We start from the raw sequence: 57,671 nt of genomic DNA on the forward strand, positions 1-57,671 counted from the left end.
TGTCAATTATGCCGGGGAAGAAGAGTTTTGCCATCTGCTTGAAGGGGAGATCATTCTCGCTGATCAACAGGGTAACGAAAGCCGCTTCAAAGCAGGTGACCGCTTTGCCATCAGCGAAGGGTTCACTGGAACCTGGGAAACGGTGGTGGCGTGTCGCAAGCTCTATGTGATTGCCCTGAAAGGGTAAACGGGTCGCATTTACGGCACATTCAGATGCTAGGCAAGGCGCATCAACTATGAAATAGTGCCGACTGATTATCCAGCGTAGCCAACGGAGAGACCAATGAAAAAAATGCTTCTATCACTCACGCTCGCGACAATGATGCCGCTTGGCGGTGCATTGGCCAGTGACGCGACCCCCTCTGCTCCGGATGCTGAGGTCTACTTCATCAGCCCCACGGACGGCGCTACGGTCACAAACCCGATAACGGTCCGCTTTGGCCTGAAGGGAATGGGGATCGCCCCCGCGGGTACAGAGCGCGAGAATACAGGACACCATCACCTTCTTATCAATACCGATATTCCGCCGCTCGATGAAAATATCCCGATGGACGATCAGCATGTTCATTTTGGCGGTGGACAGACCGAGACCACGATCAAACTCGCACCCGGCCAGCATACCCTCCAGCTTCTGCTGGGTGATATGTACCATCTGCCTCATGACCCGGCAGTGTTCTCCCAAAAAATCACCATCACCGTCACCGAATAACCCGGCCCAACGACATTCCCGTTAAAATTCCGGCGATATCGCTGCAGTCCAACGCAGGGGGCCGCCGGTTTTGCCCACTTCAGGCTTATTGACGTGGGCTGCATAAGTTTTGGAGCGCATCACACATAAGACGCGGGCCTGTGAAGATCCGCCGCACAAGCACGGCGCGCCATCGGCCGGAAATTGTTAATATACATGCCAACTATGGTCTAAATTTTCCTTTCTTTTTAATGATATGCAGCTTTAAGCTATAGTAAATGCTGAAACATCCTGCAGGGCGGAGTAGCCAGTGCCACATCTGATTATTGAATATAGCAGCAATGACTATAGCAACAACGACGTGCCAGCCATGATGCATGCGGCACACGCCGCCGCGATGGATTCGGGCCTGTTTCAGGAACACGACATCAAAGTTCGCGCGTTTCCATGTGATCACACCCTGGTTGCTGGTCAGCCAGCCAGCCTCATTCATGTAACGGTGTATTTGCTTTCAGGACGCGATCAGGACACACAGAAAATGCTGGCAGAAAAGGTGCTGGAGCATATGGCCACGCTAAAGCCTGAGCCCAGTTCACTTAGTGTTGATTGTCGTGACATGGACCGGACAGTTTATACAAAGATAACAGCACAACCCTGAAACAGGGAAATGGGGGGACCAATGAAACTCACACAATCAATGATTACTGCCGTGGGCCTGATCGGGCTTACCGGTGCGGCGAGTGCCTCAGATACCACCGGCCACCTTGACCCTCCAACGGAGGTGCAGCGCTTGCATACAATGGTCTCGGACGTCTCCGCCGACAGGATTGAGACTGACATCCGTAAACTGGTTTCCTTCGGCACGCGCCATTCACTGTCCGACACCAAATCGGCAACCCGCGGTATTGGGGCCGCCCGCCGCTGGATCCAGGCCGAGTTCAACCGCATTTCTCAGGGCTGTACGGCAAAGCTTGAGGTTTATACCGTGTCCGATACCGTCACCGGGCGGCGGGTGCCTGAGCCCACGGAAATTGTTGACGTTATCGCTGTACAACGCGGCATTCTGGACCCTGACAGGGTTGTGATCATGTCGGGTGATATTGACAGCCGGGTCTCCGATCCCTTGAACGGGACGGACGACAGCCCCGGCGCCAACGACAACGCATCCGGCATGGCGGGCACCATCGAAGCCGCCCGCGTTCTTTGCCAGACCAAATTTCCAGGCACCATTGTCTATGCCGGCCTCTCGGGCGAGGAGCAGGGCCTTTATGGCGGCCGTATACTGGCCGACCATGCCCGCGAGCAGGGCTGGCGCATCATGGGCGTGCTCAACAACGACATGATCGGTAATATTGAAGGCATTAATGGTGTCATCAACAATACAACGGCTCGCGTTTTCTCTGAGGGCACGCGGGATAACGAAACGCCGGAAGAGGCGCGCATTCGTCGCTTCTCGGGCGGTGAGGTCGACAGCCCCAGCCGTAACATCGCCCGGTTGGTTGACCGGCTCGCCGACGCCTATATTCCCAACCTTGATGTCATGATGATCTACCGCCTTGACCGCTTCAGTCGCGGTGGCCATCACCGGCCCTTCAATGAAGCTGGCTGGCCTGGCGTGCGCATCATGGAAACCAACGAGAATTATAACCGGCAGCATCAGGACATCCGCACCGAGGGTGGTATCGCCTACGGTGACGTTATCGAAGGCGTAAACTTTGACTATGCCGCCAAACTTACCGCGCTCAATGTGGTAACCTTGGCATCAATGGCCGGCGCCCCGCCATTCCCGGCTGATGTTACCCTTAAGGGAGCGGTACAGCCTTCGACTACCCTCAGCTGGGACATTCGGGGCGACGAGCGCGAACGCGCCAACCTGAAGGGGTTCCGAATCTATTGGCGCCTGACAACAGACGCCCAGTGGCGCTGGAGCCATTTTGTCCCCGCTGATAAACGCAGCCACACTCTTGAGAATCTTGTGGTGGATAACTATTTCTTCGGGGTGGCATCGGTCGCCAATGACGGGCTGGAAAGTCCGGTCGTTTTCCCAGGGCCGATGGGTGCATTTGATACCATGCCAGACGCACCGTAAAACATCGGAAAACTGCACAGTTGATGCACAAGCCCTGCACAGACTCTGCTCGGAATCGACACAGATTTTGCCCAAAAAGGCAGTTTTGCTGCACAGTTCTGACACAGATGTGACATGACGTGAGTAGCCCGCGTGTTATATGAATATCTCGCCTATCAATGTGTGAGGTTGCCGTGGCCCAATATAAGTATTTCGTGCTTGCTATCCTGTTCACTTTCTTCTCCAGTGTACCAGGTGCTTCAACTGAATCCGGCACCACGGCGCAGCCTATTGCCGAGGCTGTTGCCAGCCATAGTACCATGCGGGTATACAGCGAACTCAATGGCCTGAAACCCGATAGTATTCAATGGCTTGCGGTTGAGATCGAACCACGGCAAGGATGGCATTCTTACTGGAAAAACCCCGGTGACAGTGGCGCTGCGCCCATACTGGACTGGCAATTACCTGCCGGCATTTCGGCGTCTGAACCGCTCTATCCCACACCGGAATATATCCCTGTGGGACCGCTCGCCAACTACGGGTATCACGGAACATCAGTCATGCTTGTTCGCCTCGCCACGGGCAGTAATCCTGCATCAGGCCCATTGCGGCTGGAGGCTGAGTGGCTTACCTGCGAAGTGGAATGCGTGCCACAATTCGCCGCGCTTGATCTCGATACGTCGTCGACGCAGGACGGTGCAAAAGCTGTTGTAAACGCTGAACTTTTTTCTCAAGCTCGGGCGAGTTTACCCAATCCTCCGTTCTGGAGTTCAGGCGTAGAAATAGCACCAGACAGCAGTAAGCTGACAGTCTATATGGCGAAATCTGATGTCCCGAACATTGAAAATGTAAGATTTTTTGCGGGCACCGACGGACTTGTCTCTTACGCTGCACCGCAGGCCTGGCGCTGGTCAGACGAGGGGCTTGTACTTAACCTCATCCGCGAAAATGGGGCTCAAGCCCCTGAAAAAGCAGACGGATTACTGGTTATTGAAACATCGGGCGGCGCAAGAAGCGCTTATGAACTCTCTCCAAAAATAGATATGTCCGCTCCCGCACCAGCCCCTGCAGAAACCCTCCAAACACAGGCGGCACCGATGCCTCTCTGGCAAGCCGGTCTTTTTGCCTTGCTTGGTGGCTTGATTCTTAATCTCATGCCGTGCGTGTTCCCGGTGTTATCGTTGAAAGCCTTTGCCTTCCTGTCCGCCAATTACAAAACGGAGTCCAGTCGAAGAAACGAAGGGCTAGCCTACACCTTGGGCATCTGGGTAAGCTTCATGGTCATTGTCGGCGCCTTGGTGGCGCTTCGCACAGGCGGCGCAGCCATCGGCTGGGGTTTTCAGCTTCAGGAACCGTTGTTTGTTGCGCTAATGATGGTCCTGATGACCTTCGTGGCGCTCTCACTGTCAGGCTTTTTTGAGCTGAGCCTTGGTGTTGAAGGAGCGGGACAGAATCTGGCCGCCCGTGAAGGCATGCAGGGGGCGTTTTTCAAGGGCGTTTTGGCCGCGCTGGTGGCTACCCCGTGTACCGCACCGCTCATGGCCCCGGCCATAGGGTTTGCGCTAACGCAGCCGCTGTTTACAGTCTTTGTTGTGTTCTCACTTCTTGCGTTGGGTCTCGCGCTACCATTTCTTGCCCTTTCATTCATCCCGGCCGTAGCGCGCATCATGCCGCGCCCCGGTGCCTGGATGGAAAAAATGAAGGAAGCATTGGCGTTCCCGATGTATCTGACCGCTGCTTGGTTGCTCTATATCTTTGACAGGCAGCTTGGGGCAGTTGCGACATTGTTGTTGCTGACCGGACTGATCATAAGTGTCTTCGGCATCTGGCTTTTCAAGCAAGGGCAGGGCAAGGTTCTGAGGGGGGTTGCCTGCATCTTCGTCATCGGCGGCCTTGTGTTTATCGCTACAAAGCCTTGGGGAAACCTGTCCGGTGACACCACTCAATTCTCCGCGCTAGAAGACGATTACAGCGACGAGCGCTTGGAAGAATTGCGCGCTGCGGGCAAGCCGGTTTTTGCATATTTTACCGCAGACTGGTGCATCACATGTAAGGTGAATGAGCGCATGGTTCTAACCACCGATGACATTCAGGCAAGCTTTGACAAGGCTGGTGTTCACGTTCTCAAAGGTGACTGGACAAACCGGAACACAGAGATCGCGGCCGTGCTCGCACGTTACGGGCGTGCCGGTGTCCCTTTGTATCTGTACTTCGAACCAGGGGAAAATGACGCAATCATCCTGCCTGAGATTCTTACCAAAGGAGCTGTTACCGCAGCAGTAGAAAAAAGGAGCTAACGATGAAAAACGCACTTTTTAATATACTTGTTATATTTTCCTTGAGTTTTACATTAAGTTTGAGCGCTGCTGCTTCACCGGAAATCGGGGCAGAGGCACCTGCATTTACCGCGACAACCAGTAATGGCCAGGAGATCTCGCTTGAGAGCTTTCGCGGCAAGCCCGTGATGCTTGAGTGGACCAATCATGATTGCCCTTTCGTGCGGAAACACTATGAAAGTGGCAACATGCAGCGCACACAGCGTTCACTCACCGAAGAGGGTGTCGTCTGGTTATCAGTTATATCGAGTGCGCCCGGCGAACAAGGACATGTCTCCCCCAACGAAGCGAATGCATTGACCACTAGCCGCGGAGCCTATGCAAACCACGTGATACTTGATCCAAGTGGTACAATCGGGCGACTTTATGCTGCGAAAACCACCCCGCACATGTTTCTGATCGATGAAGAGGGAATATTAAAATATATGGGTGCAATTGATGACCGCCCCTCCGCTCGCGCTTCCTCGCTTGAGGGCGCCACCAACTACGTGCTTGCCGCTTGGGAAGCGCTAAAATCAGGCGAGGCGATAGAAAATACCAACACAAAACCCTACGGCTGTTCGGTGAAATATTCGGCCGGACACTAGCGGTAGCATCTCGCTTTTCGGCTTTTTTCTTGTGTTACAAGAAGATAGACGGAATTAAGGGTGTGTTAAGCCTATTGATTGACACTGAATGAACTGTAAGATGCATTTAAGCATGTGTCTGAAGTATCAGGCTTCATTTTTTTAAAACGCGGGGCAGGCCCACCATATGTTCCTAATAATCGGTCTTGTAGTCGTCCTTGTGATGGTCTTCGGCGGCTTTGCTTTGGCAGGTGGCAAGTTCACCATCATTGTAAAAGCTCTGCCGTTCGAGTTGATGATCATCTTTGGGGGATCAATTGGAGCGTTTATAAGCGCCAATTCTACAGGTGTAATGAAAAAAGCGCTGGGCGGAATTGGCAAGGTAATGAAAGGCCCTCACTGGAAGGCTGATGATTACCGTGATCTCTTGTGCCTGATGTTCCTACTTACAAAAACCATCCGTACCAAAGGTGTGGTGGCGATTGAAGCTCATATTGAGAACCCCGAAGAATCCAAGATATTTCAGCAGTTTCCCCGAATCGTGGAAGACCATCATGTGGTGGAATTTATCTGCGATTATATCCGCATGATGACCATGAACTTTGACGATCCAAATCAAATGGAAGATGCAATGAACGCGGATCTGGATAAGCATCATGCAGAAGAACACGAGCCACAACATGCATTGCAAATAATGGCAGATGGCCTGCCTGCGGTAGGTATTGTTGCAGCTGTTCTGGGCATTATCAAAACAATGGCTGCAATCGCCGAGCCTGTTGAAGTGCTGGGTGGCATGGTGGGGAGCGCGCTTGTCGGGACCTTTCTGGGTATCTTCCTCTCATATCTGATGATTGCGCCCATCGCGGGTCGGCTGAACCAGATATTGACAGAGGATGGCCAGTTCATGCAGTTGGTGAAGATTGTACTTGTCTCACATCTGCAAGGTAACCCACCACAGATCTCCGTTGAGCTTGGCCGCCGCAATGTGCCATCGCACCTCATGCCAACGTTTATTGAGCTCGAGGAAGCAATCGCGGAACTGCCGCCGGACATTTGATAAACTTTGAAAAAATGAATGACGTCAGCGCGACCATGCCGCAATATGGTCGCGTTTTTGTATGTACAGTCACTTTTTAAATTAAAGGGTCACCATCATGGTTGAAGGCACAAAAGTCCGCGTCGGTATATTGGGAGCAAGTGGATACACGGGGGCTGACCTTGTGCGCCTTCTTGTGCGACACCCGAACGTAGAAATCGCCTTGATGACTGCCGAACGTAAAGCGGGCATGCCGATAGGGGACGTTTTTCCGCATCTGAAAAACCTGAACTTGCCAGATTTGATTGGTATTGACGAGGTAGAATGGCCCGCCGTTGAACTGGATGTAGTTTTCTGCGCTTTGCCCCACGCCACGAGCCAGGAGGTGATCAAAGGCCTCCTACATGAAACAAAACACAGTCTATTGGACGAGATGATTGTCGAGACTACGGAAGACCTTGCTTCATCCTTTCAAGGGGAAGTGAAGGTGATTGACTTGTCTGCTGATTTCCGGCTGCGCGACGTGGACACATATGCGGAATGGTATGGGCGCGAACACGGAGCACCCGAACTTCAGCACAAAGCAGTCTATGGCTTACCGGAATTGTACCGCGACGCCGTCAAAACTGCCGCGCTGGTGGCATGTCCCGGCTGTTACCCAACTGCCGCGTTATTGTCACTCGTGCCGCTGCTGCGGGGTGGCCTGATCCAGCCGGCAGATATAATTATTGATGCCAAATCAGGGGTATCTGGTGCAGGCCGCTCCCTCAAGGAGCCAAATCTTTATGTTGAAGTTTCTGAGGCAATGCACCCTTACGGTGTTGGCCATCACCGCCATATGCCGGAAATTGAACAAGAACTCACAGTCGCTGCGGGTACCAACGTCGCCATCAGCTTTACACCTCATCTGGTGCCTATGAACCGCGGTGAGTTAGAAACGATCTATGTGAAATTGACGGAAGGCCAAACCGCAGGTGACCTTAAGGAGCATCTGGCTTCGTTCTATGCCGACGAGACCTTTGTCTCAGTTTTGCCTGATGGTGTCATGCCGGCTACACGCATGGTTCGAGGGTCTAACAACTGTGTACTTAATGTGTTTGAGGACCGACTGAAGGGCAGGGCGATTATTATTGCCGCTATTGACAATCTCGTAAAAGGCTCATCCGGGCAGGCAGTCCAGAATATGAACATTATGTTGGGCCTGGAAGAGGTAACCGGCCTTGAACAGGTTGCCATGTTCCCATGAGTGGTAAAAGAGCTCTATACAAGGAGACATCTCTCGGGGGCAGGCTCACGCCTTTTAAGGGCATATGGCCAACTGTCGCTGAAGATGCGTATATTTTCCATGGTGCCCAAGTCGTGGGCGATGTCGAGATCGGGGCAGGCACCAGCGTCTGGCACAATTGTGTGCTAAGGGGGGATGTAAACTCCATCCGGATCGGCGAGCGCAGCAATATTCAAGATGGTACTGTCATTCATGTCAGTACCAAAACTTTTCCGACATTCATCGGCAGCGATGTTCTGGTGGCTCATATGGCAATGCTGCACGGTTGCACCCTCGAGGATAATGCTTTTGTCGGAATGGGCGCCATCGTGATGGATAATAGCATTGTCAGAACAGATGGCATGCTTGCTGCTGGTGCAATGCTGACACCTAACAAGGTTGTCGGCGCAGGAGAGTTGTGGGCTGGTCGCCCGGCAAAATTCATGCGCAATGTCACCGATGTTGAACTCAGCAAAAATCGGTCAATGGCGGAACATTACAGGCGTTTGGCTGACCAGCACAAACTTGATAGTCTGGGGCTGCCTGCGGCAGTACCTTACCCCTAACTGAACCTGCGCTTGCCAACACCGGATAATTGGTCCGACATCAAATAGACAAACAATAATGCAATTTTAATATTCGTGGCATTGATTTTGCCCCCTTGTTTCGATAGCAAGGCACCCCAAGTTACTGTCATTACGTGTTTTTTTACTAAAAGAGAGGTATCCAATCATGAGTTTTGAACTGCCTAAGCTCCCCTATGCGCAGGACGCACTCGAACCACATATTTCCGCCGAGACACTCGGGTTTCACCACGGCAAACACCACAACGCTTACGTAACAAACCTGAACGGACTTGTTGAAGGCACCGAATTTGAAGGCAAAAGCCTTGAACAGATTATGATTGCAACCGCCGGAAAATCAGATAAAGCCGGTATCTTCAACAACGCCGCACAAGTCTGGAACCACACATTCTATTGGCATTCCATGTCTCCTAACGGCGGCGGTGAGCCGACAGGCGAACTCGCTGAAAAGATCAAAGCCGACTTCGGTAGCTTCTCTGATTTCGTCGATGCTTTCAAAAAAGCCGGCGCCACACAGTTTGGTTCAGGGTGGGCATGGCTCGTTGTGGGCAAAGATGGGAAACTTGATGTCGTGAAGACCCCCAATGCAGAATGCCCTCTGACAGACGGCCTCAAGCCATTGCTGACCATGGACGTTTGGGAACACGCCTATTATCTTGATTACCAGAACCGCCGCCCGGACTACATCGACACATTCCTGGGTAAGCTGGTTAACTGGCAGTTTGCGGCCACCAATTACAGCGCAGCAACATCGTAAGCCAAGGGAAGCCTTGGAGACGAAAAAAAGGGCCGGATTATACCGGCCCTTTTTCATGTTAGTTCCAGCGGACGGCTACCAGCCGGCCCCGCCATTCTGACCGCTTATCATACAATACAGCATCGGGATCGAGAGCAGCGTGTTAGTGCGGCTAAAGAGCATCGCCTTGCGAGCTGCTGCGGGTTTAGCAGTGGCCTCGGCCTCAACGATTCCAAGTGCGACTTTCTGGTTCGGCCAAATGACAAACCAGACATTGAACCACATGATGATCGCCATCCACATTCCAATGCCAATCGAGCGAGTACCTTCAGCAAGCGTAAGGGCGTCAACGATGTATCCATTCACCGATGCCAGCCACAGGCCACTCAACAGCGTAAACATCGCACCCCAGCGGAACCACCATAGCGCCTTGGGCGCAATATGTTTGCCGATCGCTGGCTTCATTTCATCAGGAATAGAAGGCATGGTCGGTATTTGCACAAAATTGAAATACCACAACAGACCGATCCACATTACACCTGACAGGACGTGAACGTAGCGCGCAATAAACGCAGGATCAAAATCAACCCCCATAAAACCTTTTGACATCACAGCGATGACCACCACAAGAAGAACGAATCCTGCGATTACGGTATTTTGTAGTGACTCAAGAATTTTTCCCATTTCCTAGCTCCCCATTTGCTAATGCAAATTCTGTAACAGAGATCAAATCTTACCGCTGTGGTCTGGGTTTCACAAGAAAAACAGCGGCCTAGGCCGGCAGTAGGCTGAAAAGCGGTTGCTTTTGACCGCCTTAATCGCCATTTTCACGCCATGCAGAAGAACCTAGATTCCAGCCAATATTGCCAGAGCATGGTGCGCGAAGACGACCTTGAGCGGTATTATATCACTCTGTTTGCCCCCTCATGGGCACAACCACAGCTCTGGGCTTTGTTCGCGTTCAACCAGGAAGTGGCAAAAACGCGCGAGAATGTCTCAGAGCCCATGATCGGTGAAATCCGGTTGCAATGGTGGCGCGAAGCATTGGAAGGCATATCAAATGGCAAGCCGCGGGAGCACCCGGTGGTTCAGGCGCTGTCCGGCGTCACTGCCTTTACCCGTATAAGACCTATGCTTGATGAGATTATCGACGGGCGAGAACAAGACCTCAGCACCGAGGTGGCTACCGACTTCAAATCTCTGGCGGCATACGCCGATAAGGTTGGCGGAGCTTTGTGTGTCGCCGCTGCCTATATTCTGGATGGCGGCATCCCGGCGTCGGATATCTCCGCAGCCAGAGCCACGGGCAGGGTATGGGCCATGATAGGTATATTACGGGCGCTTCCCTTCCAGATTAAGGATGACAAAGAGTTCTCAGCGACCGGAGCTTCTCTGCAGGGCTTCAGAGGGGTAACGATCCGCGAGATGGAGCAGAGGCTCAAACCTCTTACTACCGCGATGTTTAGCTTCATTGAAGAAGGTTTTACTGAAGCAACCACCCCGGTCTCAACCAGTATCCGCCCAGTTATGGCGTTGAACAGCCTATCAAAACTTCATATGGATGCGCTGGATAAAGCCGAAGGAAGCCCCTTCAGGATGACAGAGTATGAAAAAGGCAACCTAAGCAAGCTGTTAGCTCTCTTATCATATCATCTATTCAAAAGATAAAAGCCCGCGAAGCACATGCTTGCAGGCAGACAAAGCGATAAAGGCAAAACCTTACGCTTGAATGTCTACTTTCTCACCTACACCAGGACCGGTTGAAGAAGCTTCAACCTCTTTGCGCTCAACAGCGGAGTCGTCCGCAGCTTTGCGTTCTGTCGCAGATGACTCAAGTGACCCCGACCGGCCAGCTGCTACAATGTCAGCGCTGCTTGCGGATGATGCACCTTGAATATCCATATTTTTTGCTCCAAACGCGTGTGTTTACCCATGACACACGCTCTCTCAACACGTATGAGTATACACAAAATGACAAAAAAGCCAATGCTAAAGGGTTGGCTGGCAATCAGAGGGCTGCATGATACAGGAGTCGCGGACATTTTTGGCCAGCGTATTGTGCGTTGTTGTGGCAGCGTGCACTACGAGCGCACCTGGGAAACGTGTAACTGAGGACGTTGGCCCGGTGTCGGCGTATGCCCGCAATAACCTCGCGATCAATAACCCATCCGGAATAATCAAAGTTGGCGAGGGGTTTGAGAAGGCCGGTGATTACGCCGGTGCTCTGGCCTTGTTTCGTCAGGCACTGGCCGCCGCCCCTGACCTACTGGAGGCCAAAATCGCAGTCGCCCGTGTTTTAATCCCACTTGGCAGAGACACTGAGGCGGTAGAGGCCCTGTCAGCATTGCTGGAGCAACACCCGCAGTCTCGTATGACAAGAATGGCGCTTGTTGATGCACAGGTGGCAAGTGGAACATACGAGTCTGCCAGCAATACATTCGCCCCGCTGCTGGTGGGAGCCTCGGCGCCCGAGGTTTACGACATGGCGGGTAGGCTGGCATTCGTAGCTGGGAATAGTGACAGAGCCCTGCAGTACTTTGATGCCGCATTAAAGCTTGATGCCAACCACCTGCAAACCTTGCGTCACCTGGCTCTCGCCTATGCGATTAATGCGAAGTTCGAGAGTGCCGTTGCGCTCCTGAAGCCAGCGATGGATCACCCCGGCAGCCAGCTCGATGCCCAGCGCACGCTCGCCACCATCTATGCATTGTCAGGTCAAAAGAGCGCGGCCCTGCACATTGCGCGCAGTGCAATGGCCAGCGAGGAAGCAAACAACATGCGTGTTTTTTACGAGTTACTGCCAAGGCTTTCCCGGCTAGAACAGGCTGAGGCACTCATGTTCGACCGCGTCCCCAAGGAAGCGATTTTGCACCTGCGGCGCTAACGAGGCAATTTGCCCCCTTGCTCCACGCCGTCTCGCACGGTAACAGTTCGCGGCCCGAATATAGAACCAGTCAGGATCAAAACGTTGAAAAAGTGTCAGAACATGCCCGAAGTCAGAGCGGAAATTGACCGTGTCGACCGCTTGCTCGTCCCCCTTCTTCTGGAACGGCTGGAATACATAAAACAAGCCGGACACATCAAGCCAGAGCGAGACGCTGTGCGCGACGAATGGCGGATTGAGGACGTCGTGCGCAAGGCGAGGGCTGTCGCAGCTGACCAAGCTGGTGATACAAAGTATATTGAAGATATATATCGGCATCTGATCGATTGGAGTATCGCTCACGAGTTTGATATCTGGGATGCTGCAAATAGGAAGGCCGAATAGCATTACCCTTTAACGGGAAGTGCCGCTGCAGTTTGTGCAAACGGCGACGGTGGGATCTAGCTCAAGCCGTTTTTTATTAATTTCCTCACCACATTGTAAACAATTGCCAAATTCGCCGTTGTCTAAGCGGATGAAGGCCGCTTTAATCCGAGACAGCGCCTGATGGCGACTCGCAGAAATTGCCCTGTTCATGGCCTGGCCCTGTAACGCATCACTCCGGGATAAGCGCCCGACGCGCGATTGATCCAGCTCCACCGACTTCAATCCATCACTCGCCGCGTTTTCAAGCGCTTCAAGTTCACTTTGCAAGCTCAAAAGCACCGCTCGCCAGTCAATGTCTTTCGCCATGTTCGTTTCCCCGTCTGCACCAAGGATATCAGGCTCAGCCTGCATGGCCAATAGCACCTGTCATCACACCCGGATCGATAAGTCCGCGGATCGTATCGGAGGAATAGCTAGGTATCATCGGCGTTGCTCAGGCTATATGATCTGCATTAGACAAAAGGACGCCTCGGCATCCTTTTGTACGGCCCGGAGGGCGACCCTCATCTTCCGCTGGTTTTGACTTCCTATTCCGCAGCAGATTTTCCCAGACCAACCATCTCGTCCACATGGGCGCGGCGGGCATCATGTTCTTCCGCCACAGCCATATCGTTTGCCTGCATCGCGTCAATGTCGATATCGGCAAAGCCAAGAATTCCCATCTGACCGTAAGCCGTCTGTATCTTATCACCCCATAGGCCGATATCTTTGACAATAGGCACAATACGACTAAAGAGGTTAGTGCGGAACATCTTCATGCCTTCGCTGTTTTCAAGATAATCCAGACATTCCTTCATCGGATAGCCAAGCGTCTCCCACACTTCCTTGTTCTGAAAGCGATCACGCATCAGATAGCAGGCTTCGATCAGGAATTCTTCGCGCTCATCGCGTTCGGATTGCGTCAGTTCGGGATAGTATTCTCTCAATGCAAGCCGCCCGAATGCGACATGCCGCGCTTCATCCTGCATAACATAAGCATTAACGGCGGACGCAAGGGGGTCCGTGCCATGATCTCGAATATTAGCGAAAGCGGCCAAGGCAAGCCCCTCAATCACCACCTGCATGCCAAGGTAGGTCATATCCCAACGGCTATCCCGCAGGACTTGGTCCAGCAAGGTTTTCAACGGCCCGGTTATCGGATAGGCGAGACCTATTTTTTCCACGAGGTTTTTATATGTTTCAACATGACGGGCTTCGTCCATCACCTGAGTTGAAGCATAGAATTTAGCCTCTGTATCCGGCACATTTGTTACGATTTTGGCACTACATATCAAGGCACCTTGCTCGCCATGCAGGAACTGGGAATTGCTCCAGGCCGCTTGATGCAATAACGCTTCGCCTTGCTCTCTGGCCGACATCTTCATAAAAAAATCGGCACCATATAGAGGGAAATACTCGATAGGAATGCCAAGAGGATTTTCCGGGTTCAGCTCGTGGGACCAGTCGATGCGAGACTCTGCGTCCCACTGCATTGATTTGCCCTTACCATACAGGCCGAGTAAATCTTTACGGTCATCTGTATATTGCCAATTAAATAGCGCTTCAAAGTCCTGCGGCACTTCCCATGCCGAATCTTCAATTGCATTTGCATAAAGTGGGTCAAGTGCCATCGAATCCCCTCCCGTCATCATCAGCACATTATTTTTTAGACGCATCAGTCTACAAAATAATGTGTGAGCGAGCAAGGTGTTTGATGATAATATTATCAATAGTGTGGACTGCGTGTAAATAAAAAGGCAGCCGCACGTTGCGGCTGCCGAGTTGACCAGGGAGAGAAGGGCTCCTAGGTTTAAATCGTTTGGTCTTAAGCGCTAAGTTTCTGCGACCCGCGACCGAACTCAGGGTAGGCTTCCAGGCCAAGCTCTGCCAAGTCAGAGCCAACTTCTTCCTCTTCCTCACTAAGTCTGATGCCAAGTGTATACTTCAGGGCCAGCCATACGATCGCGCTTGTCACGACAACAAAAGCGCCGATTGCGACTACACCGATAAACTGCGCCAGAAAAGTGGTATCCGGGTTGGTTATGGCCACTGCCAGTGTTCCCCAGATGCCGCACACCAAGTGAACCGATACAGCACCCACCACGTCATCAATCTTGAGCTTATCAAAAAACGGCACTGCGAACACGACCAGCACACCACCCACTGCACCAATAAGGCAAGCCGTAAGGGGGAGGGGGGTCAGTGGTTCAGCCGTGATTGACACAAGGCCTGCCAAGGCCCCATTCAGCACCATTGAAAGGTCAACCTTTTTATATACCAGCTTGGTGACGATCGCAGCGGCAAAAGCTCCGCCGGCGGCGGCCATATTGGTATTTACAAAGATGTTGGACACTGAAATCGCATCTGACGCGCTGCCAAGGGCAAGTTGCGACGCGCCGTTGAAGCCGAACCAGCCGAACCACAGGATGAATGTACCCAAAGTGGCAAGCGGCAGGCTGGAACCTGGCATCGGACGTACTTTACCTTCCTTGGTATAACGACCAAGGCGTGGCCCCAGAACTATTGCACCAACGAGCGCAGCCCAGCCGCCGGTCGAGTGCACGAGTGTCGAACCCGCAAAATCAGAAAACTCTGCACCGAAAGTCGCAGCGAATCCTTCAGAGTTCAACCAGCCGCCGCCCCATTCCCAGGACCCCTGAATGGGGTATATCAGCCCAGCCAATACCGCGGTGAAAATGAAGAAAGGAAACAGCTTGATGCGTTCAGCAACAGTGCCGGACACAATGGAGGCGGTTGTAGCGACAAACACCATCTGGAAGAAAAAGTCGGAGCCGGCAGCGTAACCGGCAGCATCGATCTCCGCACCTTCCGCAAGGACTGCTGCATCGTCAGGCGACCATAACGAAAAGAACGTACCGAAATAACCAGCGACGTCTTGATACATAAGGTTATAGCCCATCAGCATCCACATAATGCTTGCTAAAGCGTATAGCCCGACGTTCTTGACACAGATATCCGCGACATTTTTGGAGCGCACAAGACCTGCTTCCAGCATAGCAAAACCCGCCGCCATCCACATAACAAGGAAGCCGCCGATCAAGAACAGAAGGGAGTTGAAGATGTAAGCTGTTTCCCCGGAAACCGCAGCGGAAGCGGGTACGGTCAAAAGCATTGCGCCGGCACCAGCCAGCAATAATTTTTTGGTCATAGGTTTGTCCACCATGGTTAGATTCCTTATAGGGCTGCAGCGTCGGTTTCGCCGGTCCGGATACGGACGACCTGATTGAGATCCAGGACAAAGACTTTCCCGTCGCCGATCTGTCCGGTGTGAGCCGCTTGCTGGATGGCTTCTACCACTTGTTCAGCCACCGGATCATCGGTTGCTATCTCAAGCTTTACCTTTGGCAAAAAATGCACCTCATATTCGGCGCCACGGTAGATTTCCTTCTGGCCGCGCTGGCGGCCATACCCCTGAACCTCGGTCACGGTCATTCCGTTAACCCCAATTTCTGCAAGGGCATCACGGACAGGATCAAGCCGGTGCGGCTTAATAATGGCTATGACATATTTCATAATCGCTCCCTATGGTTGGATATGTTCCCCAACGATAAGAGCAGCTTCCATGCCAATTTATAAAATCTATATTTTACAATATGTTAGAAAGTTCATGGCCTAAATTTAGTGCATGAAGGTGATTAAAAAATAGAATATGCCTAAAATTTAATCACACGAAAAACATAATGCACTGTGCTTACATTTTCAGGGTCAGGTGAAGCGGTTCAGAAACCAAACGGAGCAATTGAGGATAGGGTGAGAGACCATTGATCCAAAACGGATGTGGCGGGGGACCGCCGTGCCATATCTTATGGAAGCGCACTTACAGGTAAGAATGGGATTGTTAGCAACTCGATAGCCCTGGCAGATATTGCTCTGGCCTTCAACACACAGTTTGCTGGGGAGGGCAGGTTAGCGTTGGCCCCACGGTGAGCCGTTACCAACATGCTATCCCTCAGCAAAACCGAGATAGCGAAAGAATGAAGACTGTCACTGAGCTTGTCACTGAGGTGGTGGTTCTGGCAGGTCTTCCCGCGACTTTCTCTGATTGTCAACGATATGAGTTGGGCCGGTATCGCTGCAACTGCGATACAGCACGGAAAAAACCTCCTGCGGCGTTGTAGCCTGACCTGTCATGATTAGCTGAAACGCGAGAAAGCCCGCGGAAGCACCAAGGTGTTCTGCCGCGTCATCCCCCAGTTCCTTGATAGCGGAACGGACACCGGCATTACCTACTCCTTCCACGTTCTTGGTCATTTTCTGTAGAAGGGCATTGTCCCGGCCGCCTATCATGTCGACCACTTGCTGAAGCTTCAGAGGCAGTAAAAAGTCTACTGCGGCTGCACCTACATTTCCGTAATATAGGCAAATCTCTTTATTTTTGACATCATCTGCTTGGGCCTGAGCGGTCAAAGATAGCGCTGCCATAAATGGTATAATGATTGCTCGGACATTCATCGATATCGCCTCCAAAAGTCATATAGCAGGTATTCCGTGATCATGTTTTTAATCATGCTGGCTTAACCGCGCGTGAACAATCCTCAAGGCTGGTTAACCTCTATATCGCTCTCAGATGACTTGGATGGTACAATATTTGAAAGGTTCTTAGCCCTCAATTCGGCATCTGCAGTTCCATAAAGGAAGGGAAGTGTTGCGTACCGAGTACCTGCGGTAACCGGTAAAGCTTCATGCAGAAGTGAACAGGAAAACACGACAGCTCCCCCGGTTGGAGCTTTATAGGTCCGCGGTCCAAACTCAGGAAAACGAAGCTCCCCGCCTTCAAATTCGTCCGCATTAAGGTTGATTGTCACTGCAAAGCGACGGTGCGCGGTACCTGGTGTGGTGTTGTCCCTATGCGCCCGGAAAAAACCCTGAGTTTGACTGTCGTAGCAGGCAACGATGTATCGCTCAATGCGGGTGGCTTCAAACTGAAACGACTTTTTTATCTCAGGCAACAATCTTCGGACCAGCGACAGCCGAAGTCCCCTGCGAAGCTCCTCATCCTCTATATCTACGTCTTTCCTTCGCTTAAACGAGGCGTCCTTGATCCCTACCGTTTTACCGTCGATATTTCTCATGAAGCCGCTTTCACGGGCATTGCCTTGATTGTAATAATCAATCATCTTCTGACACAAAGAGCGGGTCAATACACGCGGCACAACCAGAACAGGCGCAAACGAACCACGCTGCTGTCCACCATGGTACTGAGGGTCGGGAAGTTTGCCAACCTCATGGGCGAGCCTGTCGACATGCATCAGCGTGCCGCGGGAATACAGACGCAGTGTCGGGTCCAATATGAACCAGGTGGGCGATAGGCCGCCCTGGCGGCCGTCTGAATCGGTCTGCAGCACTCCATACTTCCGCGCGATCTCCCAGTTTTCGTCGAAGAAGATACGATTAGGCGGAAATGCCTTTAGGACGAGAGGGTCACTAAAGTCTTCCTTGCGCGCTGACACACCAAATATCACCGCGGTCTGGTCATCCCTTGCCCGTACATTTTCCGCGATCTCAGCCAACGCTTTTCGGGCTTCAGTAATCCCTGAATGCCCGAAAAAGACGAGGACGACAAAACGCCCGGCCAGCGAGGAAAAGTCAAATTTGGGGTTCACGGGAGCGGCAGCACCAAAGTATGGCGCAGGCTCACCCCATTCAAGCATATCGCGGATTGTCATAATGAGGCCGTCACTTTCCTTAAAGACGTCGTCATCGCTCACGCAGCTGTGACGTCGAGAAAGCCCCTAATGGGTTCATATGGCGGGCAGGGTGGGATTCGAACCCACGAAGGGCTTGCACCCTTGCCGGTTTTCAAGACCGGTGCATTCAACCGCTCTGCCACCTGCCCGGGGACTTATGAACGTTAGGATCAGGCGAGGGTTTTAGCGGCAGTTTTTCCATTCGTCCAGTGCATTTGTAAACATTTGGAAAAAGCCTACGATTTTCATCGCCAGATAGCTTGCACCAGCCATGGGGAATTGATAGACAGGTCTATCTTTTCTACAAGATCTCGGGGGTAATACAGATCTTGTAGGCTATATGTTCTAGGTAAGGCCAAAAACCCGGCCATCAAAACAAGGGGCTGCAGCTGGTGAGCGACAACACACCCATTACGCCGGAAGAGCGAGACATCCAGCCAATAACCATCGAAGACGAGATGAAGGCGTCCTATCTCGATTATGCCATGAGCGTAATCGTATCGCGGGCCCTTCCTGACGTGCGGGACGGCCTCAAGCCGGTACACCGCCGTATCCTCTATTCGATGCATGAAAACGGATATGAATGGAACAAGCCGTTCCGTAAGTCGGCGCGTATTGTTGGGGACGTGATGGGTAAATACCACCCGCACGGCGACAGCGCGATTTATGATGCATTGGTGCGGATGGCCCAAGACTTTTCCATGCGCGCTCCACTCGTCGATGGGCAGGGTAACTTTGGCTCGATGGACGGCGATAGCGCTGCAGCCATGCGTTACACCGAAGCCCGGATGGATAAAGTCTCGTCCATGATCCTCGCGGACATCGACAAGGACACCGTCAACTTTCAGGCAAACTACGACGAAAGCGAGCACGAGCCTGTCGTCTTGCCCGCACGTTTCCCCAACCTGCTGGTTAATGGCGGCACGGGTATTGCTGTCGGCATGGCGACAAATATTCCGTCGCACAGCCTTGGTGAGGTAATCGACGGCGTTTGCGCACTGATCGACAACCCCGACATCGACACAATGGGTTTGATGGAACACATCCCGGGGCCCGACTTCCCGACAGGAGGCATCATTTTGGGTGCCGGAGGTATTCGTCAGGCTTATGAAACCGGCAAAGGGTCCATCACGATCCGCAGCCGCAGCACGGTTGAAGAGATCCGCAAGGACCGCTGGGCTATCGTCATTACCGAGATACCCTTTCAGGTAAACAAATCCTCGATGATTGAGAAGATCGCTGAATGTGTGCAGACCAAGCGCATTGAAGGCATCTCGGATATTCGTGACGAAAGTGACCGCGACGGTGTGCGGGTTGTTGTTGAACTGAAGCGGGACGCCGTGGCTGAGGTGGTGTTGAACCAACTCTACCGCTTCACACAGGTTCAGACGAGTTTCGGAATCAACATGCTAGCGCTGAATGGCGGCCGGCCGGAGCAGCTCTCGCTAAAACAGGTTCTTCAGGCATTTATCGATTTCCGCGAGGAAGTCATTACACGCCGGACCAAATATGAACTGGCGAAGGCACGCGACCGCGCCCATATCATGTTGGGCCTCGTCACAGCTGTCGCTAATATCGATGAAGTGGTTGCCACCATCCGCGGCGCGACATCACCCGCGGAGGCCCGTGAAGCTCTGGCAGCGCGCAAATGGAACGCCACCGAGATACTGGGCTATCTGGAACTGATCAACGAAACCAGCCATCTTAATGAAGATGGTACGTATCAGCTTTCGGAAGTGCAGATCAAATCGATTCTCGATTTGCGCCTGCACCGTCTGACTGCGCTCGGTCGCGATGAAATTGGCGGCGAGTTGGAGACGCTGGCAATCTCGATCCGCGAATATCTGACCATTCTGCAGTCGCGCGAAAAGCTGTTTGAAGTGTTGCGCAGTGAAATTGAGGCCGTGCGCGCCGAATTCGCTGACGAGCGCCGCACTGAAATTGACGCCAACGCCATCATGGGCTTCGACGACGAAGACCTGATCGCGCGCGAAGACATGGTCGTGACGGTTACCCAGACCGGTTATATCAAACGCGTTCCGCTCAGCACTTACCGCGCGCAGCGCAGGGGCGGCAAAGGACGCTCCGGCATGCAGACGAAGGAGGAGGACTTCCTCTCCACTCTCTTTGTCGCCGATACCCACACGCCGGTTCTGTTCTTCTCCAACCTTGGTCAGGTATACAAGATGAAGGTTTGGAAGCTGCCGCTTGGCAATCCGCAGTCCAAGGGCAAGGCCGTGATTAACATGCTGCCGCTCAAGCAAGATGAAACGATCGCGACTATACTGCCATTGCCGGAAGATGAGGAAAGCTGGGGCGAATTGCAGGTGATGTTTGCAACAGCTCACGGCACCGTGCGCAGGAACAAGCTCTCGGACTTTTCCAACGTGATGTCGAACGGCAAAATTGCCATACGTTTCTCAAGTGATGATGACAAACTCGTTGGAGTCGATGTCTGCAGTGAGGATGATCATGTGCTGCTGGCCGCCAAGGGCGGACGGGCAGTTCGCTTCAAAACCACCGATGTCCGCCTGTTTGCAGGCCGCACCTCAACGGGGGTACGCGGTATGAAGTTTGGCGAAGGTGACGAAGTCGTCTCCATGCATATCATCAACGGCACCGATGCGACGACGGAGGAACGCGACGCTTACCTCAAGGCCGCTCCTTGGAAAGCAGAGCCGGGTGAGCAGACGCTAAATGATGAACGTATGGCCGAGCTTGAGGCTTGCGAACAGTTCATCCTGACCGTCACCAGCAACGGTTTTGGCAAGCGCACCAGCAGCCATGAATACCGGCTGACCAACCGTGGTGGGCAGGGCATCTGGAATGTGCCGTCCGATGCGCGTCTGCGCGAACAGATAGGCAGTGTCATTGCGGCCTTTCCGATTACGCCGGATGAGCAGGTGATGATGGTGACAGACCATGGCAAGTTGATCCGTACACCGGTTCATGATGTCAGGATTGCCAGCCGAAACACCAAAGGCGTCACCCTCTTCAAAGTGGCAGACACGGAGCAAATTGTCTCCGTCGCCAAACTTCAGGAAACCGAAGAGGACGAAGAGCTTGAAGGTGAAGAAGGTGTAGAAGCGTTGGACACTGAAGGTACAAGCATCCCTGACGGACCAATTGAAGCTGAATAAGTTATTTTAAATCAACCAATAAAGCCCATTTCTTCAAGTGAGAAGTGGGCTTTATTTATTCAACAGCAAAAGCGCCAGGGCACCAAGCGCGAGAATCGTGCCCGAGATGCGGCCCATAAGCTCCGCTGATCCGCGCCTGGCCAGAAACAACCGGGCACCGCTTGCCAGCAACACCCAGCAAGAATCCAGCAAAGGGGCCAGTAAGGCAAAGGTAAGCGAAAGCGTCAGCAGTTGAGGCATTACCGGTAGTTCCGGGGAAATAAATTGTGGAAAAAAAGCCGCAAAAAACAAGATTGCCTTGGGATTGGTCGCCGCCACGAACATAGCAGACCTGAACGCCTTTGCCGGTGTGCGTTCGGTTTTCAACCCTCCCGCGCCAAGTTCTGCGGGTTTGTGCAGGAATGACTTTATGGCCAGATACACAAGGTAAGCCGCACCCGCAAAGCGAATGGCGCTGAGTACATCATCCGAAAGCAAGCCAATAAGCGCAGAAAAGCCAACCATATAAAGGCCAAGCGTTAGCACAGCTACGACCCCGGCGCCCAGCACGACGGCGAAACCATGCTTGGGGCTTTCGTTCAGTGTTTCCGCGATGATCAGGCTCACCACGGGCCCGGGCGTCAGAACAAGAATGAAAACCGCCAAAAGGAATAGGGAATATAGTACGGGATCTATGATCAACACGATCGGGTTCCTGACAGTTCTTACCACTTGGGCCTTGTTTTTTGCGGTGTATTCGGGGATGTTGCAGCAAAGTTGATTTGAAGCAAACCCTATCCGGTCTTTTGCGCACTGCAAAATCGGGCTTGTCTGCGGTTTGAGTAAGGGGAGGTAACGTGGCAAGAAAACGCGTGGGACTATATCCGGGAACATTCGATCCTATTACAAATGGTCACCTTGATATCATCAAACGCGGGCTGCGTCTCGTGGACCGGCTGGTCATCGGTGTAGCAACGAACCCCAGCAAAGACCCTCTCTTCAGCCTCGAAGAACGTGTTGCCATGGTTGACCGGGAAGCAAGGCCGATGGCTGAGGAACTTGGCGTCGAGTTCGAAGTTGCGCAATTTGACGAGCTTTTGATGCACTTCGCGGAACGTGTTGGCGCCGACATTATCATCCGTGGCTTGCGTGCTGTCGCTGACTTTGAGTATGAGTTCCAGATGACGGGTATGAACTATCAGATTAACCCGGATATTGAGACAGTCTTCCTTATGGCAGACCCAAAGTACCAAACGATTGCCTCACGACTGGTGAAGGAAGTCGCAAGGTATGACGGGAAAATATCAAGCTTCGTGCCGGCCAGCGTCGCCGAAGCAGTAGTTAAAAGGGTTGCCGAAAGCAGGCAGTAAGGCCTCAGGCAACGAGCAAAACGGCATAGTGAACGATGAAGCGTTTTTTCATAATCTTTCTAACAATGGTGGGCCTGATGAGCGAGACCTCAACAGCTTTTGAGCTGGACAAAGAAAATACTCTGTATCTTGACCTGGAAACAGGCCGTGTCGTGATCGCAATGCGGCCGGATGTGGCGCCAAAGCATGTGGCGCGTATCAAAGAGCTAACCAGAGAGGGTTTCTATGACGGTGTAATTTTCCACCGTGTTATTGCCGGCTTTATGGCGCAGACCGGTGACCCCACCGGTACCGGCATGGGCGGGTCAGGCCAGAATATCGATGCCGAATTCAATAATCTGCCGCACCTGCGCGGCACGGTATCAATGGCCCGCGCCGGTGATCCCAACAGCGCGGATAGCCAGTTTTTCATCTGTTTTGACCGATCAGCGTTCCTAGATGGTGATTATACCGCTTGGGGCCGCGTTGTAGGCGGCATGGAATTTGTGGACACCATTGCCCTTGGCGAACCACCGGCAGAGCCTTCCAAAATCGTAAAGATGCAGGTCGCAGCCGACGTGAAAGAATAGCCAGCACCAACAGGAACCAATAAAAGGGCGCCCCTTGAGCGCCCTTTTTCTTGTGATACTGCACGTAATTCTATAAAAGCCCGCCACATGAACGTAGAGCTTTTCGATTTCGACCTGCCGCGCGAGAATATCGCCCTCCGTCCCGCAAACCCGCGGGACGCAGCGCGCATGCTTGTAGTTAAACCCGAGGGCATAAGCCACGATGGTGTGTTGGACCTCGCCAGGCATCTAAGCAAAGATGACGTATTGGTCTTTAACGACACCCGCGTCATCCCGGGCCGGCTTAGTGGTAAACGCGGCGCGGCAAAAATTGAACTCACCTTGCACAAGCGTGAGAGCGAGACCGTCTGGCTTGCCTTTGCCAAACCGGCGAAAAAATGTCGCATGGGTGACCACTTGGACTTTGACGGGCTCACCGCTGAAGTCATTGCCGTTGGAGAGGAGGGCGAACGCACCATCCGGTTTGATGTCGCGCAGTCTGCAATGACCAAAGCGCTAGAGAGCCACGGCGTGATGCCATTGCCGCCTTATATCGCAAGCCAACGCCCAGTCGACGAGCAGGATAAATCCGATTATCAGACCGTGTTTGCCCGCGCTGACGGCGCGGTCGCTGCACCAACCGCCGGGCTGCACTTTACAGAAAGAATGCTATCAAAGCTTGATGAAAAGGGCATCAGGCATGTTGGCGTCACTCTCCATGTCGGAGCAGGTACTTTCCTGCCAGTGAAAGTTGAGGACACCAAAGACCACAAGATGCATAGCGAATGGGGCGAGATCACTCCGGAAGTAGCAGCGCAGTTGAATGAGGCGCGAGCACGCGGTGGCCGGATAGTAGCGGTTGGTACCACATCCCTCAGGCTGCTTGAAAGTGCGGCAGGCGACGACGGTATTATTCACCCTTTCGCCAGCGATACCGATATTTTCATCACACCGGGATACAACTTCAAAGCGGTTGATATCTTGATGACCAATTTTCATCTGCCATGTTCAACCTTATTCATGCTGGTATCCGCGTTCGCAGGTCTCAAAACCATGCGCGACGCCTATGAGCTTGCAATCCGCAGTGGCTACCGTTTCTACTCATATGGCGACAGCAGCCTCCTGTTCCCGGCGAAGGATTGACCTGATGACAGCCCGATTTCAGTTTGACATTCATGCAACCGACGGTGCGGCACGCACCGGGGTGATCAAAATGCAGCGCGGCGCCATTCGCACGCCTGCTTTCATGCCCGTCGGCACCGCCGGTACCGTCAAGGCCATGTTGCCCGAGAGTGTACGCTCGACAGGCGCTGATATTCTCCTTGGCAACACCTACCACCTGATGCTTCGACCCACGGCAGAACGCGTTGACCGCCTCGGGGGACTGCACAAGTTCATGAACTGGGACCGCCCGATCCTGACCGATTCCGGCGGCTTTCAGGTAATGTCGCTGACCCAACTCCGCAAAATAACCGAAGAAGGCGTTACTTTCCAATCCCATCTTGACGGCAGTAAAATTCTGTTGTCACCGGAACGTTCGATGGAAATACAACGCTTGCTGGGCTCAGACATCGTTATGAGTTTCGATGAGTGTACGCCTTTCCCGGCCACATATGATGAAGCCAAAACATCAATGGAGCTGTCCATGCGCTGGGCGCGACGCTCGCGAGATGGCTTCAACAGTGGCGAAGACCACGCGGCACGCTCGGCCCTGTTTGGCATCGTGCAGGGCAGCGTCTATAATGACCTGCGATTCCGCTCCATTGATATGCTCGCAGATATCGGTTTCGACGGTTACGCCGTTGGCGGACTGGCGGTAGGCGAAGGTCAGGAAACCATGTTCAAGGTGCTTGATTTCACAATGCCGCGCATGCCGGGGACCGCACCGCGATATCTCATGGGCGTTGGTAAACCTGATGATCTTGTTGGCGCGGTTGAGCGCGGCATCGACATGTTTGACTGCGTTTTGCCCACCCGGTCTGGGCGTACAGGGCAGGGCTTCACTTGGGGCGGCGCCATCAACTTGAAAAATGCGCGCCACAAAGACGATACCCGTCCCATCAGCGACAGTTGTGACTGCCCCGCCTGCACACAATACAGCAGGGCCTATGTGCATCATCTAATCCGTGCAGGCGAAATATTGGGCGCCATGCTGCTTACGTGGCATAACCTGCAATTCTATCAAGACCTGATGGCAAGCCTGAGGCAGGCGATATCTGATGGCAAACTCACAGCTTATGCCAACGAGTTCAGGGCACGCTACGGCGCAGGTGATATAGAGCCGCTTTGATCAGCGTCTCATGACCGGTGTATAAAACCTCAGTTCCAGGTCTTTCTTACGGCAGGTGGTTTGACTGCTGGAAACTTCAGCGTTCATAAATTGCACCACGTCAGCAAGCACACAGTCAGCTTGGCTATGAACAATATGGCCAAGGGTCGGATAATGCTGGTGCGTAACGCCCGAGTTCGTAAAGGCTTGCGCAACGACACCATAGGGTGTGACCGGGTCAAGCCCGCCGGAGAGAATAAGCGTGGGCACATTCGGCATGGCAGGTGCGGCAAAACCCTCGGGCGAAACCAGCCCCAATGTATTGCATACGAATCGCTGCCTCCAATCCAGATAGCCAGTGAAAGGCGCAATTTCAGGATAATCCCGAAGGTCTTCGGCGAGGGCACCATACCACCTTCTAAGCGGCAGTTCACTACACCGCACGGCATGGTGATAGCCAACATTAAGACTGCCGCCCGGTTTGAGAAGCTGGCTCAGCAATAGCCCAAACCGCTTCTTCAGTGTTTCATCATTGCCTGATGCGGCAATATACGGCATCAGAGCCACCCGTTGCGGGGATCGCAATGCCATGAAGGCGGTGATTAAAAGCTGTTCTTGTGTCGGTCGTGCATAGGCCACGACCTTCCTTGAATAGAGATCCCGCAGGGCAAGCGGCTCAACCAAATCACGGTTAAATACCGATATCAGCTCTGGCAAACGTTTTTCGAGGTGTAACCTCATTGCCGGGCATAAATATTCATCCCGGCAAAATTCGCTCAGCCTCGCAAGCGCTTCATGAAAGTTGCGTCCAGTGTGCCAAAATTCGTCCACCCATGGGGTTTCCGGCGAATCAAGCACAAGCCTAGTGATTGCAGCGGGCGCGTTCTTCGCAAGAGACAAGGCGACCCGCGCGCCATACGATTCAGCCATCACAACCCATTTGGGGATCGCCAGAACCTGCCGAAGCTCTTCCAGATAGTCCGCCTGTGCCTGCGTGGCGATGCTGGCGAGCACATCGCCACCGAGATCAACTTGCTCAAGACAAGCCGCCAACCGATTTTGTTGCAGTGGTCGCGTGTAAAAAACGGCGTCTTGGGCCGCACGGGCAATACCCCAGTGTGCATCATCCAGATCAGCCCGACGGCATTCGAGCGAAGGAAAACTGTCAGCCGGATCAGGCAGCAACACGGTGCGGCCCATACGGCCGGCCAAAAGCTCCATGTGGGGTACATGCACATCGCCCCGCCCCCCAGGCCCACCAAGCAGATACAGTAGTGGCGGAGCAACTGCACGGCCTTTTGGCGCGGGAATCACGTAGAGCCGAATATCTTTTTCAGACCATATACACCGGGTAGGGGCATCAGCATTTTGATACAGGTCGGCCGAGCAGCGAGGAAATTCTATCTCCTGATCATCATCACTACGGATATCTGCGGCAAAAAAAGGTGTGAGCAGAAAACACCCTGAAAGCGCGACGATTGTTATCAATTTCTTCATGAAGAACAGCTTAATATTCTTTGTGTGCCGATGCAATTTTCACTAGGGAAAACAAGGGCGTCAGAAAAAATTCATTTTCAGCGACACTTTTGCTTGACGGTCCGGAATGATCGCCCTATGGTCCGCCGCGTTCCCGAGGAAGCCTTGGGAAACCACTGCAAAGTGGGCCCGTAGCTCAGCTGGTAGAGCGGCTGACTTTTAATCAGTAGGTCACAGGTTCGAACCCTGTCGGGCTCACCAATTCTAAAAGGCCGACGCCATCCGCGTCGGCCTTTTTCATTTAATTCAGACATCTGCCCACCTCTGCAATCGCCAAATGGATTACCGCCCCGAAAAAGCCTCCTTTCTGGCCTTGTTTTTAACCGGTGCAACAGCCTAAAGTGTTACGCAATATAGTCACCCCGGGAGAGGAGTAGATACCACATGCAGATCAGGCGTCGGTTTTGTCGTATTTTAGTAATGTCCTGTTTGCTGACCGGTATCGCTGTGCAGCCGCTGAGCGCGCAGGAAACCGCGGCCGAGGATAAGACTGTCTCCGCGAAAGAGGATCCGGCTTTCATTGCATGGCTGGAAGATGTACGCACCGAGAGCCTTGAGCGTGGTATCAGCGCGGAGACATTGGACACGGTCCTGCCCAATATCACGCCGATCGAGCGGGTGATCACGCGGGACCGCAACCAACCCGAGATCAAACAACCCTATGCCGCCTATATCAACGCGCGAGTGAGTGAGTGGCGCAAAGACAAAGGCGCCGTCATGATGGCTGAACACCGCGCGCCGCTGAAGGATGTTGCAGACACCCACGGCGTGCAAAGCCGGTTTATTGCCGCAATCTGGGGGGTTGAGACAAATTACGGCACAGTCCCCCTCAGCTATTCGGTGTTTGATGCTGTTGCGACCTTGGCATACGACAAACGCCGCGCGGCGCGTTTCAGGCGCGAGCTTTTTGCTGCACTTGAAATTTTGGACAAGGGCTTTGCCTCTTATGACCTGATGAAGGGCTCTTGGGCCGGCGCCATGGGACAGCCTCAGTTCATGCCGGAAGCCTACCTGCAATATGCGGTAGACCATGATGGCGACGGTGCTAAGGATATCTGGACCAGCAAGGTCGATGTTTTCGCTTCCATCGCAAACTATTTGAAGTCATACGGTTGGGATAATACCCAGACATGGGGCCGCAAGGTGAAACTGCCGAAGGGTGGTGAAAAATCCCTTCAGGCTGACCAGTCAGCCGGATTAACCCCGGCAAGATGGTGTAAGGCATATAAAAGCCTTGGCGTTTGGCGTGATCTACAGGAATGGCAAAACCTGGGTGTCAGGCGCATCACCGGGAAAGACCTGCCGGAGCGGTCCATCCCTGCGGCTCTTGTGGTAGCAGATGAGGGCGACGATGAGGGTTATCTGGTGTATAGTAACTTCTGCTCGGTCATGCGCTATAACCCTTCCTTTAAATATGCACTGGCCGTTGGCCTTTTGTCTGATGCCATCAGTAAATAGGGCGGAATAAAATGCGTGTTGTCCTACTGCTGGTTATACTGCTAACTGCTGCTTGTTCCTCTGGTTCGCGAGAGGTTGGACCGCGCGGACGCATGCCAAAAGATGGCGAATTACCAGTTGGTGACCAGGGTGTAACCCGAAAAATTGGCAATCCATACAAGGTAGCCGGGGTCTGGTACCATCCAAAAGAAGACCCATATTACGACGAGGTGGGTTACGCCTCTTGGTATGGCCCGGATTTTCATGGCAAGCTGACGGCGAACGGCGAACAGTACAACATGAACTCGCTTACAGCGGCCCATAAAACATTGCCGTTACCAACCTTTGTGAAAGTGACAAATCTGGAAAACGGGCGCTCCATCGTTCTGCGTGTCAATGACCGCGGTCCGTTTGTGAAAAGCCGCATCATCGATGTTTCCCGTCGTGGAGCACAGTTGCTCGGCTTCGACAGACAGGGTGTGACGAAGGTACGGGTGCAGGCATTGGACGAAAACGGCAAGGTCGTCAAACGGAGACATGACACCACAACATATGTGGAAAATACGGTCGATGGCAGTCACTATATTCAGGTTGGTGCATATAGCCAGCGCGAAAATGCCAATGTGCAACTCAGCCGGCTTAAGCGCAGTGGTCACACCGCGCGCGTTGACCGTATGGAAAGTAACGGCAGAAATTTATGGCGGGTACGGCTGGGGCCTTTTAAAGAAAAGGCTCAAGCGGAGCAGAAACTTGACCGGGTGGTCGCCGACGGATTTTATGAGGCGCGCATTTTTAGCGAAAACGCGCGATAACGATACAGAATCAAGGGAAAACTATGGTTGGCAAGCTGAAAGCGACACTAACAAAACTGGGCTATAGCGTGATAGCTTTGAGCATGATGGTGATAGCTGCGCCGGTGAATGCCCAGATGGCAACGCCCGCCGGACACGCCATATTGCTGGATGCTTCCACCAATAGTGTGCTTTTTGAAAAGGACGCAGACACGCCATTTCCGCCCGCTTCCATGAGCAAGCTTATGACGGTGTACCTCGCTTTTGATGCCATCAAAAACGGTACGATGCGGCTGGAGGATCAGGTTGTGGTTTCCGATCAGGCTTGGCGCGACTGGAACAATCGCGGTTCCACGATGTTCCTGCGTGCGCGGGATGTGGTGACGGTCGCCGACCTGCTGCGGGGTATTATTGTGCTTTCGGGCAACGATGCCTGCGTTGTTCTGGCCGAACACATGGCCGGCTCGGAAGGGGTGTTTGTTGAATGGCTTAACGCAAAAGCCGCAGACCTTGGCATGACGGGCAGCCATTTTGAGAATACCAACGGCTGGCCAGCGGAAGGCCACGTCATGACAGCGCGGGACTTGGCGACACTTTCACTGCATCTGGCAACGGACTTTCCCGACCTTTATCCCATGTTCGCGGAGCGCGAATATCTCTACAAAGAATTTGAGCGCAATAAATATAACCGCAACCCCCTGCTTGGGCGCTTCCCGGGCGCAGACGGGCTCAAAACCGGCCACACTGAAGAAGCCGGCTACGGCTTGGCCGCTTCCGCCGAACGGGAAGGCCGCCGCCTTGTGTTAGTGGTAGCTGGGCTTTCGTCCGCTAACGAACGCATGCGCGAAAGCACTCGCCTTATGCAATATGGCTACCGGAATTTTGAGCACTATCCTTTGTTCCGCGCCACTGAGACGGTGGATTATGCCGAAGTTTGGCTGGGCAAGGAAGCCACTGTCCCGATGGTTGTCGGCACCGATGTTGCCATCACCATGTCGCGGCGTCAGCGGGCACAAATGGCGGTTAAAGTCGAATATATGAACCCGACACCGGCACCGATCAAAAAGGGTGATCAGCTTGGCGAGTTGGTGATTGAAATGCCGGACCGGCCCGCATTTCGCACCCCGTTGTTGGCCGGGCAGGATGTAGGCGAGGTTGGCGGCTTCGGTCGTATCGGTGCAGCGTTTGAATACATGCTGTTTGGGTCCTCGGGCGCGGAAACACTGGAACCTCAGCAGCAATGATAACGACACCGAGGTTTATTACATTTGAAGGCGGGGAGGGGGCCGGTAAGTCGACCCAGATTCGCCTTCTTGCCGCTTGGCTGCGAGATCAGGGCGCAACCGTCTGCCTGACCCGCGAACCCGGAGGATCGCCAGCGGCGGAACTTATCCGCGACTTACTGCTGAAAGGAGCCGTCGACCGCTGGTTACCCATCAGCGAAGCCTTGATGCTGGCCGCCGCCCGTGCAGATCATATCGAACGTACCATCCGCCCCGCTCTTTCTCGCGGGGAATGGGTGCTGTGTGACAGGTTCTACGACTCCAGCATCGCCTATCAAGGGGCAGGGCGTGGTATTGGCATCAACAAGGTGAAGGAAATTCAGAAGATCGCCTTTGGCAGCATGATCCCTGACCTGACTTTTGTTCTTGATTTACCGGTAGAAATCGGTCTTTCGCGCGCATTGGCACGCGAGGGGGCAAAATCCGATATGGAGGACCGATTTGAACGTATGGATCGCAGTTTTCATGAACGCCTGCGGCATGCGTTTCTCGAAATTGCAGCGGATGAACCCGGCAGGTGTGAACTGATCAATGCTGACAGCGATATAAACAACCTGCACACCCTTATCCGTAACGCCCTGGCACGTAGGTTTTCAAGCTGATGACCCCGGACGCGCCAGCAGGGTTACAGCACCCCCGCACAGCGGCACAATTGTTTGGCCATGAAGCGGCGGAGCGACAGTTTCTGCAAGCCTTCAACGGCGAAAGGTTGCATCACGCCTGGCTCATTACAGGCCCGAAGGGCATAGGCAAAGCTACCTTTGCATGGCGTATCGCCAAATTCCTGGCCGCCCGGCCTATCGAGGCCGCAGGTGCCGGGCTATTTGGTGAAGAATTGCCGTCGTCTGCAGACACACTTGATATTGATACCGCCAACCCGGTGGTACAACGCATCACCGCAGGCGGCCATAGTGGTATTATGGTGGCCGAGCGATCAGAAAACGAAAAAACCGGCAAGCTTCGCAACGACATCGTCATTGATGATGTACGCAAGCTTATTCACTTTTTCTCGCAAACCAGCGTCGAAGGTGGCTGGCGCATCGCCCTCGTTGACGCTGCGGATGAGTTGAACGTCAATGCGGCTAACGCGCTGCTGAAACTGCTTGAGGAACCACCCGCTAAATCCATTCTTATTCTGGTCGCGCATTCACCGGGCAAACTTCTGCCAACGATCCGCAGCCGCTGCCGCACCTTGAAGCTGAAGCCATTGCCGGAGGAAAGCGTGCGCGCGGTACTCGCCGCCCAACACCCAACCTTGTCGCCAGATGAGCTTTCGGTATTGGCTCGCCTTTCTGCAGGGGCACCAGGCAGGGCGATGGAAATGGCATCCCTTGGCGGCGTGGAGCTTTACCGCCAAATGGCAGGGTACCTGACGGTGCTTCCACGCCTTGATGTCCCAGGTTTGCACAATTTGGCAGGGCGGCTGGCCGCACCCAAGGCCGACGCTGAATACCGGCTTTTTGTCTCCATGCTACTTAACTGGGTTGAACGATTGATCCGGCAAAGTGCAAGCGGTGTCGCGTCCGCGGACATCATGACGGGAGAAAGTGCGGAAATGGCGCGTATTTCCTCACTCGCCGGGCTTGATCACTGGCTGGACCTGTGGGAAAAGATGGGCCGCTTGGTAACCCGCGCCGATGCCGTAAACCTTGACCGCAAGCAGGTTATCATCAATCTGTTTTCATCCCTTGGTTCTCTCGTGCGGGCCTGAACCAGTTTTATACGACTTATCGAGAAGAAAATTATGACCGGCCGTCCGTCCTATTATGTCACGACCCCCATCTACTATGTGAATGACAAACCTCACATCGGGCACGCCTATACCACACTGGCCGCCGACGTATTGGCGCGTTTCAAGCGTTTGGACGGCTACGATGTCATGTTTCTGACCGGCACCGATGAGCACGGTCAGAAGATTGAACGTTCAGCAGAGAAAGCCGGCCTCGACCCGCAAACCTTCTGTGACCAGGTTTCCACAAAATTCAAGGACCTGACGGCGGCGATGAACTTCTCAAACGACCAATTCATCCGCACGACGGAGGAGCGGCATAAAAAATCGGTTCAGCACTTGTGGTCAGTACTTGAGGAGAAAGGCTTCATTTATGAAGACCGTTATTCCGGCTGGTATTCGGTGCGCGACGAGGCTTTTTATGCTGAAAGCGAATTGGTTGAAGGCGAAGGCGGTGAAAAGTTCGCCCCCACTGGCGCGCCTGTAGAATGGGTCGAGGAACCAAGCTATTTCTTCAAGCTCTCAGCCTTTGAAGACAAGCTACTGGAGCTATATGAAAACAATCCCGATTTTGTCATGCCCAAGTCGCGCCTCAACGAGGTGAAAAGCTTCGTCAAAGGCGGCCTTGAGGATTTGTCTGTCTCTCGCACCACGTTCACCTGGGGTGTGCCGGTACCGGGCGCCGATGGCCACATCATGTATGTCTGGATCGACGCGCTGGCAAACTATCTGACCGCGCTTGGATACCCGGATGAGCAGGGCGCGGACTACCAGAAGTTCTGGCCAGCGGATGTGCATATAGTGGGCAAAGACATCCTGCGCTTCCATGCGGTGTATTGGCCGGCCTTCCTGATGGCGGCAGAGCTTCCCTTACCCAAACGTGTTTTTGCGCACGGCTGGTGGACCAATGAAGGCCAGAAAATCTCCAAATCGCTTGGCAACGTAATAGACCCATATGAACTGATTGAAAGCTACGGCATAGATGCCACGCGTTTCTTCCTGTTGCGCGAGGTGCCTTTTGGCAACGATGGCGATTTTTCCCGCAGGGCCTTTGTGTTGCGCTGCAACGCCGACCTTTCAAACGGTCTGGGCAATTTGAGCCAACGAACCCTGTCCATGATTCATAAAAACTGCGATGCCAAGATTCCTCCGTACGGTGAACTAACCAATGATGACAATGAATTATTGTCAAATATTGAGAAGTCACTTGAGCAAGTACGCGAGCACATGGAACGTCAGGCTTTTCACCTCGCTCTTGAAGCGATCTGGTCACAGGCCAGCGCGGCGGACAGCTATATTTCCGTGCAGGAACCTTGGAAGCTGAAGAAAACCGACCCGGAACGCATGAACACTGTGCTTTATGTGCTAGCAGATGCCATCAGGCAGATTGCCATCCTCGCGCAGCCGGTTATACCTGATTCTGCCGCGAAACTTCTGGCGCAGATGGGGATTGAAGACCGGGGATTTGACCAGATCGGCCAAGCAAATCACATGTTACCGGGCACTCCCATTCCCAAGCCCGAAGGCGTGTTCCCCCGTTTTGATCTGCCGGAAGAAGACAACGAATAATGACCGACTACGGATATATCGTCGATAGCCACTGCCACCTGAACTATAAAGGATTGAGGGAAGATGAAGCCGGTGTTGTAAACCGCGCCCGTGCTGCTGGTGTTGGCTGCATGTTGGCAATCAATACCAAGCTGTCGGAATATGATGAGGTACGCGTGATTGCGGAAAAATACGACGATGTATATGGCACCGTTGGCATACACCCGCACGAAGCAGAAAACGAACCCGATGTTGCAGTTGCAGAGCTTATCAAGCGTGCAGCCCATGCAAAGATCGTCGGTATTGGCGAAACCGGGCTCGATTATTTTTACGACAATGCACCGCGCGATATGCAGCAGGTCAACTTCCGTGCACACATCACCGCTGCCCGCGAGACCGGGATGCCCGTCATCGTACACACTCGCGACGCCGATGATGACTGTATCGATATGCTCGTGCAAGAAATGAGCAAGGGCGTTTTCTCAGGTGTGATCCACTGTTTTACCGCCAGCCAGCGTCTCGCCGATGCTTGCCTTGAAATGGGGCTGTATATCTCGATCTCCGGGATCGCGACATTCAAAAGCGCGCGTGAACTGCAGGAAACGGTCAAGACCTTACCGATGGACCGTCTACTTGTGGAAACAGATTCGCCCTTTCTTGCGCCAGTACCCCATAGGGGCAAGACCTGCGAACCTGCATTTGTCATGGATACAGCGGAGTTTGTCGCCAAGCTGAAAGGTGTCTCCTTTCCTGAACTGCGTGAGACAACAACACGGAACTTCTTTACGCTTTTTGATAAAATAAACCCGCCAGCGCCCCGTGAGCATAGCGCATGAAGTTGACAGTTCTCGGCTGCGGCACGTCGGGCGGTGTACCCAAAATGCCGGAATACTGGGGTGCCTGCGATCCCAACAACCCCAAGAATCGCCGACGCCGCGCCAGTATATTGGTGGAAGAGGGGGGGACAACCCTGCTGGTCGATACGACCCCCGACCTGCGCGAGCAGTTGCTTGACGCCTATGTGCACAAGCTGGACGCGGTGTTTTATACCCATGATCACGCCGATCACACTCACGGTATCGATGACTTGCGCGGCATCTTTCAAGCAATGCGAAAACGCGTGCCCGTCTATGGTGACCCGCAAACACTGGGGGTGCTTAGGCACCGCTTCGATTACATCTTCCGCAGCCAGAACGGTTATCCAGCGATCTGTCGCGGTCACATGCTCAAAGGTGCAACCACCGTCCGCGGCATCAAGGTGACCCCGTTTGAGCAAGGGCACGGCGGCGGCCTCAGCCTGGGCTACCGTTTTGGGGATGTCGCCTATTCGACAGACCTAGACCGACTGCCCGAGTCTGCGTTTGAAGTACTCTCCGGTGTGAAAGTATGGATCGTTGATGCGCTACGCTATGATCCGCACCCCACCCATTCGCACCTCGCGCAAACCCTGTCATGGATCGAACGCGTTAAACCTGAGCGCGCGGTCCTGACCCATATGACATGGGATATGGACTATGAAACCCTTAGAAAGGAGCTGCCCGACGGTGTTGAACCTGCCTATGACGGTATGACGATCACGTTGCCGTGACACCGCCAGTCTAAAGTGTGCTTGGCCCCCAGCGCTCCATCTCGTATAATTTGATCAGGCAGGAGACAGACCCATGAACCGTGGCCCATGGCGCATACCAGATCACGATAGACGAGACAACATCAGCCAACTCGGCACGCCGGATCGACAGCCATCCCGTTGGGTCCGGCTTTTTGTTTTCATCCTGGGCATGATTTTGCTGCTCTTTGGTTTGTCGCTGGCTTTCCCTGTAGATATGAGCGTAGACCCATATCTCGTGCGTGGTTTGATTATTGTTTTTATTTTTGGCGGCGCTGCGGCCTTCTGGAGCCGGTCCAGCATTGCACGCATCGCCAAAGTAGCGGGGCTTTGGGCCTTGATCATCACCGCGATCGCGGTTTTTTACTTGTACCGCTCGGATCTTGGTACCCGTTTCATGAGCGCGATAGATCCGATGGGCGTCACCGTCACTAATGAAGGCATGTTGCTGAACCGAGCACAGGACGGGCACTTCTGGATGCGCGCGAAGGTAAACGGGGTTGCCGTCAGATTCATGGTGGACACTGGAGCCTCCAACGTTGTGCTAAGCCCTGATGATGCGCGCCGCGTCGGCATAAACACGGGGCTTTTGAACTTCAACGGCGTGGCAAATACAGCCAATGGCGATGTCACCTTCGCCCGTGCCACGGTGTCACAGCTGTCACTGGGAGACACCGTTTTCTACGATGTTCCTGTGACGGTAAACGGCGCAGATATGCAAGGTTCGCTCTTAGGGATGACCGTGCTCAATCATTTTGCCAGTATTGAGTTTCGCGGTGACATGCTCATCCTACGGCAGTAGGTCTGGTGGTCCAATGCACTATGTTTGTGGGGTTGTTTCCACCTTTCCCGCGCCCATATTAGTTTCTATAGCAGGTATTTTCAAAAATAATTTTAATGCCACCGCAGTAATTTAGAAGGTAATTCGACATGGCCAATGAACAGACAAGCCGGGAAAACGTGCCCGGTAAGGAGAGCCATTGGCGCACGGTAAAAAGTCTTCTGCCATATCTATGGGTGCCGGGACGACTTGACCTCAAAAGCCGTGTCGTCGGCGCGCTCACGCTTCTGGTATTGGCCAAGCTCCTTGGGGTGTATGTACCCTTTATTTTCAAGGACGCAGTTGATGCACTTACCGGGGAGGGCAGCGGGCACACCGGACCCGCAACGCTGGCGCTCATGGTACCCACCGGGATGATCCTCGGCTATGGTACTGCACGCGTGCTGAGCCAGCTTTTTGGCGAGTTGCGAGATGCCGTTTTTGTCAAGGTGGGGCAACACGCGCTGCGTCAGATCGCGCTATCCACATTCCGCCATCTGCATGCATTGTCACTTAAATTTCATCTTGAACGCCGCACCGGCGGTCTGAGCCGCATTATCGAACGCGGTACCCGCGGAATTGATTTCCTGTTGCGGTTCATGCTGTTCAACATACTGCCAACGCTTCTTGAAATTGCGCTGATCTCCAGTATTTTCTGGGCTAAATTCGGCTTTTATTACGCGCTCATCACCTTTGTCTGTCTTGCAAGCTACATCTATTTTACCGTCACGGTCACCGACTGGCGGCTTAAATTTCGCCGCGAAATGAACGACGAAGACACCAAAGCCAACACCAAAGCCGTTGACAGCCTGTTAAACTTCGAAACCGTGAAATACTTTACCAACGAAGAACATGAAGCTAACCGATATGACAAAGCGCTTGCGGCCTATGAATCGGCCTCCGTGCGTAGCCAGATTTCACTCACGCTCCTCAACATCGGGCAGGGCATTATTATCTCGCTAGGCCTCGTGATTGTGCTTTTCATGGCAGGCAAGGGCGTAGTGGACGGGCGTTTCACCATCGGTGAATTTGTTCTGGTCAACTCGCTCCTGATCCAGATTTATATGCCGCTCAATTTCCTTGGGTTTGTATACCGCGAGATCAAGCAGTCACTCGTCGACATGGAAAAGATGTTCGACATTATCGCAACCGAATCTGACATCCATGATGAGGCAGACGCAACAGACCTCAAGGTTTCCGGTGGCGCCATCAGCTTCAACGATGTGCAGTTCCACTATAATCCGGCGCGTCCTACTGCTTGATGAGGCAACATCTGCGCTTGACGGCCATACTGAGCGGGACATACAAGCTTCGCTCGACCATATCGCCGAAGGACGTACCACGATCGTCATCGCACACCGGCTGTCTACCATCGTGAACGCGGATGAAATCATCGTACTGGACGCGGGTCACATCACCGAACGTGGCAACCATGAAAGCCTGCTAAAGCAAGACGGCCAATATGCGCTGATGTGGCGGAAACAGTTGGAGGCATCAGCTGCGGAGGAAAAGCTCGTGGAACTAGAAAATGTCGCTGGTGGAAAGGCACATAAACCTATTTTCTCTTGATGATAAATTTCCCATAATATAAATTATGCGCGATCGCAATCGTTTTAGAAAACCGATAAAGTATCCTTGATCAAGGTGTATTTGATCTAAAAGGCTTTATCCGGTCCTATTCGAGAACAAGCTGCTTGCCAGCTCCGTCTACAATCCCCATATCGCGCCGACTGAGGTATCGTTAAGTCCTGACTTTTACGTAATGTGCCCAGTAATGCCTACTTAAAACTAACGGCCGATATAATTTGGGGGCTGTATACGTAGATCCGCCCCCACCTTATAGAAAACGTTTCGTCGCACAGCAACGGGCGTTGATCGATTTTTTCTGGCCCCCCTCCCCCTCTCAGACAGAATATTCCGACCTTGATAAAACAACGTTGCGTTTCGCTCTAAAAGGCGAAATCACAGAACGATGATGTTTGAGGATGGGTACAAAATTGGGGCAGAATCTTTGTTTACTCACCAAATCATTCTACCTACGATCATGTGCGGGAGCGGGGATCGCTGGAGATCACAATCTCCAGCCCGCCCGGGGAATGAAACGCAAATAAAGGCATAGAAAATGGACAGACGGCAATTTATCAAAATCGCTGGCGCTGGTATGGGAGCAATGATGTTGCCACTCAGCGGGCGTAGCGTATCGGCAGAAGCTCTTCTTGAGCCAGGTGCTGATGTTACTCTGAAAAAGCGTATGGCTAACATCGCACTCAACGCAGCAACGTCAAAAGGCGCTACATATGCTGATGCCAGAATTGGCCGATACCTAAACCAATTTGTCACAGCGCAGGAGAAACGCGTTGATAATATTGTGAATACCGAGTCATACGGTATTGGTATACGGGTGATTGCAAATGGAACATGGGGTTTTGCCTCTACGTCCGATATGTCTGACGATGGCATCGCCAGAGCCGCTGAATCTGCGGTTGCGGTCGCTAAAGCCAACTCCACATTCCAAACAGACCCTGTAAAACTAGCTCCGGTCCAGAGCTATGGTGATGTTAGCTGGAAAACACCTATTGAAAAAAACGCCTTCGAGATTCCATTGAAGGAAAAAGTCGACCTTCTTATGGATGTAAATAATGCAGCCCTTGATAATGGCGCTAATTACATAACTTCCATTTTGTTTCTGGTTAACGAACAGAAATACTTCGCGTCAACTGAGGGATCGTACATCGATCAGGATGTACATCGGCTTTGGGCTCCGTTTTTCGCAACTGCAGTTGGGCAGCAAGGCTTCAAGCAACGCCAGAGTTTGGGGAACCCTGTCGGCCGCGGTTTTGAATATCTGGATGGTCGGCCCGAGGACAAAATCGAAATCCAAGGCGCCAACATCGGTTACCGTAATTCCTATGATATGGTGGAAGATGCAAGAGAAGCCGGAAAGCAACTGCAGAAAAAACTCGCTGCCAAATCAGTTGATCCGGGTAAATATGATCTGGTCCTGGACCCTCATCACCTCATGCTTACCATCCATGAAAGCGTTGGCCACCCTCTTGAGCTCGACCGTGTACTCGGATACGAGGCGAATTATGCAGGCACAAGCTTCGCCACACTTGACAAATGGAAAAGCGGGACCTTCGAGTATGGTTCTGAAATGGTCAACCTTTTCGCTGACAAAACCCAAGTCGGCTCGCTTGGTTATGTAGGCTGGGATGATGAGGGTGTCAAAACGAAAGAATGGGACCTGGTGAAAGATGGTATTCTCGTCAACTATCAAGCCATTCGCGATCAAGCTCACATTATTGATGAAAAAGAATCGCACGGCTGCTGCTATTCACAGAGCTGGCGTGACGTTCAATTCCAACGCATGGCGAACGTGTCTTTGCGTCCAAATGAAGAAGATATCAGCGCAGACGAGATTATTGCCGGTGTTGAAAACGGTATCTACATAGCCGGACGCGGATCATTCTCCATTGACCAACAGCGCTATAACTTTCAGTTCGGCGGTCAGCTATTCTATGAAATCAAAGACGGCAAAATTGTCGACCAAATCGAAGACGTCGCCTACCAGTCCAATACACAGGAGTTTTGGAACAGCTGCGTCGCCATGGCCGGTAAATCAGACTACCGCATTGGCGGTTCCTTCTTTGACGGTAAAGGACAACCTTCACAGGTTAGTGCTGTGTCGCATGGATGTCCGACAACCCGTTTCAATAACGTCAATGTCATAAACACAGCCCGCAAGGTCTGATGCGCATTTTGGCAACACAGTAATTATAGAGGTTTGATCATGGCCATTTTATCACAAGACGAAGCCAAAGCGTTGCTGACCAAGGTAATAGGTTATTCAAAAGCTGAAGCAATTGAATGTAATCTGAACGGCGAGGTAAGCGGCAACATTCGTACGGCGCGGAATACAGTCAGCACTGCCGGGGAGCTGAACGATACGATTCTTACGGTGCAGTCCAGCTTCGGAAAGAAGCTCGGCACCGCCAGCACAAATGAGTTCACTGACGAAGCGCTGGAGCGTGTCGTTCGGCGCTCGGAAGAGCTTGCTGGCCTAGCCCCGGAAAATCCGGAGTTCATGCCTATTTTGGGCCCGCAAGATTACGTGGATGTAAAAACATATTTCCAGTCAACCGCCAACGTCGACCCCAATTGGCGGGCCAATGCAGCAGATGCCAGCATCTCGGCTTCCAAGTCTAAAGGGCTCGTATCTTCAGGTTTCCTAAACGATTCTTCCACCTTTGCTGCGATCATGAATAGTAAGGGCCTGTTTGCTTATAATCGGGCCACCGACATCAATTTTTCGGCCACCATCCGCACCGCTGATGGCAAGGGCTCAGGCTGGGTCTATCGGGACTTTCACGACGCTTCATTGATGGACACGAAGGAAGCGTCTGAGGTGGCCGCGAGAAAAGCTATTGCCAGTGCCGACGGCAAAGCTATGGAGCCTGGAAAATACACTGTTATAATGGAACCCGCAGCAACGGTTCAGCTATTATTGAACATGTTCAACGCCATGGACCAGCGACAAGCGGACGAAGGTCGTAGCTTTCTCAGCAATAAATCTGAAGAAGCGGGCGCACCCACAAACCGGCTTGGCCAAAAGATGTTCGACGAACGGGTGAACATCTATACAGACCCACAGGACACAAATGCCCCGACCCATCCATTTGCCGGTGATGGCGCAGCCTTCAAGCGAACCGACTGGATTAAAAACGGTGTAATCAACGCCATGCCCAACTCCCGCTACTGGGCGCAGAAAAGCGGCGTGGATTACGTCCCCACCCCCTTCACAGGCGGTGGCTTGTTTGGGGGAAGTCCTTCCATCAGCATGACCGGAGGCGAAGACAGCCTTGGTGACATGATCAAGGACACCCGCCGGGGCGTTCTTGTCACACGCTTGTGGTATATTCGTTCTCTCGATCCGCAATCATTGATGTACACCGGCCTTACGCGTGACGGAACCTTCTACATCGAAAATGGTGAAATCAAATATCCGATCAAAAACTTCCGCTTCAACGAAAGCCCGATCATCATGCTGAATAATCTTGAGGCCTTGGGCAAACCTCAACGCATACAGGGATGCATGATCCCTCCCATGAAAATTCGCGACTTTACCTTCAGCAGCCTTTCTGACGCTGTTTAAACTCGGGAGTAAGCTTAACGCCATAGGGGCGGTACGCCGCCCCTGCTCTTTTTAGTATTAAAGTGATCAACCGCCGTGCATCGTAGAAATTTCATAAAACTGATAGGAGCATTGGGCCTCATGACGCCGTCAGCACGCGCGGCTGCAATGGTCAGTTTGAAAAACGACTATGACTTTTATTTCACTCGGCTGAGCTATGAATCCGGAGACTGGGAGGTCGACGAAAGAACGCCTGCTAACATATTGAATTCACTGATAGAGTACACAACATTAAGGGTCGATCTAAGAGAGCGTGTCATTGCTCTGGAAGACCCCGAAATGCTGAGTTCGCCTTTTTGCTATATGGCAGGACACCGATTGGTTGAATTTAACAATGGCGAACGTGAAAACTTCGAGACCTATGTCAGAAATGGCGGCTTCATCTTTGTCGATGATTGTAATCATGACATTGATGGCCTTTTTGCCCGTACCTTTGAGCAACAAATGGCCGAGATTTTTGGCGAAGATACACTCGTGAAGATCCCAGACGATCATCCGATCTACTCCTCTTTTTTCAAATTCGATGGCCCACCGAATACCGGCCTTGAACTAAATGGCTGGGGGGATGATCTGGTGCATGATTACCTCAAGGCCATCGAGATAAATGGAAAGATTGGCGTACTATACAGCAACAAGGATTACGGCTGTGAGTGGGATTACGACTTTAGAAACAAACGATGGTTACGGGTCGATAACACCCGTTTTGCGGTCAATATCATAATTTATGCCATGACGGCTTAAGTTCGGCCGACATGCGGCAACAACACTATAAGCGAGTGATGAAAATGGATGAAAGAGCAATAGTGTCGAAGATTGCCAAGCTTGAAAGCGTTCTGGATGAGGCTGGAAAAGTAATTGTCGGACAGCGAAACATCATCGAAGAACTACTTATCAGCATATTGGCGGGGGGCCATTGTTTGCTTGAAGGCGTTCCGGGCCTCGCAAAAACGCTCATGGTCAACACTTTGGCAAAAACACTGGAACTTGATTTTCACCGTGTCCAGTTTACCCCGGACTTGATGCCCAGTGACATCGTCGGCACTGAAATTCTTGAAGAAGACCACAGTACAGGGAAGCGTTTCTTCAAATTCTGCAAAGGTCCTGTTTTCACTAACATTATGCTAGCGGATGAAATCAACCGAACACCACCGAAAACCCAGGCTGCCCTGCTTGAAGCCATGCAGGAGCAGAGCGTGACGTACGCTGGTAAACACTATGACTTACCGCGCCCATTTTTTGTGCTCGCGACACAAAACCCGGTTGAACAAGCAGGTACATACCCCCTGCCAGAAGCACAACTCGACCGTTTCCTGATGTTCATTCGCGTTGGGTATCCGTCGGAAAATGATGAGGTGGAAATTCTCAAGCGCACTACCGGCACGTATAAAACCAACTTGAATACAGTTCTGAACGCAGATGACATTACCGAACTACAAGGGCTAGCGACTGACGTCGACATCTCCCCCCCTCTTCTGGCTTATGTGGCCCGTATCGTTCGCGCAACGAGACCAGAAAACAGTGAAGTGGAAATGGTCGATAAATATGTCCGCTGGGGCGCAGGCCCACGAGCGGGGCAAGCTTTGGTCAAATGCGCGAAGGCAAAGGCATTAATTGCCGGGAGGTATTCGGTAACGCTCGGAGATCTGGAATTCGTCGCAAAAGCAGTATTGCGGCACCGAATTCTTCTAAGCTTCCAAGCTGAAGCCGAAAATATTGATGTGGAAGATATCATAGAGTCCCTATTGCGCGATGTAGACGGGCCAGAGAGCCCGTTAGTGTAGAGCGAGCATGACCAGACAGCGTTTCATTGACCCCAAAACCCTCGCGCGCGTCAAGGACATGCCCTTGATCGCGAAAACCGTTGCCGACGGCTTTCTGCATGGGCTCCACCAAAGCAGACAGCGCGGTGTTGGCATCGAATTCAGCCAGTTCAGGTCCTACGAGGATGGAGATGACCTTAGCCGAATAGACTGGAAACTGTTCGCGCGCTCTGATCGCTATTTTGTGCGAGAGGCTGAGCGGGAAAGTGAAATTGCTGTTTGGTTTGTTCTCGATACCAGTGCATCCATGGGCGTTACGTCGGAGGACGGTTGGAGCAAGATGGAATATGCCGCCCATCTTATTGCAACCCTGTCATATATCGCTTATCGCCAAGGTGACCGTATTGGCTTTCTGGCCCTGTCCTCAGACAAACAGCAGATTATACCACTTGGAAATGGTCAGCAGCACTGGATGAGCATCCTCAAGACACTCGCCCTGCTTCAGCCTGGCTCGCCATTTCCATCACCACAAAAGGTTGCTCACCTTCTGAAGCCACTTCAAGTACCCGGCCTGATATTTTTGATTAGTGATTTCTATCAGAATGACGATGAAATCTATGCCTTCGCACGTTCACTGACCAGCCCCAAAACGGATCTCAATGCCATACATGTCACTAATGACGAAGAGGAAAACTTTCCCTTCAAAGGCATTATCAGGTTTGAGGATGCGGAGAGTCGTGAGCAGATATTGGTCTCCGGTTCGGAAGCGAGAAACATTTACTTAAAAGCTAAAACAGAATTTCAAGAGGATCTGGAGCGCTGGTGTGGAGAGCAATCTATCGCTTATACATCCGTAAACGTAGACTCACCTTTGGACCAGAGCGTTTTTGATTTCCTTAAGACGCGCGAGCGAGGAGCACGCTAGTATGCTCGGCACCCTCGGACAATTGGCGCTGACGAATTCGGCCGCATTAGCTGCTGCAGGCGCCATTTTGATACCCATTGTCATTCACCTCTTTAATCGGAGCAAGGGTAAGCGTGTCGTTATCGGGTCAATCCGGTTTGTTCTTGAGGCGCAAACAAAACGCATCACCGAATTGAAAATGATGCATCATCTACTCCTTGCACTGCGCGTGTCGATTCTGGCGTTATTAGCGCTGTTTCTCGCCGGACTATACAATACAAGCCCCAAAACAATTGACGGACCGATATACTATGTCACCCCTGCCTGGCTGCAAGCGGCGCAGGAAAGCGAAATCTCCCAACTCGAACAAACCTCGGAAGGTGCGCACGTTTATCTGCTTAGAGAAGATTATGCGTCACTGAACGAAGCCAAAAAACAGGAAATGGAAGCCGGGCAAACACCTTCAGGCTTTCAGGCGCAACTTTTACTGCATCGGTTGACAACGATCTCCCACAACGGGGAGGTCCATGTATACGCATTGAAAAGCAGTAACGACCTTGCAGAAATTCAAGCCCTTAGCCAATATCCGGTGAATTGGCACTTGAAACCCTCCCTTGAAGACCGATCTGATACCCTGCCCCCCATTCGACTGCTAATCATCAAAGACGCTTCGATTGAACGCCAGTTACTTGCAATTTCGCAGGCTTTAAAAGTAATTCAGACCAGCAGAAACGTCATTATTGAACCATTCATCTCAGACGGCCGCAACCAAACCGCACAGCTCCCAGGTTCCTTGAATTGGATCATTGTGAGCGAAACCACCGACAAGGATATCATTTTACCGTTACCGGACGCGTCAACCAATCTATTGACACTCGCGGCTGATAATCGAAATGGTCCAGGGTATAAAGCCAGCCTTGATGACTACCCCTTCACGCGCTTCACCGCAGACGTCAACGATCCGACCACTTCGCAAATGAATACCTCGATATGGCGTACGGATAATGGGCTTCCGTTAATGAGTTTGGCCTCATATAAAGGGCATGACGTTTTTAAGCTGCACTTTCCCCTGACCGGGGCTTTCGACAGCTTGGCTAACCAACCCGATTTCCCCCAAGTATTGCTTAGGCTCCTGACACAAAAAAAGCCTGACACTGATCTTTATCCGTCCATAATGATTAACGCCCCCCAAGCTATGACCTCTGGCAGCATGGTAGAACTGACCGCCACGCATGAGGGGAAACGGCTTGTTTTAAGTCGCTATATCGCGATTGTAATCTTCGCCCTCTGGCTTCTTGAAAGATGGCTCGTCGACCGGGTGCGCGATGACTGACACTCCAGAAAAAATTGAGCTGCGGCCTCAATTGAGGCTAATTCGTGCAAGGTACGCGCTTTCGTGGTTTCTACGTATTCTAGTGCTCGTCGCCGCGATAAATGCGATTGGTGTCTGGTCCGGGTTGGATGTAAAATTAATTTTAGCGAGTTCAGTAGCCGCCCTTGTGGTCGGCGGTACAGCTCTTCTTTTCACTAAACGATATCGAAATATTACGGCCAAAAACTTTCTCATGCATTTAAATCGGGTCACTCCCGCATTGGAAGAGAGTGCCCAACTACTCCTGAAAAATCCTGCAGAACTATCTGGCCTGCAAAAGCTTCAAGCCAAGCGCGTTCGCGGGCGATACGAAGACACACTGAGACGGCCGGAGCTATGGTTACCGCCACTTCGGCTGCGTGGCACCGCAGGCCTCATATTTATCTGTTCCTTCTTGGCCGTTATGGGCATCTTACGTGACACGTCACCAACTCCCAAGTTATCTGCTTTACCGGCCAGCAACCATTTATCTTCTTCGCCAGCAAGCATTTTGGATATGCAGATTACCGTTATCCCCCCCCACTATACTGGACACCCGACGCTGGTGTTGAAATCGGCAGACATTGAGGCAAAAGAGGGTAGCCAAATAATATGGAGCATGCAGTTCTCGAGAGAGGATGGCGTGTATTTCATTAAAGACACTCAGGGCGAACGTTACCCACTCATCCGAGATAGGCGAAATACGCACTCGGTAACACTACCAGCGAAAAGCACCCTGCTTTACCAATTCGTGCAAGAGATAAATGGCACAGAAACACCAATAGGTGGCCTATACACTTTGGCCGTTCATCGGGATGCTAAGCCGGTCATTCGGCTCATCAATCCGAAGGGGACAACACTGGAATTCGCCAAGAATGACCTACCCCAATTTTCCTCCGTTGCCGACATCTCCGATGATTTTGGCGTCAGCTCCACCTACATATTAGCGTCAGTAGCAAAGGGAACAGGCGAGGCCGTCAAGTTCCGTGACGAAGTATTCAAGTTTGACTCTTCGCATACCGATGCCCGGCAAAACGGTCTGTACACTAAGGAATGGGATCTACAGAAACTGGGCATGGAACCAGGTGATGAAATCTACTTTTCTGTCGTAGCCCACGATAATCGCGCCCCCAATAGCCAAGAAGCGAAATCCGCGACTGTCATCGCAAGGTGGCTTAATGATGAAAAGGCTACGATCGGGGCAGAGGGCATCGTAAGTGACTTCATACCGGAGTATTTCAAAAGCCAAAGACAGATAATAATAGAGACCGAACAGCTAATAGCCGATAAAAAAACGCTTGATGCTGCCACCTTCTCCCGCACCTCTCAGAGTTTGGGCCAAGCCCAAAGTGACCTGAAACAGCGCTATGGACAGTATCTTGGCGATGAATTTGGTGAGGGTCCCGGGGAACAGCTTAGTGACCGTTCAACCTCTCACAATTCTACTGACGACCAGCACAAGCATACCGAGGTAAAACATGACAATGAGACCGCAGAAGTGGCACCTCCCGAGGTTGGCCATCAGCATGAAGTTGAGAACCTGAACAGCCGACACGGCTCTGCAGAAGCCCTTATCCAGCGATTTGGCCACGCGCACGAAGATGCTGATATCGGCCCCATAGCCAAACGCGACCCTAAAACACTCATGAAAAAAGCTGTCAGCATAATGTGGAACGCCGAGTTGCATCTTATGCTGGCCAATCCGGAAAAAGCCCTCCCCTTTGAACGTGAGGCACTAAAATACCTGAAACTGGCAAAACAAGCCGACCGCATTTACGTCAAACGGCTTGGCTTCGAGCCGCCCCCTGTCTCCGAAAAGAGCAGACTGCAAGGCGACTTGAAAGAGATAGAGAGTTACCACAAAGCCCCTGTGGGCGGTTGGGAAGCATCTGAAGAGCAGAAATTGATTCAACGTGTTTTTAACGCGCTGAATCAAGATCAGCCGATCTCGAACGCGGAACGGGAGAACATCACGCTACTGAGTAAAAAATTTATCGAACTTTCCCAGCACAGACCCGCTTTCATAAAACATGCCGCAGTCTTGGAAAAAATATTATCCGCCGGCACCTTCTCTCTGAAAGACTGTCCGGAATGTGTTTCTAATTTGCAAGCCGCTTTATGGGACATGATTGATATGAGTGTGGCTCCACCCCTGTCCGGCTATGGTTATCATGACACAACTGATCCGTTCACCGAAGCTAGGAAAGATCCATGACAGTTTTGGGTTGGTCCACTGAACTATCCACTATTTGGGTCCTGCTCTGCCTGTTTCTAACACTCGGGTCTCTATTTGTCTCCGCGCGCGCGTTACAGCAAAGAGTGAGGAGCAGAGTACGTCGAGCGGCGATTTTTTCCACCAGCGTAATCGCGCACTGCTGTATCCTTCTTTTGCTGTTTGACCCTCAAGCAAGGCGTTTGCATGGTACCGATATATCCCTGATCACTGACAGTGAAACCAAAGAGGAAATATTTGGCAAGGCGACATATCTTGCTCCCGGGGTTGATGCCCCCAACGACTCCGAGGCTATAAAACTATCTAGTTTAGGCGCACTCTCTCTTTATGAACCACATATTAGCGCGCTTAGCGTAACGGGAAATGGACTGTCAATTACAGACTGGAAACAAATACCTGAAACATTGGACGTGATGTGGGAAAATCACCCACCACTCTATGGTCTTGTCGATATGAGATGGGACAAAGTGACCTACCCTGGAACGTACTGGTCTTTGTCAGGGGTGTATATTCCTGAGACACAGTATCAATCTGATAACCTATACTACATTACGTTGCTCGACCCCGCTGGCAGAGAAGTCTCGGCCCAGACCGTAAGAGGCAACAGCTATTTTTCAATGAAAATCAAGTCCAAGACAACCGGCACCCTAACTTATAACTTAAGGGTTACAAACCGAGATGCCACCACGATAGCCGATGAAAAAGTAACTATCCATGTAAAGCGTCCCAAACCTGCTCGCATCATGATCGTGCAATCCTCGCCCAGTTTCGAAAGCCGACACTTTGCACAGTGGGCAGCATCCTTTCAAACAGAACTTATTTCAAAAACCACTATTAGCAAACAGCGCTATATTACTCAGGCGGCCAATATAGACCCCCTTCCCCCTATGTCAGAGTTCACACCGGAGTTGTTGGATAAACAAGATTTTATAATTATCGACGCACGTGCCTATGATCAACTATCCAACGATGATCTGATTGCAGTCCAAAACAGCGTGGAAGCTGGCGCTGGCATTCTTCTACTGGCAGATTCGAGCCTGATCAGCAGTGAAGCAGTCAAGAGAAGCAGCCTGCTGAGCGGTTTTCAGTTTCAGGAAAGCGACGCCCTGCTGGCAAGCAGCGTTCCAGTTTGGCGTAATAGTATCAATGAAGCTGCTCTTCCTGTGATGCCGATTTTAATCTCAAATAGCCATAGCCAAGATATTGTGACCGATACAGATGGCGTTTCGATAGTTAAAATGAAAAGATTCGGTGAAGGCATGGTGGCTGTATCACGCCTACGCCAGACCAACCGATGGGTAACACAGGGTAATCGGGAAATATATTCGCACTACTGGTCATACCTCATGATGCATATTGCAAGGCGAAGGGCAGAAAATGAATTTCTACCCCCTCAGCCTAGCTCTATAACCCGTGTGGGCGAAAGCGGTCTTATATGTGCACTATTGACAACTACTGACCCGCGCATGACGGTCCAACAAAGAGATAGCGGTTATAGTGACACTCTGACATTGACACAGGACATCTCGGGCTCACAAAGATCATGTAGTCATTTTGAGCCACCCCGAGCGGGTTGGTATCTCATTACGCTGTATGATCGCGATTCAAAGGTTATTGATGATCTTAAACTTTTTGCAGCCGAAAAGACGGATTGGAGAGATAATGAACGCTGGCAGCGACAGACGGCCACGCAGCATCGCTCGTTGCGCCGAAGCACGAAGGAAACACTAATAGCGAATGGAACAACGGTAAGCGTATTCCAGCATGTCTGGCTATGGTTATTGTTTTTACTCTCGGCCTGTGGTCTCTGGATAGAGACAAAACTACGTTAAAACACCAGCCTGTTGAATCTCCATTGAGCTTGTTTCCACCTCAAGTTAGAATAATTTTCTGCCACGGTTAACAATTAGGGAAGTATCATGCGGAAGAAAATCTGGGCGTTATTATCGATGTATCTGCTCAGCGCTGTGCCCGTTTATGCTGATGAAATTCTGATGGCTGATGATGACTTCAACAAATTTGTTTCTCAGGCAAAGCCTGGCGATGTCTTCGCCGTATACCCCGGCATCTATCGCTTACCCCGCACGATAAACCTTGAGGCATCTGGAACCGATGGGGCGCCAATCACTATCCGGCCATCGTCAGCCGGCAAAGTAACCATAGAGGTACCAGTGACGATTGGTTTCAAGGTGCTCGGGAGCAACTGGATCATAGAGGGCCTCGATTTTGTAGGCGTCTGCGAAAACGACAACGCCTGCGAACATGCAATTCAAGTTTTGGGGCGCGCGGACAATCTTAAAATCATCAACAACCGCATGATTGATTTCAATTCAGCAATTAAAGGCAACGGCCAAATCATTGAGGAAAAACAATATTTTCCCGACAATGTTCAAATCGAAGACAACCACATATACAATCGACGGCCAAGGAACACCGGCAATCCGGTGACACCAATTGACGTCGTCGGTGGCCGCTTTTGGCAAATCAAGCATAACTTCATTGCTGATTTCGCCAAAGGCGGCGGTAATAACATCAGTTATGCCGCCTTTTTGAAGGGCAACTCTGACAACGGTATATTTGAACGCAATCTAGTCATTTGCGAATGGCGCCATCAAGGAGGGGTGAGGCTCGGCCTATCCCTAGGAGGGGGGGGGACATCAAACCCTAAATTCTGCCAAGGCAGATCCTGTAAGATTGAACACTATAAAGGCACTATTAGTTCAAATGTCATCATGAATTGCCCTGCCGATGTCGGAATTTATCTGAATAACGCCGCTAATACGAGGGTAATCAATAATACAATTCTCAATACTGCCGGTATAGATGTCCGCTTCTCAGGGAGCTTTGCTCTTATCGCCAATAATATAATCGAGGGGCGCATCAAGGGACGGGACAAAGGTCGATACCGCGAGCTAAATAATATTGTCGAGCGTGACCTTGATCATTTTTTTCCAGGTCAGCTCAAATATGATCTCTCCCCTCTTGAGCCAGAAGAGTTAATGCGTGCAGCCAAAGGGCAAGGCGGCGTGGACTTCTGCACAGGTCAACCTCAAGAAACCTGGGTTGGGGCGTTCTCTTCGCCGCTTTCATGTCGTTTGAGCGAAATGACCTCCAAAGCTACCATCGATAACTAATCTCAGATTTCCGATTGCTGCCCGCGTTCTTTTGTACGTGATTGTATAATCACTACATCTTTTCTTAAACTTTAACGGTTTGTTGAAAGTTACGTGGTTTAATGCAACTCATCAGTGAGGGTAAAAACCTTACATAGCCAAATATACCAAGGACCAATGAATGACAGTCACGGATAAATTCTGGGGAGGATTTCTGTTAATCTTGGTTATCCCAGCTACGCTGATCGCGTTTCCGGCCATAGAAGTGGTTGTGGTTCTTGGAATAGTTTTGTTGTTATTTGGCGTTAGAATGCTATCCAAAAAGCGTCGTCGCTGTAATGCATGCGGCCATGTGTTTCATTTGAGCATCCCAAGAGTCATCCTGATTGCACGCAGAAAACTTCACTGCCCCAGATGCGACAGCCACCTGCGGAAGACATCATCGATTTGATAAAAGCAAATAACTACTAATACGCGACTGCTATCCCCTCGCGTAGTTGTATTATCTGCGTGACTTGCTCATAATCCAGTGCGGTATCCACGTCGATCGCGGCCTCTGCAAACGGCAACCTGACAGCGAAGGCATCTACCCCTAGCACACATGAGGCGCGCTCAAAAGCCTGATCAACAGTAAAGCGCTTGAATAACAGGCCCACCAGATTTCTATACCCAAAGGCCTTAAAAAGTTTCCATGGTTTTTTACGCTTTTGTTCGAGTGCTCGCCAGAAGTCCAATACCGGCAATGATTCTTTTGAAATAAATGCAAATAGGTTTGCCCCGGATAGCTGGGTTTCTTTAAACGGCAGGTAAGTCCGCTTTGAACCCGGATGCGCGGCATCCAAATAGCTTCTCTCAACAAAACCTACAGCTAACCCACGCTGCTTTCGTGCATCTTCACAAAAGCCGTCTACCATTACAGGTGTAAGTAAGGCGTGATCTGCAGTGGTGACTAGGTATGGCCATTCGGCACCCGCAGCTTCGATCGCAGAAGCAACGCTACAACAAATGGTACCAGCACAAGGCATGACTTCTACGGCGACGTCACCAAAGCCATCCTTTAGCTCAGGACACGCAGCAAAAAGCATTTCTGGTTCGTCGAATACGACAACTACTCGTTTTACTGAGCCTGAACTCGCCAACGCCCTTACCACTCGGGAAACCATAGGCTCGCCACAAATGGGGACCAACGCCTTGAATTGCCCGCCAATCAACGCGGCGACAGGATCATCATCTCGTCGTGTACCTGCCAGAACGATTGCTGTGAAATCACGCAAAGGCTGATTTGCTGCAGTTTCGTCTTCAGTTTGAACGACTTTTACGGGATATTTATTTGCCTCAAACTCATACACGGCCATTTCGTTCATATGCCCCGTCCCCCCTATTATAAGAACTTTTCGGTTCTCATTACTTTAAAATAACGGCCACTCCCCCAAGCACCGCTCAACACCATAGTCACATTATTCTTAGACGGTTGTCTTGGAGAACGCAATCTTATGCTCTTTCATATGAAGGCTTTTCTACCGACAATGCTTCCCGCCACCCGAGCACCCACGCGGCAGCTACCAACCAGCTAGCTACAATATCGGTGGGCCAATGCACGCCAAGATACACCCGACTAACCCCTGTGGACACTGCAATCACTATGCATAACCAGAAGAGAACCCGTGACATGTTTACCGGTATTCGATTAACCAAAAGATAATATATAAGAAAATAAATGCCTGCGGCGCGCAACGCATGACCACTGGGGAAACTATTGCTGGAAACATTGACGATATGTTCAAAGACATCCGGACGGGCGCGCGCGAAAACCAGCTTTAAAAGAGGGTTAAGAAGAAAAAGCCCAACAATAGAAACTAATCCGGCAACTATTTTGTCTTGGTTAGAAGTAAGATACAGCCATGCAAGAGCCCCTAACGACAACACAATCAGAGTAACCGTGTCACCCATATGGGTGACGAGCATTATAAGAGAGGAAGTAAGCGCAGTCCCTATCGGTTCCCCGTGCTCTGTCCGGAAAGCGCTCAAACCCCACTGGTCGAATTCTCCAAGGTACCCCTGAAACGTCAAAACTGCCCATCCCATAAAGCAAACTGTTGCAATCAGGCTCGCTGATCTATTGGTCATGAAGTAGTGCCCCATAATTTTATGATATTTATTGCTGCGATCTAGCCGCCGGTGCATTTTGGCGGACAAAATAGAAGTGGTTTGGATTGAAGATTTGTTGCTGGATGGCCCAGAAGCGGTCCGTCGCAATAATATCAATTCCATTTGCATATAGCGATAGATACTGCTCATTTTGGCCTGTGCGGGCGAGTTCTTTATCAAGCCCGAATGTACCAGAGATCACACGCCAGCCACGCTTATGTATTTCTTTGTAAAATGTAGTGCTTTTTTGATCAGTCCCGGTCCAGGCGATGATTTTTGCTGGATTGATGCCACTTCTCTCAACCGTGGCAATATCGGCGGTGTCATACATCGTAATGGTCAACATCATTTCAGGCGCAATCTTGTGGAATTTCTGAGCCTGCTCAACAGAATAAGTAATTGCGACCGTATAGTCCTCTGCCTCAGCAGTCCTTACCGCTTTCGCCACACGGGTAAAATCTGTGCCTGGTTTAATATCCAGCGTTAGAATCGCTTTTTGCTTTGCCCACCGAAGTACAGACTCCAGGTGCGGCACCCGATAATCGGTTTCTATTCCTTCATTATCAACAAGATACAAAGCTGCAATATCTTTTTGCGTCATTCTCGAGATAGACCCCGTGCCTGTTGTGGTGCGATCCACCGTATCGTCGTGCATCAAGATCAGTCTACCATCCATGAGTTGGGCTACGTCTACCTCGATTAAACCAAACCCGTACCTAAGGGCGTTATCCATCGTTTCAATCGCATTTTCCGGGTATCCGGGCGCGGGTCCTGCGCGGTGATGGCTTATCAGCGGCATACGCATCGGATGATAGCGGAAAAAATTGGATAATCCGCCATCCGACAACTGGATATAAAACCTTGCGTTGGGGTCGGTCGGGGTGGGCACTTGTTCTGCTGCAACAGAATAACCTACCGAAAAAAAGGCCCAACATACTAAAGAGAAAAAGTGCTTTCTAACCATTTCACTTCCCAAGGATTAAATGAATGCGCTCACATAGCTTGACGATATATCGTTAAGGCACGAAGCTGACATAAAGTTCAACACTATTGATGAGAAATATGATGCCACAGTCCTATTCTATTAATCATCTGCTCGAAATTATGCGCCGCCTCAGAGACCCAGAAAATGGCTGCCCTTGGGATGTAGAACAAACTTTCTCAACAATTGCACCCCATACTATAGAAGAAGCATATGAGGTCGAAGAAGCCATCCGTGCTGACGATATGTCTTCACTTAAGGATGAACTGGGCGACCTTTTATTTCAAACTGTGTTCCACGCACAAATGGCTGATGAGTTGGGGCATTTTTCATTTGCCGATATTGTGCATAGTATATGTGAAAAAATGGTCCGTCGGCACCCACATGTTTTTGGCGATGCAGATATCAAAACATCAGACGCACAAGTTACAGCATGGGAAAACCAGAAAGAGATCGAACGCACCAAAAAGGCAAGCGAACAAGGACGGGCAGTTTCTGTGCTTGACGGAGTTTCCATAAGCTTGCCCGCTCTGCAGCGAGCCCTGAAACTGCAACGGCGAGCAGCCCGAGTCGGTTTTGACTGGCCTCAAACAACGGACGTACTAGATAAAATTCGGGAGGAAGCTGCAGAACTCGTGGAGGCAGCAGAAAATAACGTCGATACCACCCACATCAAAGAGGAAATGGGCGACTTATTATTTGTAATGGCAAACTTGGCGCGACACCTCAATTTAGATCCTGAAGAAGCCCTCAGAGGCACCAATGCCAAATTCGTACGGCGCTTCCAACGCATAGAAGCGCTACTCGCCGAACAGGGCAAAACCCCCTCTCAGTCAACCCTTGAAGAGATGGATAGTTTGTGGACCCAAGTCAAAACCGAGGAAAAGACTACGCAGTAAAACTTTCATGAGCGCCTGTTAGAATATTTCGCCCATGCTACAGGATCAACTAATACCTGAAACCGTATGCCATCCTCCCCTTGCTCCTCAGAGAGGATGCGGGAATTCGCATGCAACCAAGCTTGTGTTGCACCGTCTGAGTAAGGCACTGTCATCTGTATATCCAGATCACCAGTACCAAGCAGCTTGTCCACAGCTTCAATCAACCGTTCACAGCCATCACCGGTAAGGCCAGATATTGCCACAGTACGACCCCGCCGCTCATCGAGCGCCAGAAGTGCAGCCTGTGCCTCATTATCCATGAGATCAATTTTATTCAGCGCTTCTATGACTGGGGTGCCCTCACCTTCTTCGGCCAGTTCAACGCCCAACTCCGCGAGCACACCCTCCACATCAAGTTTCTGTATATTGCTGTCGGGGTGAGAGGCATCCCGAACATGAATGATAAGATCCGCTTCACAGACCTCCTCTAGGGTCGCGCGAAATGCAGCAACAAGTGTTGTTGGCAATTCGGAAATAAACCCTACCGTATCGGACAGAATAATACGACGCCCATTCGGCAGGTCAAGCGCCCTCATCGTCGGATCTAGCGTCGCAAAAAGCATATCTTCCGCCAAAACCTCAGCCTTTGTAAGCCTGTTAAATAGCGTTGATTTACCTGCGTTCGTATACCCGACAAGCGCTACAATCGGATAGGGCACTTTCTGTCGACGTGCACGGTGAAGCGTTCGGGTACGTGTCACTTGTTCAAGCTGGCGTTTGATGCGTGTAATACGATCGGCGATAATGCGCCTGTCTGCTTCGATCTGGGTCTCACCCGGCCCCCCCATAAAGCCTGATCCCCCACGCTGGCGCTCAAGGTGGGTCCAAGATCTCACGAGACGGCTACGCTGATACTCCAGATGGGCTAGTTCAACTTGAAGCTCGCCTTCTTTGGTGCTGGCCCGCGCGCCAAATATCTCCAGAATTAACGCAGTCCGGTCAATCACTTTTGTTTTGATTTCGCGTTCAAGATTGCGCTGTTGCCCTGGTGATAGTTCGCAATCAAAAATGAGCAGATCAACCTCATTATCAGCGACAAAGGTCTTGAGTTCGGCGATTTTCCCCACGCCAATAAGCGTTGCAGGGCGCCGTTCGCGCAAAGCAACAGTCTCTCCGCCGACAAGTTCGACATCAATCGCGAAAGCGAGCCCCATAGCCTCCTCAAGCCTGGCCTCGGGCGAACGCTTTGTGTGGGATGTGCCAGCCCGGTCCCGTACAAAAGGATGTAAAACATACACCTTCGACTTGGCTTCCTGAGCCTGCAGGTAGCCAAGGCCTTCTGTAGACCAGCCACCACCCGGCCGTTCGGCCGAACGGTCATCAGTCTTTTTTGTCAATTAACCCTCTAAGTCTTTTTCGGGCTCAAACAACTGCACCGGGCCCGACGGCATCACTGTCGAGATTGCATGCTTGTATACAAGCTGGGAATGCCCGTCCCGGCGCAACAATACACAAAAATTGTCGAACCAAGTGATGACTCCCTGAAGCTTTACGCCATTGACTAAAAACACCGTGACCGGCGTTTTGGATTTTCGAACGGCATTGAGAAAGACGTCCTGGAGGTTCTGATTTTTTTCTGACATGGACTGTCCGTTTGTTATATGATTTTCTAATTATACTTGCCTTAAGAGCAATAGCCCGCATCACCTGTTTTCTAGCGGTGGTAAAGCCACAGTTTAACCCGTCACCGATGATTACGCGCGGTTACATATATGTCAGACGTTGCTAGTTTTGGTCAACAGGCTTTAAGATAATTATCTGCTTGGCTAAGAATGTTATCCGCGCCACATTGATCTCGCAAAAAGAGCAAGGAAAAGGGAAGCCTCCACGCGCCCGACTAGCATCAATATCGACAAGACAATATAATCAGCACCCTGCAGACCAGAAAAGCCAGGAAAATAAGGGTCAATAACAGCTGCAAGTGGCCCGGACAAAGTAAGTGACGAGAGCGAAAGGGCAATGGCTTCCCTGAAACCTATCCCCAATATCGCAAGAACCAATGCTCCCATCGTGAAGATCAGCACAAAACCACCAACCAAAAGCCAAACTGCCTCAACATCCTTTGCCTGGATCACCTCCCCATCATACCGTAAAGTACGAACGCCATGAGGATGCGCCAACCGATCAACTTCACTACGACCCAACATATAGATAACGCTTGCGCGCAATTGCTTTAATCCGCCTGAGGTCCCTGCGACCGCCCCTCCCAAACAAGTCAGTAATATAATGATTATTGAAGCTGGAAGTGAGTCATCAATATTTGCACCGCCCGCAGCTTGAAACCCTGTAGTTGCCAATGCGGATACAGCCGAGAACACGCTATACCACAGGTGCGACCAATGGCTTTCCGCAGACAAAAAGAATAATATGATCACAGCAAAAGCTGCAACCAGCATCAAAACGCGCGTTTCTTGACCAAATGTGCCGCGCAACCGTAATTGCTTGAGACGCGCATATTGCATGTCCCAGTTCAGGATCGCGATTAGCGAAAAAAGGGTCACAATAAACTGTACCCAACTACCCGCGATCACATGACCAGATGTTGGCGTGATACCCGTTGTGCTAATTGAGGCCATCGCCAACATCGCCGCATCACCAAAACTCTCCCCACCCAGCATCAGAAGTAGACAACACATCGCCGTATAGAACACATATATGGGCAACAATGTTTCGGCCGTGGAGCGCAAACGAGGGTAACCCTTGTCGCTGTCGCCATA

55 protein-coding genes and 2 tRNA genes (2 of these 57 only partly in view) are annotated in these 57,671 nt (G+C 51.7%); 40 read left to right on the top strand and 17 right to left on the bottom strand.

From position 1 onward, the window contains the following. The 10 genes from ACN0VM_RS00505 to ACN0VM_RS00550 form a co-directional block, all read left to right on the top strand. Window positions 1-187, top strand: the 3' portion of a protein-coding gene (locus ACN0VM_RS00505) for a cupin domain-containing protein (RefSeq protein ID WP_417448873.1). The gene continues 176 nt to the left of window position 1, outside the view; 187 of the gene's 363 nt are visible here — the last part of the coding sequence; its start codon lies off the left edge, out of view; its stop codon occupies window positions 185-187. Between the two features lie 96 nt (window positions 188-283). Then, window positions 284-709 carry a DUF4399 domain-containing protein gene (locus tag ACN0VM_RS00510; RefSeq protein ID WP_417448874.1) on the top strand — a complete coding sequence of 142 codons (426 nt, stop codon included), beginning with the start codon at window positions 284-286 and terminating at the stop codon, window positions 707-709. Window positions 710-998: 289 nt separating this feature from the next. Next, window positions 999-1,346 (top strand): 5-carboxymethyl-2-hydroxymuconate Delta-isomerase, encoded by a 348-nt coding sequence (locus ACN0VM_RS00515; RefSeq protein WP_417448875.1) that lies wholly within the window; start codon window positions 999-1,001, stop codon window positions 1,344-1,346. Between the two features lie 21 nt (window positions 1,347-1,367). Further along, window positions 1,368-2,777 (top strand): M28 family metallopeptidase, encoded by a 1,410-nt coding sequence (locus ACN0VM_RS00520; RefSeq protein WP_417448876.1) that lies wholly within the window; start codon window positions 1,368-1,370, stop codon window positions 2,775-2,777. Window positions 2,778-2,950: 173 nt separating this feature from the next. Further along, window positions 2,951-5,053, top strand: a complete 2,103-nt coding sequence (locus tag ACN0VM_RS00525) for a protein-disulfide reductase DsbD family protein (RefSeq protein ID WP_417448877.1) — start codon at window positions 2,951-2,953, stop codon at window positions 5,051-5,053. A 2-nt stretch (window positions 5,054-5,055) separates the two neighbouring features. After that, entirely contained in the window at window positions 5,056-5,679 is a 624-nt protein-coding gene (locus ACN0VM_RS00530) for a redoxin domain-containing protein (protein ID WP_417448878.1), read from the top strand. A gap of 166 nt (window positions 5,680-5,845) precedes the next feature. Continuing rightward, window positions 5,846-6,715: a flagellar motor stator protein MotA gene (gene motA / locus ACN0VM_RS00535; protein WP_417448879.1), complete on the top strand. Its 870-nt coding sequence runs from the start codon at window positions 5,846-5,848 to the stop codon at window positions 6,713-6,715. A 97-nt stretch (window positions 6,716-6,812) separates the two neighbouring features. Continuing rightward, entirely contained in the window at window positions 6,813-7,940 is a 1,128-nt protein-coding gene (gene argC / locus ACN0VM_RS00540; RefSeq protein WP_417448880.1) for an N-acetyl-gamma-glutamyl-phosphate reductase, read from the top strand. Beyond that, window positions 7,937-8,524 carry a gamma carbonic anhydrase family protein gene (locus ACN0VM_RS00545; protein ID WP_417448881.1) on the top strand — a complete coding sequence of 196 codons (588 nt, stop codon included), beginning with the start codon at window positions 7,937-7,939 and terminating at the stop codon, window positions 8,522-8,524. Before argC ends, ACN0VM_RS00545 begins: the two co-directional genes overlap by 4 nt. A 166-nt stretch (window positions 8,525-8,690) precedes the next feature. Further along, the gene (locus ACN0VM_RS00550; RefSeq protein WP_417448882.1) at window positions 8,691-9,299 is read left to right on the top strand and encodes a superoxide dismutase; all 609 of its coding nucleotides are present in this window, start codon (window positions 8,691-8,693) and stop codon (window positions 9,297-9,299) included. Between the two features lie 75 nt (window positions 9,300-9,374). Here the strand turns inward: ACN0VM_RS00550 and ACN0VM_RS00555 are convergent, their stop codons facing one another. Beyond that, on the bottom strand, window positions 9,375-9,962 hold the full coding sequence (locus tag ACN0VM_RS00555; protein WP_417448883.1) for a urate hydroxylase PuuD: 588 nt from the start codon (window positions 9,960-9,962) through the stop codon (window positions 9,375-9,377). 189 nt (window positions 9,963-10,151) lie between these two features. Here ACN0VM_RS00555 and ACN0VM_RS00560 point away from each other — a divergent pair, with 189 nt between their 5' ends. Then, a complete protein-coding gene (locus ACN0VM_RS00560) occupies window positions 10,152-10,946 on the top strand; it encodes a phytoene/squalene synthase family protein (RefSeq protein WP_417448884.1) in 795 nt (264 codons plus the stop codon). A gap of 51 nt (window positions 10,947-10,997) precedes the next feature. Here ACN0VM_RS00560 and ACN0VM_RS00565 read toward each other — a convergent pair whose 3' ends face one another. Then, on the bottom strand, window positions 10,998-11,180 hold the full coding sequence (locus tag ACN0VM_RS00565; protein WP_417448885.1) for a hypothetical protein: 183 nt from the start codon (window positions 11,178-11,180) through the stop codon (window positions 10,998-11,000). A gap of 118 nt (window positions 11,181-11,298) precedes the next feature. On the opposite strand from ACN0VM_RS00565, the gene ACN0VM_RS00570 reads away from it, so the two are divergent. Next, on the top strand, window positions 11,299-12,162 hold the full coding sequence (locus ACN0VM_RS00570) for a tetratricopeptide repeat protein (protein WP_417448886.1): 864 nt from the start codon (window positions 11,299-11,301) through the stop codon (window positions 12,160-12,162). Window positions 12,163-12,264: 102 nt separating this feature from the next. Then, window positions 12,265-12,546 (top strand): chorismate mutase, encoded by a 282-nt coding sequence (locus ACN0VM_RS00575; protein WP_417448887.1) that lies wholly within the window; start codon window positions 12,265-12,267, stop codon window positions 12,544-12,546. Window positions 12,547-12,555: 9 nt separating this feature from the next. On the opposite strand, the gene ACN0VM_RS00580 is transcribed toward ACN0VM_RS00575, so the two are convergent. The 7 genes from ACN0VM_RS00580 to ACN0VM_RS00610 all read right to left on the bottom strand — a co-directional run bounded on the left by ACN0VM_RS00580 (window position 12,556) and on the right by ACN0VM_RS00610 (window position 18,424). Continuing rightward, entirely contained in the window at window positions 12,556-12,894 is a 339-nt protein-coding gene (locus ACN0VM_RS00580; RefSeq protein WP_417448888.1) for a TraR/DksA family transcriptional regulator, read from the bottom strand. Window positions 12,895-13,115: 221 nt separating this feature from the next. After that, on the bottom strand, window positions 13,116-14,219 hold the full coding sequence (locus tag ACN0VM_RS00585; protein WP_417449027.1) for a ferritin-like domain-containing protein: 1,104 nt from the start codon (window positions 14,217-14,219) through the stop codon (window positions 13,116-13,118). A gap of 173 nt (window positions 14,220-14,392) precedes the next feature. Next, window positions 14,393-15,736: an ammonium transporter gene (locus ACN0VM_RS00590; RefSeq protein WP_417448889.1), complete on the bottom strand. Its 1,344-nt coding sequence runs from the start codon at window positions 15,734-15,736 to the stop codon at window positions 14,393-14,395. 26 nt (window positions 15,737-15,762) lie between these two features. Next, window positions 15,763-16,101 carry a P-II family nitrogen regulator gene (locus tag ACN0VM_RS00595; protein WP_262691680.1) on the bottom strand — a complete coding sequence of 113 codons (339 nt, stop codon included), beginning with the start codon at window positions 16,099-16,101 and terminating at the stop codon, window positions 15,763-15,765. Between the two features lie 483 nt (window positions 16,102-16,584). Continuing rightward, on the bottom strand, window positions 16,585-16,875 hold the full coding sequence (locus tag ACN0VM_RS00600; protein ID WP_417448890.1) for a hypothetical protein: 291 nt from the start codon (window positions 16,873-16,875) through the stop codon (window positions 16,585-16,587). 248 nt (window positions 16,876-17,123) lie between these two features. After that, on the bottom strand, window positions 17,124-18,239 hold the full coding sequence (locus ACN0VM_RS00605) for a 2OG-Fe(II) oxygenase (protein WP_417448891.1): 1,116 nt from the start codon (window positions 18,237-18,239) through the stop codon (window positions 17,124-17,126). Between the two features lie 95 nt (window positions 18,240-18,334). Continuing rightward, window positions 18,335-18,424, bottom strand: a tRNA-Ser gene (locus ACN0VM_RS00610). Window positions 18,425-18,667: 243 nt separating this feature from the next. Between ACN0VM_RS00610 and gyrA the strand changes: the two genes are divergently transcribed. Then, complete coding sequence (gene gyrA / locus ACN0VM_RS00615) at window positions 18,668-21,415, top strand: DNA gyrase subunit A (RefSeq protein ID WP_417448892.1); 2,748 nt, start codon at window positions 18,668-18,670, stop codon at window positions 21,413-21,415. A 51-nt stretch (window positions 21,416-21,466) separates the two neighbouring features. Here the strand turns inward: gyrA and ACN0VM_RS00620 are convergent, their stop codons facing one another. Then, window positions 21,467-22,099 (bottom strand): LysE family translocator, encoded by a 633-nt coding sequence (locus tag ACN0VM_RS00620; RefSeq protein WP_417448893.1) that lies wholly within the window; start codon window positions 22,097-22,099, stop codon window positions 21,467-21,469. A gap of 152 nt (window positions 22,100-22,251) precedes the next feature. Between ACN0VM_RS00620 and coaD the strand changes: the two genes are divergently transcribed. The 4 genes from coaD (at window position 22,252) to tgt (ending at window position 25,602) form a co-directional block, all read left to right on the top strand. Beyond that, window positions 22,252-22,764: a pantetheine-phosphate adenylyltransferase gene (coaD, locus tag ACN0VM_RS00625; protein WP_417448894.1), complete on the top strand. Its 513-nt coding sequence runs from the start codon at window positions 22,252-22,254 to the stop codon at window positions 22,762-22,764. Window positions 22,765-22,841: 77 nt separating this feature from the next. Further along, window positions 22,842-23,333 (top strand): peptidylprolyl isomerase, encoded by a 492-nt coding sequence (locus ACN0VM_RS00630; protein WP_417448895.1) that lies wholly within the window; start codon window positions 22,842-22,844, stop codon window positions 23,331-23,333. 87 nt (window positions 23,334-23,420) lie between these two features. Then, the gene (gene queA / locus ACN0VM_RS00635) at window positions 23,421-24,455 is read left to right on the top strand and encodes a tRNA preQ1(34) S-adenosylmethionine ribosyltransferase-isomerase QueA (protein WP_417448896.1); all 1,035 of its coding nucleotides are present in this window, start codon (window positions 23,421-23,423) and stop codon (window positions 24,453-24,455) included. Between the two features lie 4 nt (window positions 24,456-24,459). Further along, window positions 24,460-25,602, top strand: a complete 1,143-nt coding sequence (tgt, locus tag ACN0VM_RS00640; protein WP_417448897.1) for a tRNA guanosine(34) transglycosylase Tgt — start codon at window positions 24,460-24,462, stop codon at window positions 25,600-25,602. Here the strand turns inward: tgt and ACN0VM_RS00645 are convergent, their stop codons facing one another. Then, window positions 25,603-27,078 carry a hypothetical protein gene (locus ACN0VM_RS00645; RefSeq protein WP_417448898.1) on the bottom strand — a complete coding sequence of 492 codons (1,476 nt, stop codon included), beginning with the start codon at window positions 27,076-27,078 and terminating at the stop codon, window positions 25,603-25,605. A gap of 164 nt (window positions 27,079-27,242) precedes the next feature. Between ACN0VM_RS00645 and ACN0VM_RS00650 the strand changes: the two genes are divergently transcribed. The 21 genes from ACN0VM_RS00650 to ACN0VM_RS00750 all read left to right on the top strand — a co-directional run bounded on the left by ACN0VM_RS00650 (window position 27,243) and on the right by ACN0VM_RS00750 (window position 50,904). Then, window positions 27,243-27,318 (top strand) — tRNA-Lys (locus ACN0VM_RS00650). 183 nt (window positions 27,319-27,501) lie between these two features. Continuing rightward, window positions 27,502-28,575 carry a lytic murein transglycosylase gene (locus ACN0VM_RS00655; RefSeq protein WP_417448899.1) on the top strand — a complete coding sequence of 358 codons (1,074 nt, stop codon included), beginning with the start codon at window positions 27,502-27,504 and terminating at the stop codon, window positions 28,573-28,575. 92 nt (window positions 28,576-28,667) lie between these two features. Continuing rightward, window positions 28,668-29,366, top strand: a complete 699-nt coding sequence (locus tag ACN0VM_RS00660; protein WP_417448900.1) for a septal ring lytic transglycosylase RlpA family protein — start codon at window positions 28,668-28,670, stop codon at window positions 29,364-29,366. A 23-nt stretch (window positions 29,367-29,389) separates the two neighbouring features. Next, window positions 29,390-30,589, top strand: coding sequence for a D-alanyl-D-alanine carboxypeptidase family protein (locus tag ACN0VM_RS00665; RefSeq protein WP_417448901.1), 1,200 nt, complete (start codon window positions 29,390-29,392; stop codon window positions 30,587-30,589). Next, window positions 30,586-31,230, top strand: coding sequence for a dTMP kinase (tmk, locus tag ACN0VM_RS00670; RefSeq protein WP_417448902.1), 645 nt, complete (start codon window positions 30,586-30,588; stop codon window positions 31,228-31,230). Before ACN0VM_RS00665 ends, tmk begins: the two co-directional genes overlap by 4 nt. Then, window positions 31,230-32,339: a DNA polymerase III subunit delta' gene (locus tag ACN0VM_RS00675; RefSeq protein WP_417448903.1), complete on the top strand. Its 1,110-nt coding sequence runs from the start codon at window positions 31,230-31,232 to the stop codon at window positions 32,337-32,339. The genes tmk and ACN0VM_RS00675 overlap by 1 nt, the downstream gene beginning before the upstream one ends. Window positions 32,340-32,372: 33 nt before the next feature. Then, window positions 32,373-33,926 carry a methionine--tRNA ligase gene (metG, locus tag ACN0VM_RS00680; RefSeq protein WP_417448904.1) on the top strand — a complete coding sequence of 518 codons (1,554 nt, stop codon included), beginning with the start codon at window positions 32,373-32,375 and terminating at the stop codon, window positions 33,924-33,926. Continuing rightward, window positions 33,926-34,741: a TatD family hydrolase gene (locus tag ACN0VM_RS00685; protein ID WP_417448905.1), complete on the top strand. Its 816-nt coding sequence runs from the start codon at window positions 33,926-33,928 to the stop codon at window positions 34,739-34,741. The genes metG and ACN0VM_RS00685 overlap by 1 nt, the downstream gene beginning before the upstream one ends. After that, complete coding sequence (locus tag ACN0VM_RS00690; RefSeq protein WP_417448906.1) at window positions 34,738-35,493, top strand: MBL fold metallo-hydrolase; 756 nt, start codon at window positions 34,738-34,740, stop codon at window positions 35,491-35,493. The genes ACN0VM_RS00685 and ACN0VM_RS00690 overlap by 4 nt, the downstream gene beginning before the upstream one ends. A gap of 73 nt (window positions 35,494-35,566) precedes the next feature. Next, window positions 35,567-36,313, top strand: coding sequence for a TIGR02281 family clan AA aspartic protease (locus tag ACN0VM_RS00695; RefSeq protein WP_417448907.1), 747 nt, complete (start codon window positions 35,567-35,569; stop codon window positions 36,311-36,313). 128 nt (window positions 36,314-36,441) lie between these two features. After that, the gene (locus tag ACN0VM_RS00700; RefSeq protein WP_417448908.1) at window positions 36,442-37,593 is read left to right on the top strand and encodes an ABC transporter transmembrane domain-containing protein; all 1,152 of its coding nucleotides are present in this window, start codon (window positions 36,442-36,444) and stop codon (window positions 37,591-37,593) included. Then, window positions 37,553-37,900 (top strand): hypothetical protein, encoded by a 348-nt coding sequence (locus ACN0VM_RS00705; protein WP_417448909.1) that lies wholly within the window; start codon window positions 37,553-37,555, stop codon window positions 37,898-37,900. Before ACN0VM_RS00700 ends, ACN0VM_RS00705 begins: the two co-directional genes overlap by 41 nt. Window positions 37,901-38,453: 553 nt before the next feature. Then, a complete protein-coding gene (locus ACN0VM_RS00710; RefSeq protein ID WP_417448910.1) occupies window positions 38,454-40,082 on the top strand; it encodes a TldD/PmbA family protein in 1,629 nt (542 codons plus the stop codon). Window positions 40,083-40,121: 39 nt separating this feature from the next. Continuing rightward, complete coding sequence (locus ACN0VM_RS00715) at window positions 40,122-41,483, top strand: TldD/PmbA family protein (protein WP_417448911.1); 1,362 nt, start codon at window positions 40,122-40,124, stop codon at window positions 41,481-41,483. Window positions 41,484-41,603: 120 nt separating this feature from the next. After that, window positions 41,604-42,263, top strand: a complete 660-nt coding sequence (locus tag ACN0VM_RS00720; protein ID WP_417448912.1) for a DUF4159 domain-containing protein — start codon at window positions 41,604-41,606, stop codon at window positions 42,261-42,263. A gap of 44 nt (window positions 42,264-42,307) precedes the next feature. Further along, window positions 42,308-43,303, top strand: a complete 996-nt coding sequence (locus tag ACN0VM_RS00725) for an AAA family ATPase (RefSeq protein ID WP_417449028.1) — start codon at window positions 42,308-42,310, stop codon at window positions 43,301-43,303. Window positions 43,304-43,361: 58 nt separating this feature from the next. Next, entirely contained in the window at window positions 43,362-44,207 is an 846-nt protein-coding gene (locus ACN0VM_RS00730; protein ID WP_417449029.1) for a DUF58 domain-containing protein, read from the top strand. Window position 44,208: 1 nt separating this feature from the next. Then, complete coding sequence (locus ACN0VM_RS00735; RefSeq protein ID WP_417448913.1) at window positions 44,209-45,519, top strand: BatA domain-containing protein; 1,311 nt, start codon at window positions 44,209-44,211, stop codon at window positions 45,517-45,519. Next, the gene (locus tag ACN0VM_RS00740) at window positions 45,512-47,752 is read left to right on the top strand and encodes a DUF4175 family protein (RefSeq protein ID WP_417448914.1); all 2,241 of its coding nucleotides are present in this window, start codon (window positions 45,512-45,514) and stop codon (window positions 47,750-47,752) included. Before ACN0VM_RS00735 ends, ACN0VM_RS00740 begins: the two co-directional genes overlap by 8 nt. Further along, complete coding sequence (locus tag ACN0VM_RS00745) at window positions 47,749-49,602, top strand: hypothetical protein (RefSeq protein WP_417448915.1); 1,854 nt, start codon at window positions 47,749-47,751, stop codon at window positions 49,600-49,602. The genes ACN0VM_RS00740 and ACN0VM_RS00745 overlap by 4 nt, the downstream gene beginning before the upstream one ends. An 87-nt stretch (window positions 49,603-49,689) precedes the next feature. After that, entirely contained in the window at window positions 49,690-50,904 is a 1,215-nt protein-coding gene (locus ACN0VM_RS00750; RefSeq protein ID WP_417448916.1) for a chondroitinase-B domain-containing protein, read from the top strand. Window positions 50,905-51,350: 446 nt separating this feature from the next. Here ACN0VM_RS00750 and ACN0VM_RS00755 read toward each other — a convergent pair whose 3' ends face one another. From ACN0VM_RS00755 to ACN0VM_RS00765, 3 genes are all read right to left on the bottom strand, one after another. Then, window positions 51,351-52,247 (bottom strand): nucleotidyltransferase family protein, encoded by an 897-nt coding sequence (locus ACN0VM_RS00755; RefSeq protein WP_417448917.1) that lies wholly within the window; start codon window positions 52,245-52,247, stop codon window positions 51,351-51,353. 127 nt (window positions 52,248-52,374) lie between these two features. Then, complete coding sequence (locus ACN0VM_RS00760) at window positions 52,375-53,010, bottom strand: phosphatase PAP2 family protein (protein WP_417448918.1); 636 nt, start codon at window positions 53,008-53,010, stop codon at window positions 52,375-52,377. Window positions 53,011-53,038: 28 nt separating this feature from the next. Then, complete coding sequence (locus tag ACN0VM_RS00765; RefSeq protein ID WP_417448919.1) at window positions 53,039-53,995, bottom strand: glycerophosphodiester phosphodiesterase family protein; 957 nt, start codon at window positions 53,993-53,995, stop codon at window positions 53,039-53,041. A 101-nt stretch (window positions 53,996-54,096) separates the two neighbouring features. Here ACN0VM_RS00765 and mazG point away from each other — a divergent pair, with 101 nt between their 5' ends. Continuing rightward, window positions 54,097-54,912: a nucleoside triphosphate pyrophosphohydrolase gene (gene mazG, locus ACN0VM_RS00770; protein WP_417448920.1), complete on the top strand. Its 816-nt coding sequence runs from the start codon at window positions 54,097-54,099 to the stop codon at window positions 54,910-54,912. A gap of 5 nt (window positions 54,913-54,917) precedes the next feature. Here the strand turns inward: mazG and hflX are convergent, their stop codons facing one another. The 3 genes from hflX to ACN0VM_RS00785 form a co-directional block, all read right to left on the bottom strand. After that, the gene (gene hflX / locus ACN0VM_RS00775; RefSeq protein ID WP_417448921.1) at window positions 54,918-56,291 is read right to left on the bottom strand and encodes a GTPase HflX; all 1,374 of its coding nucleotides are present in this window, start codon (window positions 56,289-56,291) and stop codon (window positions 54,918-54,920) included. After that, window positions 56,292-56,537, bottom strand: coding sequence for an RNA chaperone Hfq (hfq, locus tag ACN0VM_RS00780; protein WP_020398945.1), 246 nt, complete (start codon window positions 56,535-56,537; stop codon window positions 56,292-56,294). A gap of 192 nt (window positions 56,538-56,729) precedes the next feature. Beyond that, on the bottom strand, window positions 56,730-57,671 hold the 3' portion of the coding sequence (locus ACN0VM_RS00785) for a potassium transporter TrkG (RefSeq protein WP_417448922.1). Its footprint extends 498 nt past the window's final position; only the last 942 of its 1,440 coding nucleotides appear in the window; its start codon lies beyond the right edge, outside the window; its stop codon occupies window positions 56,730-56,732.

The sequence above is a fragment of the Kordiimonas sp. genome (assembly GCF_048260245.1).
Lineage (GTDB): Bacteria > Pseudomonadota > Alphaproteobacteria > Sphingomonadales > Kordiimonadaceae > Kordiimonas.

Coding starts and splice junctions, on each gene's coding strand:
- ACN0VM_RS00605 (WP_417448891.1), bottom strand. CDS start 18,239: ATGCTTGAATGGGGTGAGCCTGCGCCATACTTTGGTGCTGCCGCTCCC.
- ACN0VM_RS00685 (WP_417448905.1), top strand. CDS start 33,926: ATGACCGACTACGGATATATCGTCGATAGCCACTGCCACCTGAACTAT.
- ACN0VM_RS00655 (WP_417448899.1), top strand. CDS start 27,502: ATGCAGATCAGGCGTCGGTTTTGTCGTATTTTAGTAATGTCCTGTTTG.
- ACN0VM_RS00570 (WP_417448886.1), top strand. CDS start 11,299: ATGATACAGGAGTCGCGGACATTTTTGGCCAGCGTATTGTGCGTTGTT.
- ACN0VM_RS00700 (WP_417448908.1), top strand. CDS start 36,442: ATGGCCAATGAACAGACAAGCCGGGAAAACGTGCCCGGTAAGGAGAGC.
- ACN0VM_RS00520 (WP_417448876.1), top strand. CDS start 1,368: ATGAAACTCACACAATCAATGATTACTGCCGTGGGCCTGATCGGGCTT.
- ACN0VM_RS00675 (WP_417448903.1), top strand. CDS start 31,230: ATGACCCCGGACGCGCCAGCAGGGTTACAGCACCCCCGCACAGCGGCA.
- ACN0VM_RS00600 (WP_417448890.1), bottom strand. CDS start 16,875: ATGATAGGCGGCCGGGACAATGCCCTTCTACAGAAAATGACCAAGAAC.
- ACN0VM_RS00645 (WP_417448898.1), bottom strand. CDS start 27,078: ATGAAGAAATTGATAACAATCGTCGCGCTTTCAGGGTGTTTTCTGCTC.
- ACN0VM_RS00530 (WP_417448878.1), top strand. CDS start 5,056: ATGAAAAACGCACTTTTTAATATACTTGTTATATTTTCCTTGAGTTTT.
- tmk (WP_417448902.1), top strand. CDS start 30,586: ATGATAACGACACCGAGGTTTATTACATTTGAAGGCGGGGAGGGGGCC.
- ACN0VM_RS00590 (WP_417448889.1), bottom strand. CDS start 15,736: ATGACCAAAAAATTATTGCTGGCTGGTGCCGGCGCAATGCTTTTGACC.
- metG (WP_417448904.1), top strand. CDS start 32,373: ATGACCGGCCGTCCGTCCTATTATGTCACGACCCCCATCTACTATGTG.
- argC (WP_417448880.1), top strand. CDS start 6,813: ATGGTTGAAGGCACAAAAGTCCGCGTCGGTATATTGGGAGCAAGTGGA.
- ACN0VM_RS00545 (WP_417448881.1), top strand. CDS start 7,937: ATGAGTGGTAAAAGAGCTCTATACAAGGAGACATCTCTCGGGGGCAGG.
- ACN0VM_RS00660 (WP_417448900.1), top strand. CDS start 28,668: ATGCCAAAAGATGGCGAATTACCAGTTGGTGACCAGGGTGTAACCCGA.
- ACN0VM_RS00705 (WP_417448909.1), top strand. CDS start 37,553: ATGTGCAGTTCCACTATAATCCGGCGCGTCCTACTGCTTGATGAGGCA.
- ACN0VM_RS00565 (WP_417448885.1), bottom strand. CDS start 11,180: ATGGATATTCAAGGTGCATCATCCGCAAGCAGCGCTGACATTGTAGCA.
- ACN0VM_RS00740 (WP_417448914.1), top strand. CDS start 45,512: ATGACTGACACTCCAGAAAAAATTGAGCTGCGGCCTCAATTGAGGCTA.
- ACN0VM_RS00580 (WP_417448888.1), bottom strand. CDS start 12,894: ATGGCGAAAGACATTGACTGGCGAGCGGTGCTTTTGAGCTTGCAAAGT.
- ACN0VM_RS00725 (WP_417449028.1), top strand. CDS start 42,308: ATGGATGAAAGAGCAATAGTGTCGAAGATTGCCAAGCTTGAAAGCGTT.
- ACN0VM_RS00665 (WP_417448901.1), top strand. CDS start 29,390: ATGGTTGGCAAGCTGAAAGCGACACTAACAAAACTGGGCTATAGCGTG.
- hfq (WP_020398945.1), bottom strand. CDS start 56,537: ATGTCAGAAAAAAATCAGAACCTCCAGGACGTCTTTCTCAATGCCGTT.
- queA (WP_417448896.1), top strand. CDS start 23,421: ATGAACGTAGAGCTTTTCGATTTCGACCTGCCGCGCGAGAATATCGCC.
- ACN0VM_RS00750 (WP_417448916.1), top strand. CDS start 49,690: ATGCGGAAGAAAATCTGGGCGTTATTATCGATGTATCTGCTCAGCGCT.
- motA (WP_417448879.1), top strand. CDS start 5,846: ATGTTCCTAATAATCGGTCTTGTAGTCGTCCTTGTGATGGTCTTCGGC.
- ACN0VM_RS00760 (WP_417448918.1), bottom strand. CDS start 53,010: ATGACCAATAGATCAGCGAGCCTGATTGCAACAGTTTGCTTTATGGGA.
- ACN0VM_RS00745 (WP_417448915.1), top strand. CDS start 47,749: ATGACAGTTTTGGGTTGGTCCACTGAACTATCCACTATTTGGGTCCTG.
- ACN0VM_RS00710 (WP_417448910.1), top strand. CDS start 38,454: ATGGACAGACGGCAATTTATCAAAATCGCTGGCGCTGGTATGGGAGCA.
- ACN0VM_RS00585 (WP_417449027.1), bottom strand. CDS start 14,219: ATGATGACGGGAGGGGATTCGATGGCACTTGACCCACTTTATGCAAAT.
- ACN0VM_RS00720 (WP_417448912.1), top strand. CDS start 41,604: ATGACGCCGTCAGCACGCGCGGCTGCAATGGTCAGTTTGAAAAACGAC.
- ACN0VM_RS00595 (WP_262691680.1), bottom strand. CDS start 16,101: ATGAAATATGTCATAGCCATTATTAAGCCGCACCGGCTTGATCCTGTC.
- ACN0VM_RS00690 (WP_417448906.1), top strand. CDS start 34,738: ATGAAGTTGACAGTTCTCGGCTGCGGCACGTCGGGCGGTGTACCCAAA.
- ACN0VM_RS00510 (WP_417448874.1), top strand. CDS start 284: ATGAAAAAAATGCTTCTATCACTCACGCTCGCGACAATGATGCCGCTT.
- ACN0VM_RS00560 (WP_417448884.1), top strand. CDS start 10,152: ATGGTGCGCGAAGACGACCTTGAGCGGTATTATATCACTCTGTTTGCC.
- ACN0VM_RS00755 (WP_417448917.1), bottom strand. CDS start 52,247: ATGAACGAAATGGCCGTGTATGAGTTTGAGGCAAATAAATATCCCGTA.
- ACN0VM_RS00735 (WP_417448913.1), top strand. CDS start 44,209: ATGCTCGGCACCCTCGGACAATTGGCGCTGACGAATTCGGCCGCATTA.
- ACN0VM_RS00550 (WP_417448882.1), top strand. CDS start 8,691: ATGAGTTTTGAACTGCCTAAGCTCCCCTATGCGCAGGACGCACTCGAA.
- ACN0VM_RS00730 (WP_417449029.1), top strand. CDS start 43,362: ATGCCCTTGATCGCGAAAACCGTTGCCGACGGCTTTCTGCATGGGCTC.
- mazG (WP_417448920.1), top strand. CDS start 54,097: ATGCCACAGTCCTATTCTATTAATCATCTGCTCGAAATTATGCGCCGC.
- ACN0VM_RS00630 (WP_417448895.1), top strand. CDS start 22,842: ATGAGCGAGACCTCAACAGCTTTTGAGCTGGACAAAGAAAATACTCTG.
- ACN0VM_RS00715 (WP_417448911.1), top strand. CDS start 40,122: ATGGCCATTTTATCACAAGACGAAGCCAAAGCGTTGCTGACCAAGGTA.
- ACN0VM_RS00765 (WP_417448919.1), bottom strand. CDS start 53,995: ATGGTTAGAAAGCACTTTTTCTCTTTAGTATGTTGGGCCTTTTTTTCG.
- ACN0VM_RS00575 (WP_417448887.1), top strand. CDS start 12,265: ATGCCCGAAGTCAGAGCGGAAATTGACCGTGTCGACCGCTTGCTCGTC.
- tgt (WP_417448897.1), top strand. CDS start 24,460: ATGACAGCCCGATTTCAGTTTGACATTCATGCAACCGACGGTGCGGCA.
- ACN0VM_RS00555 (WP_417448883.1), bottom strand. CDS start 9,962: ATGGGAAAAATTCTTGAGTCACTACAAAATACCGTAATCGCAGGATTC.
- ACN0VM_RS00695 (WP_417448907.1), top strand. CDS start 35,567: ATGAACCGTGGCCCATGGCGCATACCAGATCACGATAGACGAGACAAC.